The sequence below is a fragment of the Streptomyces flavalbus genome (assembly GCF_042674625.1).
GTDB classification, from domain to species: domain Bacteria; phylum Actinomycetota; class Actinomycetes; order Streptomycetales; family Streptomycetaceae; genus Streptomyces; species Streptomyces flavalbus.
Genome location: NZ_JBHTEB010000001.1, coordinates 6,694,803 through 6,751,002, shown reverse-complemented (window position 1 = coordinate 6,751,002; position 56,200 = coordinate 6,694,803). Strand labels below are relative to the sequence as shown.

Here is a 56,200-nt window from a genome sequence, read left to right as displayed (position 1 = left end):
GCATGAGCGCCGACGGCGGGTCTCCCTCGCCCCGCTCCGGGAGCCACAGGTCAAGCTCCAGCGGACGGGACCCGGGCACCTCCGCGTAGGGCACCCCGCGCAGCACCCGCACCCCGGGACCGCCCGGGGCGGCGGGCGGCAGGGGCGCGCGGTCGGGATGCGGCAGGCCGATCACGGCGAACAGGTCGTCATGGGGACCGCTCATGCGGCACCCCGTGAGGTCGGACGGCGGCGGGTGGCGTACTCGATGGTCATCGCGGCGACTCCTGTGGGAGGGACGACATCCGAACGAACGTCAGACACCCTGACATAACGCTGCGCAGCCCTGAAACCACGGACTGACTAACGGCGTCGGGTCTGAGGGAGAACCACTCAGGGGAACCCACCAGACACCACACCACCACTGACGCCCGCACCTGACCACGCACCGCCCGCGAAGGAGCCCGCCCGATGACCGACGGCACACCCGAGAGACACGACTCCACCCCGACCCCCACCGCCCCCGGCACCCCCCTGCCCCCGCACCCCGCCGCACCACCGCCGTACGCCTACCCGACGGCGACCCTGCACTCCCCGGCGCCGGTTCCCGCTCCCCCCGCCGCCCCCCGCACCGGCAGGGGCGCGCTCATAACGATCGCCGTCCTGGTCGTCCTACTCCTCGCCGGTGGCGGCGCCGCGTGGTGGGCGCTGGCCAACGAGGGGACCGATGACGGCGGACCGCTGGACCACGTCGAGGTCTCGGGCGGCAAACTCGTCAGCGGCGACGACGAGGAGTGCGACGACACCGACGCCTTCACCTACAACGACTGCGACACCTACGACTCGGGCTCCGACGACACCTACGAGTTCGACTACGAGATCACCAACAAGGGCAGCGGCTTCGCCAACTACTCCGTCGTCGTCAACGCCTTCGACGAGGACGGCGACTTCATCGGCCAGACCTACATCGGCTCCACCCACCTGGCCGCCGGGAAGACCGACGCCGACGAGGGCAACTTCAACGAGTACGACACCTTCGAGGACGGCCGCGACGTCACCGACATCGAGTCGGTGGAGGTCGCGTACGTGGAACGCAGGGAACTGGCCAACTGACGGGCGCGGGCCCTCAGCAGCCGTACGCCTGTCGAGGGCCCCGCCTGGTTCAGGGTGCCGCGAACCCCACGAACGCGGTCCATGCCGTGGGGTGCACGGCGAGGGCGGCGCGGGTTATGTCCTTCGAGTCACGAACGTGGACCCTGCCGGGGCGGACGGCGACCTCTACGCATTCGCCGCCCTCCTCACTGCTGTAGCTGCTCTTGCGCCAGGCCGACTCAGGCACAGGCTGTTCGACGTTCATGGCTCTCCCAGCAACTTCTCGACGTACGCCAATGATTCACGAGGAGTCAGGGCCTGCGCGCGGATGATCCCGTACTTGACCTCCAGGGCACGGACCCGTTCGCGCTCCGTGTGCAGGCGGCTCACGTTCTGCACCTCGACGTAGGCGATCCTGCGCCCTTCCCTCGTTTCGATCAAGGTGAAGGGACCAGCCATACCGGCGTTCTCCTCACGGTCGAGCGGCATCACCTGGATTTCGATGTTCCGTCGCGTCCCCGTCAGGAGGATGTGCTCAAGCTGGCCGCGCAGGACGCTGCGCCCTCCGATCGGGCGCCTCAGCACGGCCTCGTCGATGACGAAGCTGGCGAGCGGCGCATCGCGGCTGGCCAAGACCTCCTGCCTGGCCAGACGCGCGAGCACCCGCTGCTCGATCAGCTCATCGCTCATAGGTGGCCGCATCATCATGAAGACGGCCCGCGCGTACTCCTCCGTCTGCAAAAGCCCCGGCACCGCCTGGTTGGCGTACACGTGGAGTTCGACCGCCTCGGACTCCAGGCGTGCCGCGTCGCGGAAGAACGCCGGGTACTGGGCCCGAGCCACCTCCTCCTTGCCCGCGCTCAGGACACCGCCCGCGTCGAGCACCTCGTCCGCGCGGTCGATGAACTTCGGTGGTGGAATGCGTCTGCCCTGCTCGAACGAGGCGATCGTCGAGGCCGAGTACCCGGTCAGCGAACCGAACGTCGCGCGGTCCAGCCCCGCCCGCTCCCGGCACAGCTTCAACTGCTGTCCGAAAACGGACAGCATCCCCGCACCGAACTCGTACTCCGGACGCTGATCCTCGTCACTCACGCCGCGACTCCCTCCGCACGACCACCACAGCCACCCGAACCTGACCCAACGCGCGGCGCCGGGAACCGGTCACGCCCCGCGCCGCGTACAAGCGCACCGCTGACGGGTACAGCCCGCACCCGTCAGCCCGTCGCTCCTGTTCAACGCTACGCAGAGTTCGCGACTGTTGACCGCATGAAGTCAGCAACTCCCCCGAACGGACATGTGCCACAGCACCACCGCGCCCCCGTGCGCGAGTTCGCCATGTGCTTCACCTCGACGCCGCGTGGTGCGCGCCTCGCGCGTCGGCTCGTCTCGCACCGTGTGAACGACTGGGGCCACCCCTACCCGACCCCGGTCAACGAGACGGTCACCCTCATCGCGGCCGAACTCAGCGCCAACGCGGTCCGCCACGGGCACGTCCCCGGCCAGGACTTCCACGTCCGACTCACCCTGGCCGAGGACACGTTCCGCATCGAGGTGACCGACGCCCGCCCGGAGAGGGGGCTGCCGTCCCCTCCCCCCACTCAGGACACGGCATCCGAGTCCGGCCGCGGCCTGCACCTCGTCGCCGCCCTCGCGGACGGCTGGGGCGTCGCCCCTTGCCCGGCCGCGCACGGCAAGACCGTGTGGGCCGAACTGCGCCTCACGCCGCCCGTCGCGCCAGCCCTCCGTGCTCCCGGATCACGTCCGCGTAGTAGCGACCGCTGCCCTTGATCGTCCGGACCTGGGTGCGGTAGTCCACGTGGACCAGGCCGAAGCGCTTGTCGTAGCCGTACGCCCACTCGAAGTTGTCGAGGAGGGACCAGGCGAAGTAGCCCGCGAGGGGTGCGCCCTTGCGGGACGCCGCGGCGCAGGCCGCGAGGTGGCCGCGCAGGTACTCCTCGCGTTCCGGGTCGTCGATCGTGCCGTCGGGGCGGACGACGTCCGGGTAGGAGGAGCCGTTCTCCGTGACGTACAGCTTGCGGGCGCCGTACTCGTGGGTGAGGTGGAGGAGGAGGGTCTCGATGCCGCTGGCGTCGACCTCCCAGTCCATGCCGGTGCGCGGGACGCCGGGGCGGTGGACCTGGCGGACGTGGGGGGCGGGGCCGTCGGGGTCGGCGGTGACCGTCTGGGGGAAGTAGTAGTTCAGGCCCAGCCAGTCCAACGGCGTGGCGATCAGGGACAGGTCGCCCTCACGTTCCGGGAGTTCGACCCCGTACACCTCCCGCATGTCCGTCGGGAAGCCTCGGCCGTGGACCGGGTCCAGCCACCAGCGGTTGGTGTGGCCGTCCATGCGGCGGGCGGCGGCCCGGTCCTCGGGGCTGTCGGTGGCGGGGTGGACGGTGGAGAGGTTGTTGACGATGCCCACCTCGGCCTGCGGGACCGCCGCGCGGATCGCCTGGGTGGCGAGGCCGTGGCCGAGGAGGAGGTGGTAGGAGGCGCGGACGGCGGCCGTCAGATCGGTCCAGCCGGGGGCCATCTTGCCCTCCAGGTGGCCGATCCAGGCGGAGCAGAGGGGTTCGTTCAGGGTGGTCCAGTGGGTCACCCGGTCGCCCAGGCGGGCCGCCACCTCCTCCGCGTAGGCCGCGAAGTGTTCCGCCGTCGCGCGTTCCGGCCAGCCGCCGCGGTCCTGGAGGGCCTGCGGCAGGTCCCAGTGGTAGAGGGTGACGGACGGGGTGATGCCCGCCTCCAGCAGGCCGTCGATCAGGGCGTCGTAGAAGGCGAGGCCCTTGGCGTTGACCTGCCCGTCGCCGCCCGGGATGACCCGGGGCCAGGCGATCGAGAGGCGGTAGGCGTTGGTGCCGAGCTGGCGCATCAGGGCGATGTCCTCGCGCCAGCGGTGGTAGTGGTCGCAGGCGGTGTCACCGTGGTCGTCGCCCGCGATCTTGCCGGGGGTGTGCGAGAAGGTGTCCCAGATCGACGGCGCCCGGCCGTCCTCCGACACCGCTCCCTCGATCTGGTACGCCGATGTGGCCGTGCCCCACAGGAAGTCGTGCGGGAGTGCGGCGAGGTCGATGGTCACGGAAGTCCTTTCAGAACGGGTGAGTGCCGGGTTACTTGACGGCTCCGGCCGTGAGGCCCGCCACCAGGTAGCGCTGGAGGAGCAGGAAGCCCGCGACGACCGGGACGCTGACGACCAGGGAGGCCGCCATGATCTGGTTCCAGTACACGTCGTTGAGGGTCGAGTAGCCCTGGAGTCCCACGGCGAGCGTGCGGGTGGTCTCGTTGGTCATGACGGAGGCGAACAGCACCTCGCCCCACGCCGTCATGAAGGCGTAGACCGCCACCGCGACGATGCCCGGGACCGCGGCGGGGACCACGACGCGGAAGAGCGCGCCGAGCGGGCCGCAGCCGTCCACCATCGCCGCCTCGTCCAGGTCGCGCGGGACCGACTCGAAGTACCCGATCAGCATCCAGATGGAGAAGGGGAGGGAGAAGGTGAGGTAGGTGAGGATCAGGCCGCCCCGGGAGCCGAACAGGGCGATCCCGGTGGCGTTGCCGATGTTGACGTAGATGAGGAAGAGGGGGAGGAGGAAGAGGATGCCCGGGAACATCTGCGTCGAGAGCACCGTGACGGTGAAGAGGCGCTTGCCGCGGAAGCGGTAGCGGCTCACCGCGTACGCCGAGAAGACCGCGATCACCACCGAGCAGACCGTCGCCGACACCGCCACGATCAGGGAGTTCACGAAGTACCGCGCCAGCGGGACCGTGGACCAGATGTCGACGTACGGGCGGATCGTCAGCTCGCTCGGCAGCCAGCGGAACTCGCCCGTGACGTCGGCCAGCGGCTTCAGGGAGCTGGAGATCATGACGTACACCGGCAGCAGGACGAAGCCGGTGAGCAGGGTGAGGAAGATCCGCCGGGTCCACAGGAAGGAGCGGGGCGGGGCCAGGGGGGAGCTGCCGCTAGACATCGGCCGTCTTCCTTCCGCGGGAGGTCAGCGCCAGGTACACGCCCGTCACCACGAGCAGGAAGAGCAGCAGGAGGACGGACATCGCCGAGCCCGTTCCGAAGTTCCAGCTCACGAAGGACGCCTGGTAGATGTGGACGGAGATCAGGTCGGCGGCCTCGGGGGCGGCCCGGCCGAACATCACGTACGGGGTGTTGAAGTCGTTGAACGTCCACAGGAAGAGGACGAGGATTAGGACCTGGTTGACGGGGCGCAGGGAGGGCAGCGTGATGCGGCGGATCTGCTGCCAGGTCCCCGCGCCGTCCAGGGCCGCCGCCTCGTACAGCTCCTTGGGGATGTTCTGGAGCCCGGCCATGACGATGAGGAAGGCGAACGGCCAGCCCTTCCACACCGAGACGGTGAGCAGCGCGTAGAAGCTGTTGTCGCCGATCAGCCAGAAGGACGGCTGGTCGGTGACGCCGAGCTGGTCGTGCAGGACGTGGTTCACCAGGCCGTTGTCGTGCTGGAACATGAACACCCAGGTGATCACGGCCGCGTAGACGGGCAGCGCGTACGGCACCAGGAACAGGGCGCGGAGCAGGCCCCGGCCGCGGAAGGCGTCCTGCATACAGATCGCCGCCGCCGTGCCGACCAGCCAGCACAGGGCGACCGACAGCACCGTGAACACGCAGGTGGTGACGAAGGAGCGGAGCAGGGCCTCGCCCACGGGGGCGTTGAAGTCCACCGCCAGGTCGTAGTTGTCGAGGCCGGACCAGGGGGCGGTGCCCCAGTCGCGGATGTAGAACTGGGTGAGTTCCTTGAAGCTCATCACCACGCCGGTGACCATCGGCACCAGGTGGACGAGGAGTTCGAGGAGGAGGGCGGGCAGGAGGAGCAGGTACGGCAGGGAGACGCGGCGCGGGCGCCCGGTGCGGTGCGGGGTACGCGCCGCACCGGGGGACGTGCCGCCGCCGGTCCCGCCGCCTTCGGGGGCATCGGTCTTCACCGGGACAGTGGTCGCCATCGGTGTCACTTCTTGGGCATCTGCTGCTGGGCCTTCTCCAGCGCCGCTTTGACCGACTCGGTGGTGACCGGGCGTCCGGCGGCGGCGTCGGCGAACAGCTCCTTGACCGCCGTACCGACCGTCGTCTCGAACTGTGACTCGTCCGCCACCTGGGGCAGTGCCACGGCGCTGGTGGCGAGCGTGTTCTTCAGGACGGCGTTGGCCGGGGTGTTGAACGCGGCGTCCTCCTGCGCGGCCTTGACCGGGGGTATGGAGCTGTACGCCTTGTTGAGGATCTTCTGTTCCTCGTCGCTGGTCATGAACTTCACGAACTTGGTGGCGCCGTCGAGGTTGTCGGTGTTCTTGAAGACGGCCATGTTGATGCCCGCGACCATGGAGTTGACCTGCTCCCCGGTGCCCGGCGTGCCGGACTGCACGGGGACGGGCGCGACGCCGTAGGCGTCCTCGCTCATGCCCTGCGACTTGAGGTTGGCGGAGGCGGACTGCCACAGCAGCATCGCGGTGTTGCCCTTGGCGAAGTCGCTGACGGACTGGTTCTGCGCGTACTCGGCGTTGCCCGGCGGGATCGCCTTGTCCTTGGCCATCAGGTCGACGTACTGCTTGACCGCGGCGACGGTGTCGTCGGAGGTGAAGTCGGCCTTGCCGTCCGCGGTGAAGAAGTCGGCGCCGTGCTGCCTGGCGAAGACGTAGACGTGGTGGATGTTCTCCGCCGGGTTGGCGCCCTCCGCGCCCAGCACCTGCTTGCCCGCGCCCTTGATCTTCTTGCCGTCGGCGACCAGTTCGTCCCAGGTGGCGGGGGGTGCGGTGATACCGGCGTCGGCGAAGATCCGCTTGTTGTAGTACAGGGCGTACGCCATCGAGTACAGCGGCACCGCGGCCGGGTCCTGGCCCTCGGCGCCGGTGGAGCCGAGCGCGGAGTCGACGAAGCGGTCCCGGCCGCCGATGGCCTTGAACTTCTCCTCGTCCCAGGGCAGCAGCGCGCCGGTCGCCTGGAGGGACGCCGACCAGGTGTTGCCGATGTTCAGCACGTCCGGGCCCTGCCCGGAGGTGGTGGCGGTGAGGATGCGGTTCAGCAGGTCGGACCAGGGAACGACCTCCAGCTTCACCTTGATGCCGGTCTCCTTCTCGAACTTGTCGAGTTCCGGCTGGAGGACCTTCTTGTCGATCTCGATGCTGGCGCCCTGGTTCGACGCCCAGTAGGTGAGCGTCTTCGGCGAGTCGTTGGACCCGCCGCCCGTCGACGAACCGCCGCCGCACGCCGTGGCGGCGAGGGCGAGAGACAGGGTGACGGCGCCTACGGCCGCGGCTCGGACTCTGCGCATGGTTCCTGGTTTCCCCTCATGGCTTAATTTAGGACGTGAGTTAATCCCTCGGCGGCGGACGCGTCAAGGGGTTGGACGCCATTTGCCGAACTCTGCCGTGGGACTTGACGCCTGCGTTGGACGCCTGAAGCATTCCCCCGCGAGAGAGCGCTCTTCGTCCTCCCCATCGTTCACTTCATGAACCAAGAAAGAGCCGCGCCATGCCCCCACTGACCCCACCGCACCCCCCTGCCCAGGCGTCCGCCGTCGGGCGGCGGGCCGTGCTCGGTGCCGCTGCCGCCGCCGCGCCCGTCCTCGCCGGACTGGCCGCCGCCGCGCCCGCGGCTGCCGCGCCCACCTCCGGGTCCGCCGCCCGCAGGCGGCCCCGCGCCCTGCCCGGGGGCGGCGACCTCGGCCCCCACGTGCTGGTCTTCGACCCGTCCACGCCGGACATCCAGGCCCGCCTCGACGAGGTCTTCCGGCAGCAGGAGTCGGCCCAGTTCGGCCCCGGCCGCTGGGCCCTGCTGTTCAAGCCCGGCACCTACCACGGCCTCAACGCCCAGCTCGGCTTCTACACCTCCATCGCCGGGCTCGGCCTCTCCCCCGACGACACCACCATCCACGGGGACGTCACCGTCGACGCGGGCTGGTTCGGCGGCAACGCCACCCAGAACTTCTGGCGCTCGGCGGAGAACCTCGCCCTCGTGCCGGTCAACGGCACCAACCGGTGGGCCGTCGCGCAGGCGGCGCCGTTCCGACGGATGCACGTCCGCGGCGGCCTCAACCTCGCGCCGGACGGGTACGGCTGGGCGAGCGGCGGCTACATCGCCGACAGCCGGATCGACGGGCAGGTCGGCCCGTACTCCCAGCAGCAGTGGTACACCCGGGACAGCTCCGTCGGCGGCTGGATCAACGCCGTGTGGAACATGGTGTTCTCCGGCGTCGAGGGCGCCCCCGCGACGAGCTTCCCCAACCCGCCGTACACCACGCTCGACACCACACCCGTCTCCCGCGAGAAGCCCTTCCTGTACCTCGACGGGAACGACTACCGCGTCTTCCTGCCCGCCAAGCGCGTCAACGCCCGCGGCGTGACCTGGGGCAGCGGCACCCCGCGCGGCACCTCGCTGCCGCTGGCGCGGTTCTACGTCGCCCGGCCCGGCGTCACCGCCGCCACCCTCAACCAGGCCCTCGACCAGGGCCTGCACCTGCTGCTCACGCCGGGCGTCTACCACCTCGACGAGCCGGTACGGGTCACCCGCCCCAACACCGTCGTCCTGGGCCTCGGCTACGCCACCCTCGTCCCCGACAACGGCGTCACCGCCCTGACCGTCGCGGACGTCGACGGCGTACGGCTGGCCGGGTTTCTCGTCGACGCCGGGCCGGTCAACTCCGCCACCCTGGTGGAGATCGGGCCGCGCGGCGCCAAGCGCGACCACTCCGCCAACCCGACCACCGTCCAGGACGTGTTCATCCGCATCGGCGGCGCCGGGCCCGGCAAGGCCACCACCAGCCTCGTCGTCAACAGCCGCCACACCATCATCGACCACACCTGGATCTGGCGCGCCGACCACGGCGACGGCGTCGGCTGGGAGACCAACCGCGCCGACTACGGCCTCGTCGTCAACGGCGACGACGTGCTCGCCACCGGGCTGTTCGTGGAGCACTTCAACAAGTACGACGTCCAGTGGTTCGGGCAGCGCGGGCGCACGATCTTCTTCCAGAACGAGAAGGCGTACGACGCCCCGAACCAGGCCGCCATCCAGAACGGCACGCTGCGCGGGTACGCCGCCTACCGCGTCGGTGACCGGGTCACCGCGCACGAGGGGTGGGGGCTCGGCAGCTACTGCTACTACAACGTCGACCCGACGATCGTGCAGGAGCACGGGTTCGCGGCACCGGTGACGCCGGGGGTGCGGTTCCACAACCTGCTGGTCGTGTCCCTCGGCGGCGCCGGGCAGTACGCGCACGTCATCAACGGAGACGGGGCGCCGACCTCGGGGACGTCCACGGTGCCGTCGACGGTGGTGTCGTACCCGTAGCTCACCGGTTGGGGGGGTGGCTGTACGCGGCGGACCGCGTACAGCCAACCCCCTCCCCGGTTACCGCTGCGGCGCCAGCGCGTAGCCGGTCGGGCGGGCGGTGAACGTGCCCCGGCCCCGCGTCCGGCCGCGCAGCCGGGTCGCGTAGCCGAACAGCTCGGCCAGCGGCACGGTGGCGGTCACCACCGCCGCGCCGGGCCGGGTGGCGGAGCCCGTCACCCGGCCCCGGCGCGCCGCCAGGTCACCGAGCACGCCGCCCACCGCGTCCTCGGGCACCGTGACGGTGACCTCGGCGACCGGTTCCAGGACCGCCAGCGCGCACTGGCGCAGGGCGGCACGGAGCGCCAGCCGCCCGGCGGTGCGGAAGGCCATCTCGGAGGAGTCCTTCACATGAGTCGCCCCGTCGGTCAGCGTGACGCGCAGCCCGGTCACCGGGTGCCCGCCGAGCGGCCCGTCGGCCAGCGCGTCCCGGCACCCGGCCTCGACCGCCCGCACGTACTCCTGCGGCACCCGCCCGCCGACGACCGCAGACCCGAACGCGAACCCCGTGGCACCCGGATCGTCGGCCGCGAGCGGCTGCACGTCCAGCACGACGTGGGCGAACTGCCCCGCCCCGCCGTCCTGTTTGACGTGCCGGAAGACCAGTCCGGATACCCCGCGCACCACCGTCTCCCGGTACGCCACCCGGGGCCGCCCGACGTTGACCTCCAGGCCGTGGTCACGGCGCAGCTTCTCCACCGCGACCTCCAGGTGGAGTTCGCCCATGCCGGACAGCACCGTCTGCCCGGCCTCGGGGTCGGTCCGCGCGACCAGCGACGGGTCCTCCTCGGTCAGCCGGGCCAGGGCCGCGGCCAGTCGCTCGGTGCCGGTGGAGGTGCGCGCCTCGACCGCGACGGAGACGACCGGTTCGGCCACGCCCGGGGGTTCCAGGACGAGCGGCGCGTCCGGCGCGCACAGCGTCGATCCGGCGCGGGCCGACTTCAGCCCGACGACGGCGACGATGTCCCCGGCGACGGCCCGGTCGACCTGCGCGTGCCGGTCGGCCTGGACGCGCAGGACGCGGCCGATCCGCTCGGTGCGGCCCGCGCCCGGCTCCCACACCGTGTCTCCCTTCTCGATGGTTCCCGAGTACACCCGCAGGAACGTCAGCCGCCCGGTGGGCGTGGCGTGCACCTTGAACGCCAGGGCCGCGAACGGCGCCGCCGGGTCGGCGGGCCGCCGCCGCTCGGTGCCGTCGTGCGTACCGCGTACGGCGGGCACGTCCAGCGGCGACGGCAGGTAGTCCACGACCGCGTCGAGCAGTGGTTCCACCCCGCGGTTGCGGTAGGCGGAGCCGCACAGCACGACGACGCCGTCGCCGCTGTGGGTGAGGTCCCGCAGGGCGCCCGTCAGCGTGCCGGTGGTCAGCGCCCCGGTGGCGCAGAACTCCTCCAGCGCCGCCGGGTGCAGTTCGGCGACGGCCTCCTCCAGCAGTCGGCGGCGCCGCCGCGCCTCCGCCAGCAGGGCGGGCGGCACCGCGCCGTCGGCGGCCGTCGGGCTGCCGTCCTCCCAGGTCAGCGCCCGCATCCGGACCAGGTCCACGACGCCGGTGAAGGCGTCCTCCGCGCCGATCGGCACCTGGACGACGAGCGGGGCGGGGTGCAGCCGGTCGCGGAGGGAGGCCACGGCGGTGTCCAGGTCGGCGCCCGCGCGGTCCAGCTTGTTGACGAAGGCGATCCTGGGCACGCCGTGCCGGTCGGCCTGCCGCCACACCGACTCGCTCTGCGGTTCCACCCCGGCGACGCCGTCGAACACCGCGACCGCGCCGTCCAGCACCCGCAGCGAGCGCTCCACCTCGTCGGCGAAGTCGACGTGCCCCGGCGTGTCGATCAGGTTGATCCGGTGCCCCCGCCAGGCACAGCTGACGGCGGCGGCGAAGATGGTGATGCCGCGGTCGCGTTCCTGGGGGTCGAAGTCGGTGACGGTGGTGCCGTCGTGGACCTCGCCGCGCTTGTGCGTGCTGCCGGTCGCGTACAGGATCCGCTCGGTGACGGTGGTCTTGCCGGCGTCGACGTGGGCGAGGATGCCGAGGTTGCGGACGGTGGCGAGCGGGTTGGCCCGCGTCCCGGCGGCGAGGGGACGGGTGGTCGTGGTGCGCATGGCCTGTGGCCTTTCGGTGGGTCCCTGACAGGGCGGCGCGATTCCCGGGCGCGACGGACCTGCCGACGTACCGTCAGTTGGCCGACGGGGTACGGGGCTTCAGGCGTGCGCCACGGATGTCCGGTGCCGGGCGCGCAGCGGGCACCGGGCAGCGGAGGACACGAGGATCACCTCGTAGCGCGAGCGGGAACGGGGAGCGACGGCGACGGCGTGATCACGCACGGCCCGGCTCCCCTCGACTCGTCACGACACCGCGCCGCCCGGCGGTGGGCGGCGCGCGTTGGTGTGGCGAGTGTAGACAGCCGGGCGACCGGGCGGCACGGCATTTTCCCGGCCGCCGCACCTCCACTTTGTCTACGACATGGAAAAAGGCACGAGATCTTGAGCGAAAGGGGTTACATCTCCGAACGAAGGCCGCTAACTTCCGTGAAACAACCGGGACATGACCTCATGCCCGGCGTTCCACGGCGCGACGGCGCGCGCCTGTACTCCCCCTGTACTCCCCCCTGGCGGACCGGTCCCGGGCTGCCCCCACCCCCACCACTGGGAGACATCTGTGCGCAAGAGACCGTTCAGACGCAGACTGCTGCGACTGCTGGTACCGACGGTGGCGTGCGCCGTCGGTCTCGTACTCCCCGCCACCCCGGCGGCCTCCGCGGCCGAACCCCCGGCTGCCGCCGCCGACCCGGTGTTCCAGCAGGTCACGCTGGCCAAGGGCGTGGCCGAGACCGGCGAGCCGATGACGCTCGCGGTGCTGCCCGACCGTTCGGTGCTGCACACGGCGCGCGACGGCACGCTGCGCCTCACGGACGCGGCGGGCACCACGAAGGTCGCCGGGAAGCTCGACGTCTACAGCCACGACGAGGAGGGCCTCCAGGGCGTCGCGGCGGACCCGGCCTTCACCAGCAACCGGTACGTGTACCTGTACTACGCCCCGAAGTTGAGCACCCCGGCCGGTGACGCCCCCGCCACCGGCACGGCGTCGGACTTCGCGCCGTTCAACGGCGTGAACCGGCTCTCCCGCTTCGTGCTGAGGACGGACGGCACCCTGGACCTCGCCTCCGAGACGAAGATCCTCGACGTCCCGGCGTCGCGCGGCATCTGCTGCCACGTCGGCGGAGACATCGACTTCGACGCGGCGGGCAACCTGTACCTGTCGACCGGCGACGACTCCAACCCGTTCGCCTCGGACGGGTTCACGCCCATCGACGAGCGGTCCAACCGCAACCCGGCCTACGACGCCCAGCGCTCCGCGGGCAACACCAACGACCTGCGCGGCAAGGTCCTGCGGATCAAGGTCAACGCGAACGGCACGTACTCCATCCCGTCCGGCAACCTGTTCGCGCCGGGCACGGCCGGGACCCGCCCGGAGATCTACGCGATGGGCTTCCGCAACCCGTTCCGGATGAGCGTCGACAAGGCCACCGGCATCGTCTACCTGGGCGACTACGGCCCCGACTCGGGCACCTCGAGCCCGTCCCGCGGTCCGGAGGGCCAGGTCGAGTTCAACCGGATCACCAAGGCGGGCAACTTCGGCTGGCCGTACTGCACCGGGGCCAACAACGCCTACGTGGACTACGACTTCGCCACCGGCACCTCGGGCTCCGCCTTCAACTGCGCGGCCCCGCGCAACACCTCCCCCAACAACACCGGCCTCACCACGCTGCCCGCGGCCCAGCCCGCCTGGATTCCCTACAACGGCGGCTCGGTACCGGAGTTCGGCAACGGCTCCGAGTCCCCGATGGGCGGCCCGGTCTACCGCTACGACGCCGCGTCCACGTCGGCGGTGAAGTTCCCGCAGGAGTACGACGGCGACTTCTTCGCCGGGGAGTTCGGCCGCCGCTGGATCAAGCGCATCGAGAGCGGCAGCGACGGAACCGTCCAGTCGATCAACGCCTTCCCCTGGTCCGGCACCCAGGTGATGGACATGGCCTTCGGCCCGGACGGCGCCCTGTACGTCCTGGACTACGGCACCGGCTACTTCAACGGCGACGCGAACTCGGCGCTGTACCGCATCGAGCACGTCACCGGCGGCCGGGCGCCGCTCGCGCAGGCCGCGGCGAACGTGACGTCGGGCAAGGCGCCGCTGAGCGTGACGTTCTCCTCGGCGGGCAGCTCCGACCCGGACGGCGACAGCATCAGCTACCGCTGGACCTTCGGGGACGGCACCTCGTCGACGTCCGCGAACCCGTCGCACACCTACAGCACCAACGGCCAGTACACGGCGACCCTGACGGTGACCGACTCCACCGGCAAGTCGGCCACGGCGTCGGTGCAGATCACGGTCGGCAACACGGCGCCGACGGTCACCCTGGACACCCCGCTGGACGGCCGTATCTACGACTTCGGGGCGGCGATCCCGTTCAAGGTCACCGTCACCGACCCCGAGGACGGCACGATCGACTGCTCGAAGGTCAAGGTCAGCTTCATCGTCGGCCATGACAGCCACGGCCATCCGCAGACCTCGGCCACCGGCTGCACGGGCACCCTCCAGACCCTCGCGGACGGCGAGCACGACCCGAACGCCAACATCTTCGGCGTGCTCGACGCGGAGTACACCGACAAGGGCGCCAACGGCCAGCCCGCCCTCACCTCCCACGACCAGCACATCGTCCAGCCCTCCCACCGGCAGGCCGAGCACTACGGCGGCGGCTCCGGCGTCGCGGTCATCAACCACACCCCGGCGCACGGCGGCAAGACCGTCGGCAACATCGACAACGGCGACTGGATCTCGTTCAAGCCGTACGCCCTGGACAACGCGACCCAGTTCACCGCGCGGGTCTCCTCGGCGGGCGCGGGCGGCACGATCGAGGTGCGCGCGGGTTCCGCGACGGGCACGCTGCTGGGTACGGCCACGGTGCCGGTGACCGGCGGCTGGGAGACCTTCGTGGACGTGGGCGCCGCGCTCAGCAACCGGCCGAGTGCCTCGACCACGCTGTTCCTGGTGTTCAAGGGCGGCACGGGCGCGCTGTTCGACGTCGACGAGTTCTCCTTCACCACCTCCGGCTCCAACCCCGGCCCGCGCACGGGCCCGGTGAAGGGCGTCAACGGCAAGTGCCTGGACGTGAACGGCGGCGCGACCGCCGACGGCACCCAGATCCAGATCTGGACCTGCAACGGCACCGCGGCGCAGGTCTGGACCCTGCCCGGCGACAACACCCTGCGCGCCCTCGGCAAGTGCCTGGACGTGAACGGCGGCGGCACCGCCGACGGCACCAAGATCCAACTGTGGACCTGCAACGGCACCGCCGCCCAGCAGTGGACCGCACAGGCGGACGGCACCCTGCGCAACCCGCAGTCCGCGAAGTGCCTCGACGCCTCCGGCTCCACCTGGAACGACGGCACCGTCGTCCACCTGTGGACCTGCCACAGCGGCGCCAACCAGAAGTGGACCCTGCCGTAACCATCCGCACGTGACCACAAGGAGGTGAGTCACCCATGCGCAAACACCTGCGTACCGCAGTGGCCCTGCTCGCCGGGGCCCTGCTGGCCGCCACACCCAGCGTCTCCGCGTCGGCGGAGCCCGCGCCCAGCACGGCGGCCGTGAGCGCCGCGGACCCGGCGTACAAGATCCTGGTCTTCTCCAAGACGGCGGGTTTCCGTCACTCCTCCATCGGCAACGGCATCGCCGCCTTCCGCGAGCTGGGCGCCGCCAACAACTTCACCGTCGACGCCACCGAGGACGCGAACGCCTTCACCGGCGGCAACCTGGCCCAGTACCGGGCCGTCGTCTTCCTCTCCACCACCGGTGACGTCCTGAACGGCACCCAGCAGACCGCCTTCGAGCAGTACATCCAGGGCGGCGGGGGCTACGTCGGGGTGCACGCGGCAGCCGACACCGAGTACGACTGGCCGTTCTACGGGGGTCTCGCCGGGGCCCTGTTCCAGTCCCACCCGGCGATCCAGCCCGCGCGGGTCAAGGTCGAGGACCGCGCCCACGACGCCACCGCGCACCTCGGCGGCGCCTGGCAGCGCACCGACGAGTGGTACAACTACCGCACCAACCCCCGCACCACCGCCCACGTCCTGGCCTCGCTCGACGAGTCCAGCTACAGCGGCGGCAGCATGTCCGGCGACCACCCGATCAGTTGGTGCAAGGACTACCAGGGCGGTCGCGCCTTCTACACCGGCGGCGGCCACACCGACGAGTCCTACACCGAGCCCGCCTTCCGCCGCCACCTGCTGGGCGGCGTCCGCTGGGCGGCGGGCATGACCAAGGCCGACTGCCGACCGGAGACCGGGTACCGTCCGCTGTTCGACGGCTCCGGCACGAGCGGCTGGAGCCAGGCGGGCCCCGGCGGCTTCACCCTGGCCGACGGGACGCTCACCTCGCAGGGCGGCCTGGGCCTGCTGTGGTACTCCGCCAAGGAGTTCACCGGCGACTACTCGCTCAAGGTGGACTGGAAGATGGCCGGGGACGACAACTCCGGCATCTTCGTCGGGTTCCCGGCCTCCAGCGACCCGTGGTCGGCGGTGAACAACGGCTACGAGATCCAGATCGACGCCACCGACACCCCCGACCGCACCACCGGCTCGGTCTACGGCTTCAAGTCCGCCGACCTGACCGCCCGGGACGCGGCGCTGAACCCGCCGGGCGAGTGGAACACGTACGAGCTGCGGGTCACGGGTGAGCGTCTTGAGATCTTCCTCAACGGGCGGAAGATCAACGACTTCACCAACACGGACCCGGCGCGCAGTCTCGCCCAGGGCCACATCGGCCTGCAGAACCACGGCGACGGCGACGACGTGTCCTTCCGCAACGTCCGCATCAAGGAGTCGGGCACCCCGTCCGGCCCGCGGACGGGCCCGGTGAAGGGCGTCAACGGCAAGTGCCTGGACGTGAAGGGGGGCGCGACCGCCGACGGCACCCAGATCCAGATCTGGACCTGCAACGGCAGCGCGGCCCAGACCTGGACCGTCCCCGGCGACAACACCCTGCGCGCCCTCGGCAAGTGCCTGGACGTGAACGGCGGCGGCACCGCCGACGGCACCAAGATCCAACTGTGGACCTGCAACGGCACCGGCGCCCAGCAGTGGGTTCCGCAGGCGGACGGCACCGTCCGCAACCCGCAGTCCGCGAAGTGCCTCGACGCGTCCGGCTCCACCTGGAACGACGGCACCGTCGTCCACCTGTGGACCTGCCACACCGGTCCCAACCAGAAGTGGACCCTGCCGTAACCGTCCGGTAGGTCCCCCCTGAGTGACCTCTCACTCCACGGCCCGGTGCCACCCGGCACCGGGCCTCCTCATGCCAGTTCCGCGAAGGACTCCACCGCGTGGATCTTGCCGGTGACGATCAGGACGTCCCGGCGGGCGATGACCGTCTCGGTCGTGGCGTGGGTGAAGCCCTCACCGGGCCGTTTGATCCCGACGACGGTGACGCCGTACCTGGTGCGGACCCGGCTCTCCCCCAGCGGTACGCCGGTCACGGCGTCCGGGGCGACTGTCTTGACCAGGGCGTAGTCGTCGTCGAACTCGATGAAGTCCAGCATCCGCCCGGTCACCAGATGGGCGACCCGCTCCCCCATCTCGTGCTCGGGCAGCACCACGTGGTGCACGCCGAGCCGTTCCAGGATCTGCCCGTGCTGGCGGCTGATGGCCTTGGCCCAGATGTTGGGCACCCCGGCCTCCAGCAGGTTGCTGGCGATGAGGATCGACGCCTCCATGTCGGTGCCGATGCCGACGACGGCGCTGGTGAACTCGGTGACCCCGAGCTGGCGCAGGGTCTGCGGGTCGGTGCAGTCGGCGACGGCGGCGTGGGTGAGGACGCCGCCCATCCGCTGCACCAGGTGCGGCGCGACGTCCAGGCCCAGGACGTCCCAGCCGCGCCGGGTCAGCTCCACGGCGAGGGGTCTGCCGAAGCGCCCGAGGCCGATGACGGCGACGCGCTGGTCACGGTCGGGGGCGGCGTACTGGGCCGCGAGCTGTCGGGCCCGGCGGCGGCGCAGGGCGTGCAGGTAGTTACCCAATGACGGGACGCTCCTCGGGTAGCTGGTAGCGGCGGGTGCGTTCGCGCAGGGCGAGCGCGGAGACGAGGGTGACCGGGCCCAGTCGGCCGACGAACATCAGCACGATCACGATGAGGCGGCCGGTGGTGGGCAGGTCCGCGGTGATGCCGGTGGACAGCCCGACCGTGCCGAAGGCGGACACGGACTCGAACAGCACCTGCTCGAAGGGTTCGTCGACGACGACGAGCAGGGCGAGCGTCGCGGACATCACGAACCCGACCCCGGCCAGGGCGACGGTCAGCGCCTGCCGGAGCACGTGCGGGGCGAGCTTGCGGCCCAGCACGCCGGAGTTGGGCTCGCCGCGCACCTCGGCCACCATGGCCGCGCCGAGGACGGCGAACGTGGACACCTTGATGCCGCCCGCGGTACCGGCGCTGCCCCCGCCGACGAACATCAACATGCAGGTCAGCAGCAGGGTGGCGTCGGTCATCGCGCCGATGTCGACGCTGTTGAACCCGGCGGTGCGGGACATCGCGGAGTGGAAGAACCCGGCGAGGAGCTTGCCCGGCCAGTCGAAGTGGCCGAGGGTGCCGTCGTTGGCCCACTCCAGGGCGCAGGTCAGCGCGGTGCCGAGGGCGAGCAGCACGGCGGTGGTGATGACGGTGAGCCGCAGGTGCAGTGACCAGCCGCGGCGCCCGGTGTGCCGTCGGCGGCTGCCGTGCCGCAGCAGCTCAAGCAGCACGGGGAAGCCGATGCCGCCGAGGATCACGGCGACCGCGACCGGCAGGGTCACGTACGGGTCCCGGGCGTACGCGGTGAGGCTGTCGGCGCGCAGCCCGAACCCGGCGTTGTTGAACGCCGAGACGGCGTGGAAGAAGCCCAGGTAGACGGCGTTCCGCGGGCCTTCGCCGTAGCCGGACCAGAGCCGCAGCGCGAGCGCCGCGCCGACCGCCAGCTCCACGGCCACCGTGCACCCGGCGACGCCGAGCAGCACCTTGCGGACGTCCCCGATGCCGAGGCTCTTGGTCTCCGCCTGCGCGGTGAGCTGCATCCGCAGCCGCAGCTTCCCGGAGATCAGCAGGCCGAGCAGGGACGCCATGGTCATGATGCCGAAGCCGCCCACCTGGAACAGGCCGAGGATCACGCCCTCCCCGAAGCCGCTCCAGTAGCCGCTGGTGTCCACCACGACCAGGCCCGTCACACAGACCGCCGAGGTGGCCGTGAACAGCGCCGTCACCAGACCGGCGGAGGCGCCGTCCGCGCTGGCGACGGGCAGCGCCAGCAGGGCGGTGCCGATCAGGATCACCGCAGCGAAGCCCGTCACCACCGTGCGGGCGGGGTGCGCCGTGAACAGCGCGTGCCACACCCGCGCCGCCTTCGAGGGACGGGGCGCCGCCCTCGTCGGCGCCGCGGTCCCACGTCCGGTCACGCCTCGGCCTCCACCTGTCGTCTCCCGCCTGCCCCGCGCGCCGCGGGGGCTTGGTCAAGAATCCGACAGGCCGCGGCGAAGATCGCGGCGGCACGCGCTGGAGTGTCCGTCGAGGTGTCACATGGCCCTGGGGGCCGCGGGGGCCACCTTCACGGAGAGGTCGTTGTCGACCGTGTAGTAGGGCCGGACGGTGGCGCCGCCGACGGTGGCCTCCGGATAGACGAAGATCCCCTTGCGGTCCGCCACGTCGTCCAGGAGTCGGGCGATGCGTACGGGCGCCACCGCGTCGGGGTCCTCGACCTTGACGAAGGCGTCCCAGATGCGGGGGGCCGCCCCACCGCCGTCGGCGACCAGCTCGCCGTAGTCCACGGTGAACCAGAACCCCTGCCCGCCCCCGTCGGGCTCGGCGCGCAGGGTGCGCACGGCACCGTCGCCGCCGCGCGGGCGCAGCCGTACGGTGGCCGACGCGGTGAGCCGGGCGCCGTGCAGCCGGGCCCGGACGGTCAGGGAGCGGTCCGTCGCGGTCATCCGCTCGACCTCGGCGTGGGCGGTGCGCAGCCAGGTCCGCACCGCGAGGAACCCGTCCTTGGTGGCGTAGGGCACGCGTACGGCGACCGGCGAGTGCCGCTGGCGGCTCTGCCCGTCGACCAGCGCGCGCAGATCCCGCATCCCGGGGCGCAGCCGGTGCCGCGGGGCGTCCGGTCCGGCCCCGGCGGTCAGCAGGAACAGGTCCCAGCGCCCTTCGGGAAGCGCGGGCTCCACGTCGAGTACGCCGTTCAGCCGCCCGTCGTCGCCGCGCTGGAGGTCGAGGACGCGCAGGGTCTTCTCAGGTTGACCCTTCTTGGGACGCAGCCGCAGCAGCAACTGGGGCGCGGGAACGTCCGCGGCGGTGCCGGACGGCAGGACGAGGCTGATCCGCCCGTCGGCGTCGACGGTGCAGTGGGTGCGGGGGTGCAGGGCGTCGTCGGTGCTGGTGGGCTCTATGGTCTGGCTGCTCATCGCTGGCCCTTCCGTACGGTGCGCAGGGCGCTGCTGGCCATGGTGTAGGCGACGTCGCGGACGGCGAACCTCTGGCTGATCAGGGCGTGTTGCACCCGGTTGCGGGCGGGGCCGGGTGCGGCGGGGCGCGTGCCGCTGCTCCGCGCCGCGGTGGCCGCGCCGAGCAGGCGTTCGGCCTGCTCCACGACGGGGCCGGGGGCGAAGCGGCGGGCGGCGTTGCGGATGGCGGTGGCGCCCATGGTGCGGCGCAGTTCGTCGTCGCGGACGAGGTCGAGCAGCGCGGCGCCCATGGCCTGGGCGTCCCCGACCGGTACGAGTCGCCCGTCGGCGCCGTCGTCGATGATCTCGCCGGGGCCGTAGGGGCAGTCGGTGCTGACGACCGGCAGTCCGCAGCGCATCGCCTCGACGATGGTCATGCCGAACGGTTCGAAGTTGGAGGCGGCGGCGCCGATGGACCCCTTGACCCACTCGGCCTCCATGGGGGCCGCGGCGCCCATCAGGAAGACGTTGTCGGACAGGTGGAGCCGCTCGATCAGTCGCCGCAGCCGGTCGTGTTCCTCGCCCTTGCCGTAGATGCGGAGCTGCCAGTCGGGTCGCTCGGCGGCGACCAGCGCGAAGGCCTCGATGAGCAGGTCGTAGCGCTTGACGGGGACGAGCCGTCCGGCCGCGACGACGATCTTGGCGGTGCCGTCGGAGGGGGGCAGCACCGGATCGGGCACGCTGTTGGGCAGGGCCTCCACCAGCACGCCCGGCAGTCGCATCTTGCGCCGGTAGGCGGCGGCGTCGGCCTCGGTGACGGTGGTGAGCACGTCGAGTCCGCGGTAGGCGCGCCGGAGGGTGGTGCGCAGCGCGGGCGGGTGGTTGTCGAGGGTGAGGTGCTCCTGCCCGACGCGGGCGACGTGCGACGGGGCCTGGAGCGCGAGGTGCACGTTGAGCCCCGGGCGGGTGCCGATGACCACGTCGGCGTCGATCGACGCCAGACACTCACCGATCCGCTGGTCCGTCAGCTCGCTGTACTGCTGGTAGCGGTACTCGGCACGGGGGAAGACCCGCGCCGGTCTCAGATGCCGCGGGTCTTCCTTCTCGTGCCGCAGGTCGACCAGGGGCCGCAGCGTCACCCGGGGGTCCAGGGTGAAGTTGGGCCGCTCCCGATGCCGCAGTACGGAGACGATCTCCACCTCATGCCGCTCGGCCAGGGCCTGCGCCAGATTGAACGTGGTGGTGATCGTGCCTCCGATCCCATAGGCGTTGTGGAGAAGGAAAGAGATCTTCATGGCGGACTAGACCTCCCCATTAACCCAAGGGTTGCCCACCGTTATCCCTTCGTGCCCGTGCCGAAGAAACGAGGGCCCGACCGTTAGGCCGGGCCCTCGCTGAGAAGTGTCCGAGGGGGGACTTGAACCCCCACGCCCGATAAAGGGCACTAGCACCTCAAGCTAGCGCGTCTGCCATTCCGCCACCCGGACCAGGTGTCTGCCGCCTGAGCGGGGTGTTCCCCGCGGCGACATGGACAACCATACCAAGAGTTCGCAGTGCCCTTCACCTGCGTTTCCTTGCCCCTGGAGGGTCCGGGGGGTGTAGACGGGACGCTGTGGGGTCCTCACGGTGAGTGAGGGGGCGGGCGTCGCCCGGCTCGTCGGTGGGCTACGGCATCAGGTGGTAGTCGGGGAAGTTCCCCGGCAACCGCTCCCCCACCGGGCCCCGGGTCACCGCGCGCACCAGCAGGTCGCCGCCGACGAACGCGCCGCGCCAGGACGCGCCGAGGCCGCCGAAGAGTTCGTCGCGGTCGCCGCGGGAGCGTGGTGTGCCGTGGCCGGTCTTGAAGGCGCGGATCTGAGGGGCGAGCCGGTCGTAGGTCGCGCGGTCGTCGGTGGAGAGGGTGGCGACCAGGGCGCCGTTGGACGCGTTCATGGCGGCCAGCAGTTCGGCCTCCGTGTCGACCAGGACGATCGTGTCGACCGGGCCGAAGGGTTCCGCGTGGTGCAGGGGGGAGGAGGGGGGCGGGTTGAGCAGGGTGACCGGCTGGACGTAGGCGGACGTGTCCTGGCCGGGCAGGAAGCGGGCGTCGGACAGCTTGCCGCGGTGCAGGGGGACGGCGCCGCGGTCGACGGCCTCGGCGACCTGGTCGTGCAGTTCCTTCGCCTTGGCCGCGTTGATCACCGGTCCGAAGTCCAGCCGGGGGTACGGGTCGGACGGGTCCTCGACCGCCAGCGGGTGGCCGACCTTGAGGGTGCGGACAGCGGGGAGGTAGGCCGCGAGGAACTCGTCGAACAGCGTCCGCTGGACGACGAAGCGCGGGTAGGCGGTGCAGCGCTGTTTGCCGTAGTCGAAGAGCTTGGGGATGACGGCCGCGAGCGTGTCCCAGTCTGAGTGGTTCCAGATGCCCCAGGTGTTGAGTCCCTCCTGTTCCAGGATGTGTCGTTTGCCGAGGTCGGTGACCGCCGTGGCCACCGCGGCGCCGGTGTCCCGGCCGCCGACGAAGGAGACGCAGCCGATCTCCGGCGCCCGCACCAGCGCCTCGGACAGCTCGCCCCCGCCGCCGCTGACGAGGGTGACGGGGACCCCCTCGCGGGCGGCGAGCGCCGAGGCCAGGGTCAGACAGGCCACGCCGCCGTCGGTCGGGGTCTTGGCGATGACCGCGTTGCCCGCCAGCGCCTGCACCAGCATCGCGTGAACGAGCACGCTCATCGGGTAGTTCCAGCTCGCGATGTTGGACACCGGCCCGTCCAGCGGCGCCCGCCCGGTGAGCATCGGTGCGATGCCGTCGACGTACCAGCGCACCCCGTCGATGGCCCGGTCCACGTCCGCCTGGGCGAGCCGCCAGGGCTTGCCGATCTCCCAGACGAGCAGCAGTGCGAGCAGTTCGCGGTGTTCGGTGACGGCGTCGAGGGTGGCGGCGACCCGGGCGCGGCGTTCGGCCAGCGGCACGTGCCGCCAGGCGCGGTGCTGGTCGAGGGAGGCGCGTACGGCCTGGTGGGCGGTGTCCCGGTCGAGGCGTGGCGGGCCCGCGATGGGGCTGCCGTCGACGGGCGTGGTGGCGGGCAGCGCCCGGCCGTCCGCCCGCCAGGTGGCGCCGTACAGGTTGAGGACGCGGTCGTCCTGGAACGCCTCCGGGGCGACGGCGAGACAGCGCCGCCAGGCGTCCGCCCAGGAGGTGCCGGGCTTGAGGGTGAGGGTGGGTGCCATTGTCAGCTCCGCTCTCGGTGCACGGTCGGGGCGGGCGGGGGTCATGGCGCGGTGGCGCGGTGCCTCACTCGGCGGCGTCCAGCGCCTCCTGCGCCAGGCGGGCCGTCCGCGTCGGCGTGTCGCCCACCCGTACGCCGACCGCCTCCAGCGCCTCCTTCTTCGCCCGCGCCGTGCCGGACGAGCCGGACACGATGGCGCCCGCGTGGCCCATGGTCTTGCCCTCGGGGGCGGTGAAACCGGCGATGTAGCCGACGACCGGCTTGGTGACGTGGTCGCGGACGTAGGCGGCGGCGCGTTCCTCGGCGTCGCCGCCGATCTCGCCGACGAGGACGATGAGTTCGGTGTCGGGGTCGTCCTCGAAGGCGGCCAGGCAGTCGATGTGGGTGGTGCCGACGACCGGGTCGCCGCCGATGCCGACGCAGGTGGAGAAGCCGGTGTCGCGCAGTTCGTACATGAGCTGGTAGGTGAGGGTGCCGGACTTGGAGACCAGGCCGATGCGGCCGGGTTTGGTGATGTCGGCGGGGATGATGCCCGCGTTGGACTGGCCGGGGGTGATCAGGCCGGGGCAGTTGGGGCCGATGACGCGGGTGCCGCGCCGGGCGGCGTGGGTGGTGAAGGCGACGGTGTCGTGGACGGGGATGCCCTCGGTGATGACGACCGCGAGTCCGATGCCCGCGTCGGCGGCCTCGGTGACGGCGGCCTTGGCGAAGGCGGGCGGCACGAAGACGACGGTGGCGTCCGCGCCGGTCTCGGCCATGCCCTGCGCTACCGACCCGAAGACGGGGACGGCGCGGTCGTCGAAGTCGACGGTGCGGCCCGCCTTGCGCGGGTTGACGCCGCCGACGACGTTGGTGCCCGCCGCGAGCATCCGGCGGGTGTGCTTCATGCCCTCGCCGCCGGTCATGCCCTGGACGAGAACCCTGCTCTCCTGGGTGAGGTAGATGGCCATGCGTCCCGGCTCCTTAGGGGGCGGTGGTGGCGAGTTGGGCGGCCCGGCGGGCGGCGCCGTCCATGGTGGTGGCCTGCTGGACCAGCGGGTGGGCGTGCGCGTCGAGGACGGCCCGGGCGCGGGCGGCGTTGTTGCCGTCGAGCCGGACGACGAGCGGTCTGGTGAGCCGTACGGTGTCCAGGGCCCGCACGATGCCCTCGGCGACGGCGTCGCAGGCGGTGATCCCGCCGAAGACGTTGACGAGGACCGACTTGACGTCCGGGCCGGAGAGGATGACCGACAGGCCGTCCGCCATGACGCGGGCGGAGGCGCCGCCGCCGATGTCCAGGAAGTTGGCGGGGCGTGCGCCGCACCCCAACGACTTCCTCACCGAGGACTCGATCTACATCGGGGACGGCGGGGACATCGTCACCTTCTCCGGGCAGGTCGTGCAGCCCAAGTCACCGGGTCACTGGATGGACCCGGGCCCGCTCGGCACGCTCGGCGTCGGTGTCCCCTTCGTGCTGGCCGCCAAGCAGGCGCGGCCCGACAAGGAGGTCGTCGCGCTCTTCGGCGACGGCGCCTTCTCCCTCACCGGCTGGGACTTCGAGACTCTCGTCCGCTACGACCTCCCCTTCGTCGGCATCGTCGGCAACAACTCCTCCATGAACCAAATCCGTTACGGCCAGGCCGCCAAGTACGGCACCGAGCGCGAGCGGGTCGGCAACACCCTCGGCGACGTCCACTACGACAGGTTCGCCCAGATGCTGGGCGGTTACGGCGAGGAGGTCCGCGACCCCGCCGAGATCGGCCCGGCGCTGCGGCGCGCCCGGGAGTCGGGCAAGCCGTCGCTGATCAACGTCTGGGTCGACCCGGACGCGTACGCCCCCGGAACCATGAACCAGACCATGTACAAGTGAGGAGCGCTTCATGACCGAGGCTCTCGAAGGCATCCGCACCAAGGCCCTTGAAGGCATCCGCGTCCTCGACATGACCCACGTCCAGTCCGGGCCGTCGGCCACCCAACTGCTGGCCTGGCTCGGCGCGGACGTCGTCAAGCTGGAGGCGCCGACCGGTGACATCACGCGCAAGCAGTTGCGTGACCTCCCCGACGTCGACTCCCTCTACTTCACGATGCTCAACTGCAACAAACGGAGCATCACCCTCAACACCAAGACCGAGCGCGGCAAGGAACTCCTCACCGAGCTGATCCGGCGCTCGGACGTCATGGTCGAGAACTTCGGGCCGGGCGCGGTCGACCGCATGGGCTTCACCTGGGACCGCGTCCAGGAGATCAATCCTCGGATCGTGTATGCCTCCATCAAGGGGTTCGGCGAGGGCCCGTACACCGACTTCAAGGCGTACGAGGTCGTCGCGCAGGCCATGGGCGGGTCGATGTCGACCACCGGTTTCGAGGACGGGCCGCCGCTGGCGACGGGCGCCCAGATCGGGGACTCGGGCACGGGCGTCCACGCCGTGGCGGGCATACTCGCCGCCCTGTACCAGCGGGAGCGCACCGGGCGCGGGCAGCGGGTGAACGTGGCCATGCAGCACGCGGTGCTCAACCTCTGCCGGGTGAAGTTGCGCGACCAGCAGCGCCTGGCCCATGGCCCACTCGCTGAATATCCCAACGACGACTTCGGCGACGAGGTTCCCAGGTCCGGGAACGCGTCCGGCGGCGGTCAGCCCGGCTGGGCCGTCAAGTGCGCGCCCGGCGGTCCGAACGACTACGTGTACGTGATCGTGCAGCCCGTCGGCTGGCGGCCGATCAGTGAGCTGATCGGGCGTCCGGAGCTGGCGGAGGACCCCGAGTGGGCGACGCCCGAGGCCCGGCTGCCGAAGCTGAACAAGATGTTCCAGCTCATCGAGGAGTGGTCCTCAACGCTGCCCAAGTGGGAGGTGCTGGAGCGGCTGAACGCCCACAACATCCCGTGCGGGCCGATCCTGTCCACCAAGGAGATCATCGAGGACTCCTCGCTGGCCGCCAACGAGATGGTGGTGCGCGTCCCGCACCCGCAGCGCGGCGAGTTCATGACCGTGGGCAGTCCGCTGAAGCTCTCCGACTCCCCCGTGGACGTGACCAGTTCCCCGCTGCTGGGCGAGCACAACGAAGAGGTCTACGTCGGCGAGCTGGGCCTCGGTGACGAGGAGCTGCGCCTGCTCAAGTCGAACGGGGTGATCTGACGTGATGGCCGAAGACCGGGTGCTGCGGGTGCGCGCGCTCCTCGACTCCGTGCGGGCCGAGGGACGCACCGCGCTCACCGCGCCCGAGGGCAGGGTGGTCGCCGACGCCTACGGGATCGCCGTGCCCGGTGAGGAGCTGGCGACCGACGTCGACGAGGCCGTGGCGTACGCGGCGCGCTTCGGCGGGCCCGTGGTGATGAAGATCGTCTCCCCGGACATCCTGCACAAGACCGACGCGGGCGGGGTGGTCGTCGGGGTCGAGGGCGCCGCGGCGGTCCGGGCGGCGTTCCGCGAGATCGTCGACAACGCGCGCGCGTACGACGCGGACGCCCGGATCGACGGCGTGCAGGTGCAGGAGCTGCTCCCGCGCGGGCAGGAGGTCATCGTCGGGGCGGTGACGGACCCGACGTTCGGCAAGGTGGTGGCGTTCGGGCTCGGCGGGGTGCTCGTCGAGGTGCTGAGGGACGTCACGTTCCGGCTGGCGCCCGTGACCGCCGACGAGGCGCTGTCCATGCTGGACTCCATCCGGTCGGCGGAGGTGCTGCGCGGGGTGCGCGGGCAGGCGGGCGTCGACCGGTGGGCGGTCGCCGAGCAGATCCGCCGGGTCTCCCAGCTCGTGGCGGACTTCCCGGAGATCGCGGAGGTGGACCTCAACCCGGTGGTCGCGACGGCCGACGGCGCGGTCGCCGCCGACGTCCGGGTGATCCTCGCGGGGTCGCAGCCACCGCCGCGGCGGCGCTACACGCGCGAGGAGATCCTCACCTCCATGCGCCGGTTGATGCAGCCGTCGTCGGTCGCCGTGATCGGCGCCTCCAACGAGGCGGGCAAGATCGGCAACTCGGTGATGCGCAACCTCGTCGACGGGGGCTTCTCCGGGGAGATCCATCCGGTGAACCCCAGGGCCGATGACATCCTCGGCCGCAAGGCGTACAAGAGTGTCACGGACGTTCCCGGTGAGGTGGATGTGGCCGTCTTCGCCATTCCCGCCCAGTTCGTGGCCAAGGCTTTTCAGGAGGTGGGACGCAAGGGCATCCCCAACGCCGTCCTCATCCCCTCCGGGTTCGCCGAGACCGGCGAGCACGGACTCCAGGCCGAGATCGTCGCCATCGCGGAGCGGTACGGCGTCCGGCTGCTCGGCCCGAACATCTACGGCTACTACTCCACCTGGCAGGACCTGTGCGCCACGTTCTGCACGCCGTACGACGTCAAGGGCGGTGTCGCGCTGACCTCGCAGTCCGGGGGCATCGGGATGGCCATCCTGGGCTTCGCGCGGACGACGAAGACCGGCGTGTCCGCGATCGTCGGGCTCGGCAACAAGTCGGACCTGGACGAGGACGACCTGCTGACCTGGTTCGGTGAGGACCCGCACACCGAGTGCATCGCGATGCACCTGGAGGACCTCAAGGACGGCCGCGCCTTCGTGGAGGCCGCGCGGGCGACCGTGCCGAGGAAGCCCGTCGTCGTGCTGAAGGCGGGCCGCACCGCGGCGGGCGCGAAGGCCGCCGGTTCGCACACCGGGGCCCTCGCGGGCGACGACGCCGTCTACGACGACATCCTGCGGCAGGCCGGTGTCATCCGGGCGCCGGGCCTGAACGACATGCTGGAGTACGCGCGCGCGTTGCCGGTGCTCCCCGCCCCGCGGGGCGACAACGTGGTGATCATCACCGGGGCGGGCGGCAGCGGGGTGCTGCTGTCCGACGCCGTGACGGACAACGGCCTGCCCCTGATGGAGATCCCGCCGGACCTGGACGCGTCGTTCCGGGAGTTCATCCCGCCGTTCGGGGCGGCGGGCAACCCGGTGGACATCACCGGGGGCGAGCCCCCGTCGACGTACGAGGCGACCATCCGCCTCGGGTTGGAGGACCCGCGCATCCACGCGCTCGTCCTCGGCTACTGGCACACCATCGTCACCCCGCCGATGGTGTTCGCGGAGCTGACCGCGCGGGTGGTCGCCGAGTTCCGCGAACGGGGGATCGCCAAGCCCGTCGTGGCCTCCCTCGCGGGTGACGTCGAGGTCGAGGAGGCGTGCCAGTACCTCTTCGAGCGGGGTGTCGTGGCGTACCCGTACACGACCGAGAAGCCGGTGGCCGTGCTCGGCGCGAAGTACCGCTGGGCGCGGGCGGCGGGGCTGTTGGGGGGCGGTTCATGAGGTGAGGGAGCGCGGGTCCGGCCGACGGTGCGCGTCGGCCGGACCCGGGGACCCGTGCGCGCACGAAAGGCATTGGACAGGGGGCGCTGGCCAGAACTTTCGACGCAAGGGGTGCTGAGCACGATGACGACCACCGAGTATTCGACGTCCGTCCCCTACCGGGAGGTGACGGACCGCAACGGCCGCGTGTACCGGATCGGCGAGACCGATACCGACGTCATGGGGCGGCCACGCAAGTGGATGGTCATCCTGCCGTGGATCGGCATGATGGGCATCTCGTCCTCCGAGTACGCGTTCACGTCGGCGGAGGACACGCTCCACGAGGCACACCTGTGGAGCAGTGGGCACATCTTCTGGCTGATGGGTGTCTGGGTGTTCTTCCAGGCGGCCGTGGCCTTCCCCGCCGGGCAGTTGCGGGAGAGCGGCAGGCTGCCCGCGCGCGCGGCCATGATGCTGGGTGCCCTCGGCACCGTGCTGGGCTATCTGTCACTGGCGTACGCGCCGCACGTGATCGTCGCCTACCTCGGCTTCGGCATGTTCAGCGGCATCGGAGCCGGTTGCGTCTACGCGACCTGCGTGAACATGGTCGGCAAGTGGTATCCGGAACGCAAGGGCGGCAAGACGGGCTTCGTCAACGGCGGCTTCGCCTACGGCTCGGTGCCCTTCGTGTTCCTGTTCACGTCGTACATGGACCTGTCCAACTACCAGACGGTGCTGGTCAGCGTGGGTGTGGGGCTGTGCCTGATGGTGGCCGCGGCCGGGTGGTTCTTCAAGGACCCGCCGAAGAACTGGTGGCCCCCGCACGTCGACCCGCTGCGGCAGACCGACGACCCGAAGATCCGCCGCGCGCTGGAGAAGAACCCGCCCGCGGTCAAGCAGTACACCCCCAGGGAGGCCGCCCGTACACCGGTGCTGTGGATGATGTGGTTCTGTCTGCTGTGCACGGCCGGGATCAATATCTTCGGCATCGCCTTCCAGGTGCCGTTCGGCAAGGACATGGGCTTCGCGGGCGGCATCGTGGCCACGGCGATGTCCCTGAAGGCCATCGTCAACGGCACGGGGCGCGGCGTCATCGGCTGGATCTCCGACCGCTACGGGCGCCGCAACACCCTGATCATCGTCTGTGTGGTGCTGGGCAGCGCGCAGTACGGGGTGCTGATCTCCGGGACGATGGGCAGTATGCCGTTCTTCCTGTTCTGCTCGATGGTCTCCGGCTTCGGCGGCGGCGCGATCTTCCCGCTGTTCGCGGCGATGACGGCGGACTACTTCGGGGAGAACAACAACGCCACCAACTACGGCATGGTCTACAGCTCCAAGCTGATCTCCGGTCTGGTCGGCTCCGGGATGGGCGCGGTCGTGGTCGGTGCCTGGGACTACGAGGGCGCGTTCGTCATCGCGGGCAGCATCGGCCTGGCCTCGGCCGTGCTGGCGCTGTTCCTGAAGGCGCCGGGCAGGCCGAACCCGCGCGGCATCGCTCCCAATCCCCATCCGCTCGGGGAGGAGATGGCCTGACGCCGCCGCGATCCGTCCCCGCCGCGAGACGACTCAGGGTCTCAGCACGCCAGGTGGCCCGCCCCGGGAAGTCCGGGGCGGGCCACCTGGCGTGTGGGCGCCGGGGTTGGTCAGCACTTCTCCCGCAGGGAGTGCAGGTGTGCGCTGGACTTGCGGGCGAAGGTGAAGGACTCCGCCGGGTTGTCGTGCTCGGCCTGCCAGTGGTGGGCCAGGCGGTGGCCGCGCAGCCGGGTCACGCCGGAGATGAAGCGCTGGTAGTCGATGTCGCCGTCACCGACGTCGACCATGCGGTAGCCGTGCGGCACGGACGGGTCGTGCTCGCCGTCCTTGACGTGGAAGAGCGGGTAGCGGTCGGGCTGGTCGAGGACGTAGTCGAGGGGTTCGAAGGGCGCGGGCGTGCCGTCCGGGCGCTGGGAGAAGCGGAACTGGCCGACGTACGCCCAGTAGATGTCCATCTCCAGGTAGACGAGGTCGGGGTCGGTCTCGGCGAGGAGGACGTCGTAGAGGCGGACGTCCGGCCGGTCGGTGGCGAAGGAGAACTCCTCGGAGTGGTTGTGCTGGTAGAACTTCATGCCGCGTGCCTTGGCCGCGGCGCCGTAGGTGTTGAACTCCTCGGCGGCGCGCTTCCAGGCGTCCACGGTGGAGCCGTAGCGGAAGGGTCCGGAGGCGGTGCCGATGTGCTTGAGGCCGAGGGCCTGGGCGTCGTCGAGGACCTGGTCGAGGTTCTGGGCGAAGGTGTAGGCGTTCGGGTCGTCGGAGTAGTAGCCGACGTGGCTGCCGATCGGGTTCAGGCCGTGGTCGCGCGCCAGCCGCTTGAGCTGGGCGAGGGTGATGGGTCCGGCCGAGCCCTGGGTGTACCCGGCGAACTCGACCTCGTCGTACCCGTACTTCTCCAGCTCGGCGAAGACGGGGGCGAAGCCGAGGGTGGAGACCTTGTCGCGCAGGCTGTAGAGCTGGATGCCGAGGCGGCCGGGCGGCAGGACGGGGCGGCCACGGCCCGCGGCCTCGGTGGTGGCGGCCTGGGCGGGCGCGGCGGCGCCGAGCAGGGCCGCGGCGGTGGCACCGGCGGCCACGCCGAGCATCCCTCGCCTGCTGAGGCGGTGGGACAGTTCGGGGTCCTCCGCCTTGCTCCAGCGGCTGCTGCGGGGGGTGCGGCTCATGGGAACTCCTCCAGGTGGGAGCGCGTTGTCAGTGGTGAGTGCTTCACTGGTGACCAGTGGGAAGAGAGCTGGTCAGGTGCTGAGACCGGCGAGGTGGAGCAGGAGTGCTTTCACATCGGTGGCCGCGACGCGGTCGCCGACCGAGCGGGGGGTGGAGCAGATGAGGAGCGGACCTTCGTCGTCGCTCGCGGGGAGGCGGCCGTGGCTCCCGCGAATAGGTGACGGATCCAGGGGCACGACCGCCATGCGGTAGCGCATCCCCAGTTTCTTGCGGGCCAGCGCGGTCGCCGCCTTGACCTTGACGTAGGGGTCGAGCGGGTCCATGAAGAGTTCGACCGGGTCGTAGCCGGGCTTGCGGTGGATCTCGACGAGCTGTGCGAAGTCGGGCGCGCGGGCGTCGTCGAGCCAGTAGTAGTACGTGAACCAGGCGTCGGGTTCCGCGACGGCGACGAGTTCGCCGGAGCGCGGATGGTCGAGGTGGTGGGCCTTCTTGCCCTCGTCGTCGAGGAGTTGCTCGATGCCGGGCAGTCCGTCGAGTGCGGCGCGGGCCGCGTCGAGGTCCTCGGGCCTGCGCACGTAGACATGGGCGATCTGGTGGTCGGCGACGGCGAACGCCCTCGACGCCATCGGGTCGAGGTACTCCATGCCGTCCTGGGTGTGCACCTCCAGCAGCCCGGCCCGGCGCAGGGCGCGGTTGATGTCGACGGTGCGGCTCACCCGGGTGATGCCGTACTCCGAGAGCGCGACGACGGTGCGGCCCTCGGCGCGGGCGTCGTCCAGGAGTGGTGCCATGGCCCGGTCGAGATCGGCGGCGGCCTGGAGGGAGCGCGGGTCGTCGGGGCCGAAGCGCTGAAGGTCGTAGTCGAGGTGCGGGAGGTAGCAGAGCGCCAGGTCAGGGTGGCGGGTGCGCAGGATGTGGCGGGTGGCGTCGATGATCCACTGGCTGGAGACCAGATCGGCGCCGGGCCCCCAGAAGTGGAAGAGGGGGAAGGTGCCGAGTTCTTCGGTGAGTTCGTCGTGCAGGGCGGGGGGCCGGGTGTAGCAGTCGGGTTCCTTGCGGCCGTCGGCGTAGTAGACGGGACGGGGGGTGACGGTGATGTCGGTGTCGGCGCCCATGGCGTACCACCAGCAGATGTTGGCGACGGTGTAGCCGGGGTGGGCGCGGCGGGCGGCGTCCCAGAGCTTGTCCCCGGCGACCAGTCCGTTGTGCTGGCGCCACAGCAGTACGTCGCCCAGCTCGCGGAAGTACCAGCCGTTGCCGACGATGCCGTGCTCGGAGGGGAGGGCGCCGGTGAGGAAGGTGGACTGGGCGGCGCAGGTCACCGCGGGCAGGACGGTGCCCAGGGACGCCTGGGAGCCGGACCGCGCGAGGGACTTGAGGTGGGGCATGTGGTCGAGGAGACGGGGGGTGAGGCCGACGACGTCGAGGACGAGGAGCGGGGTGGGCGCGGTCATGGCAGCTCCTTCAGGCCGAGGTCGGTCAGCAGGTCGCGGGCGAGGGTGAGTTCGGCGGCGATGCCGTCGGCGAGCTGGGCGCGTCCGCGGGGCCGCAGCTCGGGCGGGAGGGCCTGCCAGGTGTAGGTCTCGACCTCCAGGTGGCGGGTGAGCGGGTGCGGGCCGCCGACCAGGCGGGCCAGGGCGGTGCTGAGGACGGGGAGTGTGGAGGTGAGGGGCGCGGCGGGGGCCGCGTGCAGCGGGACGTGGAAGTGGGCGCGCCAGGGTGCGGCGTCGGGCAGGGCGTCGCCCGTGAGCGCCTCGCCGAGGTCGTCGGTGCCGCGCAGTCCGGCGGCGGTGGCCGTGCGGGTCTGGTGCAGGAAGCGGGGTTCGTCGAAGGCGGCCAGCGCGGCGCGGACCTCGGGGAGGTGGGGGTGTTCGGCGTGCAGGGCGGCCGAGAGCTGCGACTTGACGATGGGGACACCGGCGCGGGTGAGGGTGTCCAGGGCGGTGTCCGGGTCTTCGAAGGAGGTGGCGAGGTGGCAGGTGTCGACGCAGATGCCGATGCGGTCGTGGGCGATCGCGGTGAGCGGGGCGATGGCGTCGCCGGTGGTCTCGATGACGCAGCCGGGTTCCGGTTCCAGGCCGAGGCGGATGGAGTGGCCGGTCAGGTCCCGGAGCGCGTCGAGGCGCTGGGCGAGGGCGAGCAGCGCGGCGCGGGCGGCGCGGTTGCTCTCCTCGGTGAGCGCGGCCCCGGTGCGGAACGGGAGCGGGGTGCGCCAGGCGACGGGGAGGGTGGAGATGGTGCCCTCGGTGACGTCGTCGGGCAGCAGCGCGGCGAGGACGCGCGCCAGGGCGGTGGTGTGTTCGAGGCGCTCGGGGTCGGTCCAGTCCGGTTTGTAGACGCGGTACTTGACCTCTTCGGCGCCGAAGCCCTGATAGGGGAAGCCGTTGAGGGTGACGACCTCCAGGCCGCGCCGGTCCAGTTCGCAGCGCAGTCCGCGCAGCGCGGACGGGTCGGTGACCAGGGCGTGGGCGGCGTCCCTGGCCAGCCACAGGCCGATGCCGAGCCGGTCCCGGCCGAGCCTGCGCCGCACGGGCTCGCAGTGGTCGCGGAGCTGGGCGAGGACACCGTCGAGGGTCTCCGCGGGGTGGACGTTGGTGCAGTAGGCGAGGTGGATGGTGGAGCCGTCGGGGTGGCGGAAGCGCATCGCTCACTCCCCGCCGCGCAGGATGGAGTTGCCCTCGTGGGTGGGGTCGGTGGCGGCGACGTCGAGGTCGAGGCGTCCGCTGAGCCCGTAGAAGGCCACCGGGTTGCGCCACAGCACCCGGTCGACGTCGTCGTCGGTGAAGCCCTCGGCGAGCATCAGGTCGGCGACCTTGCGGGTCTTCAGCGGGTCGCTGCGGCCCCAGTCGGCGGCGGAGTTCACCAGCACCTGGTCGGGGCCGTAGGCGCGCAGGATGGCGACCATCCGCTCCTCGTCCATCTTGGTGTCCGGATAGACGGAGAAGCCGAGCCAGCAGCCGCTGTCCTTGGCCTCCTTGACCGTGGTCTCGTTGAGGTGGTCGACCAGGACCCGGTCCATGGGCAGGGCGGACTCACGGACGACGTCGAGGGTGCGGCGCAGCCCGGCGAGCTTGTCGCGGTGCGGGGTGTGCACCAGCGCGGGCAGTTCGTGGTCGGCGGCGAGCTGGAGCTGGGCGGCGAGGGCGGTGTCCTCGGCGGGGGTCATGGAGTCGTAGCCGATCTCACCGACGGCGACGACCTGGTCCTTGACGAGGTAGCGGGGCAGTTCGTCGAGGACGGGGGCGCAGCGCGGGTCGTTGGCCTCCTTGGGGTTGAGGGCGAGGGTGCAGTGGTGGGCGATGCCGTACTGGGCGGCGCGGAAGGGCTCCCAGCCGAGGAGGGAGTCGAAGTAGTCGAGGAAGGTGGCCGGGGAGGTGCGGGGCTGGCCGAGCCAGAAGGACGGTTCGACGACGGCGCGGACGCCCGCGGCGTACATGGCCTCGTAGTCGTCGGTGGTCCTGGACGTCATGTGGATGTGCGGGTCGAAGATGCGCATCAGGACTCCTTGCCGTGGGGGGTGTCCGCTCCGTGCGGTGCGGGCGCGGACTCGGTCAGGGCCAGGACGCGGCGCAGATCGTCGGGGACCGGGCGGCCCGCGGCGATGCGTTCGGCGGCGTAGTCGCCCGTCATGCGGCCGAGTTCGGCGTCCGCGCGGGCGCGGCGCTCCAGGTCGGCCACCTCGTCCACGGGCACGCCGGTGAAGAGGCACTTCAGGACGGCGTGCCGCCAGTTGTGGGCGTCGAGGTGCCGGGCGGCGTAGGGGCCGACGGCGGCGGCGACCAGCCGGGTGTCGTTGGTGCGCAGCGCGTCCTCGACGAGCGGGAGGGCGTCGGGGCCGGGGACGAGGTGCGGCAGGGCGTGCAGGACGGCGCGGCGTTCGGCGGCGGTGCCCTGGTAGTAGACCCGGGTGAGCGCGGCGGCGTCGGCGTGGGCCGCGTGCAGGATCAGCACGCGTGCGGCGTCGGCGTGCTCGGCCCCGCAGCGGCGTCCGGCCTCGGCGAGGCGCAGCTCCCACACGGAGATCGGCCCGTGGCCCCCGGGGTGGGCGGCGGCCTCGTCCAGGGCCTGGTCGAGCCAGGCGCGGGCGGCTCCGCCGAGGTGGCGGTCGAGGTGGGTGCGCAGGTCGTGCGGTGGGGTGAGAGCGAGCGGGAGGTGGGGTGTGGGGTTGCCGGTGTTCGTGGAGTCGGGGCTGTGGGTGGGGCCGCCGCCGTCGGGGGCCGTGCTTGCCGCCGGGGTGGCCGGGGTGGCGTGGGGGTGGGTCATGTGGGGCTCCCTTCTGGGGTGGCGGAGGGCTCGCCGGGTGGGGGTGCGACGGGCGGCGTGTCCGCGGTGGCGGAGGCTGCCGCGCGGTGCAGGAAGGGGAGGGAGAGTGCGGCGTGGTGAGGGCCCGCGTGGGAGTGGCGGGGCAGTTCCACGACGGTCAGCCCCTGGTAGCCGGTGGCCGCGAGGGCCGCCAGGACGGGCGGGAAGTCGATCTCACCGTCTCCGAAGGGGAGGTGCTCGTGGACACCGCGGCGCATGTCCTCGATCTGGACGTGCCGCAGCCAGGGCCCGGCGTCCCGCACGCAGTCGGCGGGCGGCAGGGGTTCGAGGCACTGGCAGTGGCCGATGTCGAGGGTGAGTCCGAGGTGGCCCGGGTCCCCGAGGGCGCCGCGCAGCCGGTGGAAGTCCGCGAGGGTGGCGAGGAGGTGACCGGGCTCGGGTTCGATGGCGAGGGGGACGTCGGCGGCAGCGGCGGCGGCGAGGACGGGGGTGAGGGAGTCGGTGAGGCGTTTCCACGCCGTGTCCTCGTCCGTGCCGGGCGGGGTGATGCCGCTGAAGCAGTGCACCGCGTGGGCGCCGAGGTCGGCGGCGATCCGGACGGCCCGCAGCAGCAGGTCGACGCGTCGGGCGCGGTCGTCGGGGTCCGGGTCGAGGAGGGAGGGTCCGTGTTTGCGGCGCGGGTCGAGCACGTAGCGGGCGCCGGTCTCCACAGTGACGCCGAGTCCGAGGGCGGCCAGCCGGTGGGCGACCTGGCGGGTGCGGGTGCCGAGGTCGGGGGCCAGCGGGTCCAGGTGCATGTGGTCGAGGGTGAGCCCGACGCCGTCGTAGCCGAGCTCGGCGAGCAGGGCCAGGGCGTCGTCGAGGCGGAGGTCGGCGAGGCCGTTGGTGCCGTAGCCGAAGCGGAAGGGGTGGGGGCTGGGGCTCATGTGACGCTCACCTTCCTGGCGTACCTGCGGCCGAGCGGGGCGAGCGCGGTGACGCACAGGGCGGTGATCCGGGCCCCGGAGCGGGCGGTCAGGGCGGCCTGGAGGGGGATGGTGGCGCGGATGCCGCCGCTGACGGCGCGTTGGGTGAGCGGGGGTGAGGGGTTGAGGACGGCGTGCGCGTACGGGCGGGCGGCGGTGGCGGCGTAGAGGAGGCCGAGGGCGGTGCGCAGGGTGCCGGGGCCGGTGGCGGCCTGCGGGGAGCGTCCCGGCGGGCCGGAGGTGGCTGCGTTCCTCCGGCCCGCCGGGGGCCTGGACGGGCCGCGGGTGAGCAGCCCGGTGAGGGCGGTCGTCGCGGCGAGGGCCGCCAGCGGGGCCAGGGTCGAGCCGCCCTGGGTCTCGCGGCGGGAGACGGTGGTGACGGCGAGGGTGTGGGTGCCGAGGAGGGCGGCGGAGGGGAGGGCGTCACGGGTGCGGCCAGCGGTGGTCGCCGCGCCGAGAAGCAGGTCGGCGGCGCGGGCGGCGGCCATGGCGGCGGGCCCCGCGGGCGTGTGTTTCAGCGCCAGGTCGTAGGCCCAGACGGTGGCCGCCAGCGGGGCGGCGACGGTGAGGGCGGGGCGTCCCGCGCGGGCCGCGAGGGCGAGTCCGGCGCCGGTGAGGGCGCAGGCCGCGGTGAGGGCGGCGGCGGGGCGGACCCTGCCGGACGGCAGGGGGCGGTGCGGGCGTTCGGCGGCGTCCTCGGCGCGGTCCGCCCAGTCGTTGAGGGCCATACCGGCGGAGTACAGGCAGAGGGAGGAGCCGATGGCGAGGAAGGTGCGGGAGGTGGGGCGCCCGGCGCTGGCGGCGGCCCCGGCGAGCGCGTCGCCGGGGACGGTGAACAGGGCCGGGAGCCGGAGCAACTCGGCCCAGGCCCGGCCCGCCCGCCGCCCGCCGACGCGCTTGCGGTGGACGGCGCCGGTGGGACTACCGCCCGGCTCCGGGCTGCCGACCGGCTCCACGCTGCCGACCGGCTCCCCGCTGCCGACCGGCTCCCCGCTGCCGACCAGCTCCACACTGCCAACCGGCTCCACGCTGTCGGCCCGCCCGGGGTGCGGGCGGCTCGCCTCGTTGGCCGCCCTCCTCGTGACCGCGGTGGTGACCGCGGTGGTCACCGCCGCCGTCACCGCCGCCGTACCCACCATGGTCACCGCCGCCGTCAGGGCCTTCGTCACGAGCGCCCTCACCGTGCCTCCCCCCGTCGGGAGGCGCGCAGGCGGGCGGCGAGGGCGGTCAGGGCCGTGTACTGGTCGGACAGGGCGGACGGCCCGTCCCCCACCGGGTCCTTGAAGTAGAAGCCGAGGTCGGCGAGCGGGCCGGACATGCCCGCCTCGTGAGCGCGCAGGGTGAGGCGGGCCAGGTCGAGGACGAGGGGCGCGGCGAGGGCGGAGTCGCAGCCCTGCCAGATGGTCTGGAGGATCATGCGGGTGCCGAGGAAGCCGTCGAAGGCGATGTGGTCCCAGGCGGTCTTCCAGTCACCGAGCGCGGGCACGTCGTCGATGTGGACCTCGCCCTCGGGCGTGCCGCCGAGGGTGTCGGCGAGGACGCGTTCCTTGCCCGCGTTCTTCGCCGCCGCGGCGGCCGGGTCGGCCAGCGCGGCGCCGTCACCGCCGCCGAGGAGGTTCGTCCCGGACCAGGCCCGCACGTCGAGGGCGCGCTGGGTGAACATCGGGCCGAGGGCGGCACGCAGCAGCGTCTGGCCGGTCTTGCCGTCCCGGCCCGCGTACGGCAGTCCGCTGGCGGCGGCCTCGGCGGCGAGGGCGGGGTGGTGCAGTCCCGTGGAGGGGGTGAAGTTGACGTAGGGGCAGCCCGCGCGGAGGGCCGCCGCCGCGTAGAGGGAGCTGGGCGGGAGGGTGCCGTCGGTGGGGTGGGGCTCGGTGGAGGCGACGTTCACCACCACCGCCCGGGTCAGGTCGTGGCGCCGTACGAAGTCCTCGATGTCGGCGGCGAAGGCGGTGATCAGCTCTTCGGGGGTGCGGGTGTCGCCGGGGGCGGGGCCGCCGGGGCGGATCTCGGCGTCGGCGGCGGCGAGTTCGGCGGTGACGGCGGCGGGCAGACCGGCGGGGAGCACGCCGCCCGCGGCGAGCGCTTCGGCGCGTTTGGGGAGGGGGCAGTCGATGGTGTCGTGGCCGCCGAAGACGAGGGCGGCGAGCGGTGGCAGGCCGGTGTCCGCGAAGGGCGGGGTCTCGGTGACCATGCCCGTGGGCGGGTGCAGCCCGGCCGTCACGGCGGCGCAGCCCGCGACGACGGTGGTGGCGACGGAGCCGCGGGCGCCGATGAGCCAGACGCCGACGCGGGGACGGGGAAGGGACGCGGACATGGGCAGCCTCCTTGTCGTGCGCGAACCCTGGTGGCTCGCCGGACCCGGCCCCCGCCGCGGGCGGGTGACCCGCGCGGGAGCCGGGGAGGGGGAAGGGGTGCGGTGGATGACGGCGGGCGGGAGTCCGGCGTCTCCCGCCCGCCGCCGCTCAGTGGCCCGGCGCGGCCGTGGTGGCGGGCGCGGGCAGTTCCCTGATCCGCACGTCGCGGAAGGACACCTGGTCGGCGGCTCCGTGGTTCTGGATGCCGATGTGTCCGTCCGTGAGGCTGCGGGCCGGGTCGGTGTTGGTGAAGTCGTTGACCAGCGTGCCGTTGAGCCAGACGCGCAGCCGTTCGCCCTCCACCCTGATCTCGTACGTGTTCCACTCCCCCGGCGGGTTCAGCGCGCGGTCGCGCGCGGCGAGGTCGGCGGACTGGAAGTCGTACACGGCGCCGGTGGTCTTCTCGGGGGCGTCGGTGGCGTCGATCTGGATCTCGTAGCCGTTGTGCACCGCCGACCAGGGGTCCTCCGAGGGTGGGAAGCCCACGAAGACACCGGAGTTGTCGTCGCCGGAGTCGCTGGCCATCCGCCAGTCCAGCTTCAGGGAGTAGGACCCGAAGCTGGCGGCGGCGTACCAGAGCATTCCCATGCCGCCCGAGGAGGTGAGCGTGCCGTCGGCGCTCAGTTCGAAGGTGCCGGGGCCCGCCTGCCGCCAGCCGTCGAGGGAGGCGGCGGTGCCGTCGAAGAGCGGGCGGTAGCCGGTCTCGGGGCGGCAGTCGGCCTGGGCGGCGCCGGTGGCCCAGCGGATGCCGCCCAGCAGGTGCTGCCGGAAGGCGGGTTCGGCGTAGGACTCCTTGGTGTGGCCGCCGCCGGTGTAGAAGGCGCGGCCCCCTTGGTAGTTCTGGCACCAGGCGATCGGGTGGTCGCCGTTCATGGTGCCGCCGGTGTAGGAGGACTCGTCGAGGGAGGCGAGGACGTGGGCGTGCTCGCGCGGGTTGGAGCGGTAGTTGTACCACTCGTCGGTGCGGTTCCACGCCTTCTCCAGGCCCGCCGTGGCGGGGTGGGCGCGGTCCTCGACGTCGACCGTGGCGGGCTGGATCTGCGGGTGCGACTGGAAGTAGGCGCCCGCGAGGCCGCCGTAGAACGCCCAGTCGTACTCGGTGTCGGCGGCGGCGTGGATGCCGACGTAGCCGCCGCCCTTGCGGATGTAGCTCTCGAAGGCGCGCTGCTCGGTGGGGCCGAGGACGTCGCCGGTGGTGGAGAGGAAGACGACGGCGTCGTACTTGCGCAGGTTGCGGGTGGTGAACGCGCCCGCGTCCTCGGTGGCGTCGACGGTGAAGCCGCCCTCGGCGCCGAGTTCCCGCAGGGCGGTCACGCCGTCGGGGATGGAGTCGTGCCGGAACCCGGCCGTCTTGGAGAAGACCAGGATGCGCGACGGGTCGGGGACCGGCTCCGACTGGGACACGGCCGGGGTGGCGGCCACGCAGCCGAGCAGCAGCGCGGATCCTACGACGGCGGTGACGGGTCGTGCGGTGGGACGGGTCATCGCTGCCTCCCTCAGCCGGTGGTGAAGGTGAAGTCGTCCACGTCGAACAGGGCTCCGGTGCCGCTGCCCTTGAACACCAGGTACAGCGTGGTGGTGGAGCGGGGCGCGCGGGACAGGTCGGCGCTGACGTCCTGGAAGGTCTCCCAGCCGCCGGTCACGGGCACCGTGGCCTTGCCGAGGAGGGTGCCGGTGGCGGAGCCCGCCCGGATCTCCAGGGTGCCGCCCGCGCCGCCGGAGGAGATCCGCGCGGTGACGCTCTTGGCGTTGGAAAGGGCGTACGGCGTGAAGGAGATCCAGTCGCCGTCGTTGATGTCACCGACCGTGCGGCCGCCGTGCGCGGTCTCCTTGCTGATCACGCTGACGCCGGAGCTGTCGCCGAAGTGCTCGGCCTGCCGGTGCTTCGGCTGGGTGACGTGCTGGTCGTGGCTGGTCAGCGGGGCCTGGCCGCCGCCTCCGTTGTCGGTGTACTCGGCGTCGACGACCCCGAAGATGTTGGCGTCCTCGTCGTGGCCGCCGTCGGCGCTGGTCTGGAGGGTGCCGGAGCAGCCCTTGGCGGAGGTGAGCGGGTGGCCGTGGGTGTCGTGGCCGAGGATGAAGTTGACGGTGACCTTGGAGCAGTCGATGGTCTTGCCGTCCTCGGGATCGGTGACCTTCACCTTGAACGGAATGGCGTCACCGAAGCTGAAGAGCTGCCCGTCCTTCGGGGTCTCCAGGACGACGGTGGGCGCGGTGTTGCCGACGACGATCCGCACGCTGGCGCTGCCGGTGCGGCCGGAGGGGTCCTCGGCGGTCAGGGTGGCGGTGTAGGTCCCGTTGGCGCGGTAGCGGTGGGTGGGGTTGGCGGCGGTGGAGGTGGCGCCGTCCCCGAAGTCCCAGTGGTAGGTGAGGGCGTCGCCGTCCTGGTCGCTGGTGCCCGCGGAGGAGAAGCTCACCCGCAGCGGGGCCTGCCCGGAGGTGCGGTCGGCGCTGGCCTGGGCGACCGGGGAGTGGCCGTCGGTGGCGTTCTCGATGCGGTACAGGGCGGAGTTCTCGTCACCGCCGAACCAGGCGAGGCCGTAGTCGAGGACGTACAGCGCGCCGTCCGGGCCGAAGGCCATGTCCATCACCTGGGTGCCGGTCCACGGCACGTCGTTGATGGACCGCACGGTGCCGTCGGCGTCGCTGGAGATCCGCTTGATCCAGCGGCGACCGAACTCACCGGCGAAGAAGTCGCCGTCGTACGCCTCGGGGAACTTCACCGGCGAGTCCAGCGCGGGGTCGTAATGGTAGACCGGGCCGCCCATCGGCGACTCGGAGCCGCTGCCGAACTCGGGGACCGATCCGCCGTCGTACGGGATCCAGGCGGCCTGCGCCGGGGGCAGCTCGGTCAGGCCGGTGTTGTGCGGGGAGTTGTTGACCGGGGCGGCGCAGTCGAAGGACGCGCCGGAGGTGCCGGTGGCGAAGTCGTAGTCGACGTAGGCGTCGTTGTCGCCGGTGCAGTACGGCCAGCCGAAGTTGCCGGGGCCGGTGACGCGGGCGAACTCGACCTGCCCGGCGGGGCCGCGGTTCGGGTCGGCGGCGCCCGCGTCGGGGCCGTAGTCACCGACGTAGAGGATGCCGGTCGCCTTGTCGACGCTGAAGCGGAACGGGTTGCGGAAGCCCATGGCGTAGATCTCGGGCCGCGTCTTGTCGGTGCCGGGAGCGAAGAGGTTGCCCTCGGGGATGCCGTACGAGCCGTCGGCGTTGACCTTGATGCGGAGGATCTTGCCGCGCAGGTCGTTGGTGTTGCCGGAGCTGCGCTGGGCGTCGAAGGCCGGGTTGCGGTTGGCGCGCTCGTCGATGGGCGTGAAGCCGTCCGACTGGAACGGGTTGGAGTCGTCGCCGGTCGACAGGTAGAGGTTGCCCGCGGCGTCGAAGTCGATGTCGCCGCCGACGTGGCAGCAGATGCCGCGGCTGGCGGGGACGTCGAGGATCTTGGTCTCGCTGGCGTTGTCGAGGGTGCCGTCCTCGCGCAGGACGAAGCGGGAGAGCCGGTTGACGCCGTCGAAGGGGGCGAAGTCGGCGGCGGTGCCGGTCTCGGGGGCGTCGCCCGCGGGGGTGTTCAGCGGGGGCGCGTAGTAGAGGTAGATGAAACGGTTCTCTGAGAAGTTCGGGTCGACGCCGATGCCCTGGAGGCCCTCCTCGTCATGGGAGTAGACGTCGAGCTTCCCGGCGAGCTTGGTGTTGCCCGCGGCGTCGGTGAGGCGGAGTTCGCCGTCGCGGGAGGTGTGCAGGACCGAGCGGTCCGGGAGGACGGCGAGCGACATGGGCTCGCCGACCTCCGCCTCGCCCTTGGCGAGGGTGACCTGCTGGAAGTCCTCCGCGGCGGCGGGGACGTCGGCGGTGCCGGGGTCCGCGGCGGTGGCCTGCGGGGCGGCGAGGGTCAGGGACGCGCCTGCCAGCAGGGCGCCGCTGAGCAGGGCGACGGCTCTGCGCAGGAAGGGGTGTGGGGTGTGGGTGGCGGTGCCGGTGGTGCGGTCGTTCCCGTGCACGGGTGCCTCCAGGAAGGGGCCGGTTGTACGGGCGGGTGCGAGTGGTACGGCCGGTGCGTACGCCGGGGTGCGCCATCACCCCGGCGGGGGAGGAGGGGAGGGGTCAGTTGCCTCCGAACGCCGCGTCGAACGACGCCGTCGGCGGTTCGAAGTCGTACGCCTTGAGACGTTTCAGCGCCTCCGGGGCGCCTTGCAGGCGGTCCATGCCCGCGTCCTCCCACTCCACGGAGACGGGCCCCTGGTAGTCGATGGAGCGCAGCATCCGGAAGACGTCCTCCCAGGGGACGTCGCCGTGCCCGGCGGAGACGAAGTCCCAGCCGCGGCGCGGGTCGCCCCAGGGCAGGTGGGAGCCGAGGCGGCCGTTGCGGCCGTCGAGGCGCTTGCGGGCCTCCTTGCAGTCCACGTGGTAGATCCGGTCCCGGAAGTCCCACAGGAAGCCCACCGGGTCCAGGTCCTGCCACACGAAGTGGGAGGGGTCGAAGTTGAGGCCGAACGCCGGTCGGCGGTCGACCGCCTCCAGGGCGCGTACGGTCGTCCAGTAGTCGTAGGCGATCTCGCTCGGGTGGACCTCGTGCGCGAACCGCACGCCCTCGGCGTCGAAGACGTCCAGGATCGGGTTCCAGCGCGCGGCGAAGTCCTCGTAGCCGCGCTCGATCATGGACTCCGGGGCGGGCGGGAACATCGCGACCAGGTGCCAGATGGCGGAGCCGGTGAACCCGATGACGGTGTCCACGCCGAACGCGGCGGCGGCGCGGGCGGTGTCCGCGATCTCGGTGGCGGCCCGCCGCCGCACCCCCTCCGCCTCGCCGTCGCCCCAGATCCGGGCGGGCAGGATGGCCTGGTGGCGTTCGTCGATGATGGCGTCGCAGACGGCCTGGCCGACGAGGTGGTTGGAGATGGCCCAGCACTTCAGGCCGTACTTGTCGAGCAGCGCGCGCCGGGAGTCCAGGTACGCGGGGTCGGTGAGGGCCTTGTCGACCTCGAAGTGGTCGCCCCAACAGGCGAGTTCGAGGCCGTCGTAGCCGAAGTCGCGGGCGAGGCGGCAGACCTCTTCCAGCGGCAGGTCGGCCCACTGGCCGGTGAAGAGCGTGAAGTCGCGGGGCATCCGGGCGGTCCTCCTCAGACGACGGTTGAACGGCGGTCAGACGGTGGTCGGAGAGGTGGGGCGGCGGTCGTCGGACGACCGGAGGCGACGTACGGTCGACGGCCTCCCGTCGGCGGTACGACGTCCCGCGGTCCACGGCACCCCCACCGGTGAGCAGTTGACACGCGGGTGCTCAGGCGGCGACAGGCGTGTACACGCTGTTCTTCTCGGCGCTCTCCTCCACCGCCGCCAGCACCCGCTGCACCTGGAGCCCGTCCGCGAAGGACGGCTCGGGGCGGCGGCCCTCCGCGACGGCGTGCACCAGGTCGCGGGCCTGGTGGGCGAAGGTGTGCTCGTAGCCGAGGCCGTGGCCCGGCGGCCACCACGCCGCGAGGTAGGGGTGGTCGGGTTCGGTGACGAGGATGCGCCGGAAGCCGGAGTGGGTGTCCGGCTCGGTGGCGTCGTGGAACCAGAGTTCGTTGAGGCGCTCCAGGTCGAAGGCGAGGGAGCCGCGCTCCCCGTTGAGTTCCAGGCGCAGGGCGTTCTTGCGGCCGGTGGCGTACCGGGTGGCCTCGAAGGAGGCGAGGGCGCCGGAGGCGAAGCGGCCGGTGAACACGGCGGCGTCGTCGACGGTGACCTCCCCGGTGCCGTCGGCGGAGACCGCCGTCAGACCGCTGCTGGGTCCGCCGGGCAGCGGCCGGTGCCGTACGAACGTCTCGGTCAGCGCGGAGACCCCGGCCAGCGGCTCACCGGCGAGGTACTGCGCGAGGTCGACGATGTGCGCGCCGAGGTCACCGAGGGCGCCGGAGCCCGCGTGCTCCTTGCGCAGCCGCCAGGTGAGCGGGAACTGCGGGTCGGTCAGCCAGTCCTGGAGGTACGTCACGCGCACGTGCCGCAGCGTGCCGAGGCGGCCCTCGGTGATCATCCGGCGGGCCAGGGCGGTGGCGGGCACCCGGCGGTAGTTGAAGCCGACCATGGCGAGCTGGCCGCGGGCGTAGGCCGCGTCGGCCGCCGCGGACATGGCCTCGGCCTCCTCGACGGTGTTGGCGAGGGGCTTCTCGCACAGCACGTGCTTGCCCGCGGCCAGCGCGGCGAGCGCGATCTCGGCGTGGCTGTCGCCGGGGGTGCAGATGTCGACGAGGTCGATGTCGTCGCGGGCGACCAGGGCCCGCCAGTCGGTCTCGGCCGTCTCCCAGCCGTGCCGGTCGGCCGCGGCGCGCACCGCGGCGGCGTCGCGTCCGCAGATCGCGGTCATGACGGGCCGCCGGGGCAGGTCGAAGACATGGCCCACGGTGCGCCAGCCCTGGGAGTGGGCGGCGCCCATGAAGGCGTAGCCGACCATGCCGATGCGCAGGGGCGGCGGCGTCGGGGCCGCGCCCTCGTCGTCGGTCCCTTCGGGCTGCTGCGGCTGTCCCATTGGATGACTCCTCCTGGTCGTCGTGGCGCGGTGGGGGGTGGCGCCCGGCCCGCCGTCGGCGGCGGGCCGGGCCCGTGGTGCGGGACGCCTCACTCGAAGCCGGTGGACATGTACTGGCCGACGTTCTCCTTGTCGACGACGGCCGAGTAGAGCGTGATCGAGGCGGGGATCTCGAACTCGGCCATGCCGCCGACGCCCTTGCCCTGGCCGAGGGCGCGGGCCAGGTCGATGGCGGAGGCGGCCATGGTCGGCGGGTACAGGACGGTCGCCTTCAGGACGCTGTTGTCCGCCTCGATGGCCTGGAAGGCGGAGAGCGCGCCCGCGCCGCCGACCATCAGGAAGTCGTCGCGTCCGGCCTGTTCGATGGCGCGCAGGGCGCCCACGCCCTGGTCGTCGTCGTGGTTCCACAGGGCGTCGAAGTCGGACTGCGCCTGGAGGAGCTGGGCCATCTTGGCCTGCCCGGACTCCACGGTGAACTCGGCGGCCTGGCGGGCGACCTTCTTGATGTTGGGGTAGTTCTTCAGGGCGTCGTCGAAGCCCTGGGTGCGCTGCTGGGTGAGTTCCAGGTTGTCGAGCCCGGCGAGTTCGATGACGCGGGCGTTCGGCTTGTCCTTGAGCTTCTCGCCGATGTAGGTACCGGCGTTGAGGCCCATGCCGTAGTTGTCGCCGCCGATCCAGCAGCGGTACGCCTGCGGGCTGTTGAAGATCCGGTCGAGGTTGATCACGGGGATGCCCGCGCGCATCGCCTTCAGGCCGACCTGGGTGAGCGCCTTGCCGTCGGCGGGCAGGATGACCAGGACGTCGACCTTCTTGTTGATGAGGGTCTCGATCTGGCCGATCTGCTGGGCGGTGTCGTTGGAGCCCTCGGTGATCTCCAGGGTGACGTCGGAGTACTTCTTGGCGCGGTTCTTGGCGTTGTCGTTGATGGCGTTGAGCCAGCCGTGGTCGGCCTGGGGTCCGGCGAAGCCGATGGTGACGGCCTTGCCGGGCTTGTCGTCGGCGGCGGGCTGGTTGTTGTCGGCCTTGTCGCTGTCGTTGTCGCTGGACTCGTTGCTCGTGCAACCGGCGAGCAGGGCACCGGCCGAGACGGCGGCGGTCCCGAAGAGCAGTCCTCTGCGTGTGGGGAGCTGTGTCATGGCGGTGAACCCTTTCCTCAGGTCGTGCTCGCGGTACGGCGCTGGACCAGCACGGCGGCGACGATGATCGCGCCCTTGGCGATCTGCTGGACGTCGCTCTGCAGGTTGTTCAGGGCGAAGATGTTGGTGATGGTGGTGAAGATCAGGACGCCGAGCACGGAGCCGGTGATGGTGCCCCGGCCGCCGCTGAGCAGGGTGCCGCCGATGATCGCGGCGGCGATGGCGTCGAGTTCGTAGAGGTTTCCGTTGGTGTTCTGGCCGGAGCCGGACAGGATGATCAGCAGGAACGCGGCGATGCCGCAGCACAGTCCGGACAGCAGGTACAGGTACAGGCGCTGGCGGCGGACGTCGATCCCGGCGAGGCGGGCGGCCTCCGGGTTGCCGCCGACGGCGACGGTGCGGCGGCCGAAGGTGGTGCGGTTGAGCACCAGCCAGCCGACGATGGTCACGAACGCGAAGACGAGGACGAGCGGCGGGATGCCGAGCACGTAGGCGTCGCGTTCGCCGAGGTCGAGGACGCTGTCGACGGTGACGATCTGGGTGCGGCCGTCGGTGATCTGGAGGGCGAGGCCGCGGGCGGAGGCCAGCATGGCGAGGGTGGCGATGAACGGCACCATCCCGCCGTAGGCGATGAGCAGTCCGTTGACCAGGCCGCAGCCGACGCCGACGAGTACGGCGGTGAAGAGGATGCCGCCGAAGCCGTACTCCTGGGTGGCGACGGTGGTCGCCCACACCGAGGCGAGGGCGACGATCGCGCCCACCGAGAGGTCGATGCCGCCGGAGGTGATGACGAAGGTCATGCCGACGGTGACGACGCCGATGACGGACGCCTGGGTGAGGACGAGTTGCAGGTTGCGGGTGTCGAGGAACTCGTCGGGCTTGGTGACACCGCCGATCAGGACGAGGACGGCGAGGACGCCCAGCAGGCTGAGGGTGCGGACGTCGGCGCGGAACATCAGGCTGCGCCAGTCGGGGGTCCGGGGCGCCGACGGCACCTTGTCGGCGCTGTCCCGCGGCGGGGAGACGTGCTGCGTCATGACGCCGGGCTTCCTTCCATCACGAGGTCGAGTACGCGGTGTTCGTCGAGTTCACGGGCGGGCGCGGTGTGCACGACGCGGCCTTCGCGGAGCACCAGGACGCGGTCGGCGAGGCCGAGCACCTCGGGCACCTCGCTGGAGACGAGCAGCACCCCGAGGCCGTCGTCGGCGAGTCGGCGGACGACCGCGTACAACTCGGCGCGGGCGCCCACGTCGACGCCGCGGGTGGGTTCGTCGAGCAGCAGCACCCGGCAGCCGCGCAGCAGCCAGCGCGCGAGCACGGCCTTCTGCTGGTTGCCGCCGGACAGGGTGCGCACCGGCACGGACGGGTTGTCGGGCCGCAGCGACAACTGGCGGGTGGCGGCCCGCGCGGCGCCCAGTTCGGCGCCCCGGTCGATCCAGCCGCCGCGGGAGAAGCGGGACATGGAGGAGACGGACACGTTGCGGGTGACCGACTCCAGCATCAGCAGGGCCTGCGCCTTGCGTTCCTCGGGGGCGAGCCCGAGTCCGGCGCGCACGGCGGCCCGTACGCTGCCCGGCCGCAACGGCCTGCCGTCGACCAGCACCTCACCGGCGGACGGCTTGCGGGCGCCGTAGACGGTCTCCAGGATCTCGGACCGGCCCGAGCCGACCAGCCCGGCCAGCCCGACGATCTCCCCTGGGCGCACCTCCAGGTCCAGCGGCTCGAACTCGCCCTCCCTGGCCAGCCCGCGCACCTGGAGCAGGGGCGCGGCGGTGGGCGGCTTGGCGGGCCGGTCCGGGAAGACGTACTCGACGTTGCGGCCGGTCATCATGGCGACGACCTCGCGCGTCGGGGTGGACTTGGCGGGCAGTCCGCCCGCCACCGCCCGGCCGTCCTTCAGCACGGTGACCCGGTCCCCGATCCGGCGGATCTCCTCCAGGCGGTGCGAGATGTAGACGACGGCGACGCCGTCGGCGGTGAGGTCCCCGACGATGCGGAACAGGTTGTCGACCTCGTCGGGGTCGAGCGCCGCGGACGGCTCGTCCATCACGATCAGCCGTACGTCGTGGGAGAGCGCCCGCGCCATCGACACGATCTGCTGCTGCGCCGCCGACAACTCCCCCACCAGCCGCGCCGGATCGATCTCCGGGTGTCCGAGCCGCTTCAGCAGGGCGGCCGTCGAGGCGCGGGCGGTCCCGCGGCGTACGACGAATCCGGCGGTGGTGGGTTCGTGGCCGAGGTGGACGTTCTCGGCGACGGACAGGTGCTCCACCAGGTCGAGTTCCTGGTAGATGGTGGCGATGCCGAGGCGCATGGCGGCGATCGGGGAGCGCAGGGTGACGTCCTCGCCGCGCCAGCGGATGGTGCCGCCGTCGGGTTGGTGGGCGCCCGCGAGGACCTTGATCAGGGTGGACTTCCCGGCGCCGTTCTGGCCGAGCAGGCAGTGCACCTCACCGGCCTGGACGTCCAGGTCGACTCCGTCCAGGGCGCGGACTCCGGGGAACGACTTGGTGATGCCGGACATGCTGAGGAGGGGTGGTTCTGGTGCCATGTGGGTTCCCCTTGGCGGGCGTACGGGCCGGTTCAGGGCAGGGCGGAGCGAGGCGGGGCGGGGCGGGGTGACGCGGAGCGGATCAGGGCAGCGCGGGGTGCGGGCGGGGGTGGTGCCGGGTGCCTGACGAGCCGTGGTGCGGTGCGGTGGTGCGGTGCGGTGGGGCTACGGGTTCACGCCGGTGAGAACAGGTGGTCGCTGATGAGCCGGGCCGCGCCGATGACTCCGGCGGTGGGGCCCAACTCGCCTAGGACGATGGGGAGGTTGCCGGTCGCCAGGGGCAGCGACTGGCGGTAGACCTGGGTGCGGATCGCGGCGAGCAGGTTGTGGCCGAGGCCGGTCACCCCGCCGCCGATCACCACCAGGCCCGGGTTGAAGAAGCTGACCAGACCGGCGATGACCTTGCCGGTGTGGTTGCCGCCCTCGCGGATCAGGTCCAGGGCGGTGGCGTCGCCCGCGGCAGCGGCGGCGGCGACGTCGGCGGCGCTGAGGCCGCCGCCGGTCTCCAGCCGTGCGGCGAGTTCGGCCGAGTGGCCCTGCTGGGCCGCCTCCAGCGCGTCGCGGGCGAGCGCGGCGCCGCTGAAGTGGGCTTCCAGGCAGCCCCGGTTGCCACAGGCGCACGGGCGCCCGTCGGGTACGGCCTGGATGTGTCCGATGTCGCCCGCGCTGCCCGTCGTACCGCGGTAGACCTCACCGCCGACGACGATGCCGCAGCCGATACCGGTGCCGATCTTGACGCAGAGGAAGTCCCCCACGGTCCGGGCGACTCCGGCGTGCTGCTCCCCCATCGCCATGAGGTTCACGTCGTTGTCGACCATGACCGGGCAGCCGAGTTCCTGACTGAGCGCCTCCCGCACGGGGAAGCCGTCCCAGCCGGGCATGATCGGCGGTGCCACGGGGACGCCCTCGGGGAAGCGCACCGGGCCCGGGACGCCGATCCCGGCGCCGTCGAAGCCCTCCGCGAGCCCGGAGGCCCGCAGCTTGGCGGCCATCGCGAGGACCTGCTCGAAGACCGCGACCGGGCCCTCGCGCACCTCCATGGGCTGGGTGATGTGCCCCAGGATCTCCAGCTCGGCGTTGGTGACCGCGACGTCGATGGAGGTGGCGCCGATGTCGACGCCGAGGAACCGGAGGTTCGGGGCGAGCCGGATGTTGTGGGACCGGCGGCCACCGCGCGAGGCGGCGAGTCCGTCGGCGACCACGAGACCGGTCTCCAGCAGCCGGTCCACCTCCACCGCCAGCTTGGACCGGGACAGGTCGACCTGGTCGCCCAACTGGGCCCGGGAGTTGGGACCGCCGTCGCGCAGCAGCTTCAGCAGCCTGGCCTGGTGGGAGTTGGCGGGTCGTGCCGTCATGCGTCTCACGAACCCCTCCCCGCCTTGGTCGGCCAGTGCGCGCCGGTTTCCGGCCACCTGTGTGGCTTGCTTCGGTACGGAACGTAGCAGCGGCTGCCAAGAGTGGGAAGAAGTCGTGCACGAATTACTGACGACTTTTTCCACTCGCAGGACAAAGACGGGTGCCATATCGGCCTGAGCGGTGATGAGTCCGGCATTCGGCGGGGCCGCGTGGCGCGCTGGTGTCCCCCGTGGCGACGGCCGAGGATGGGCACGACGCCGGGCCGAGCGCGGTCCGGGCGACGGGAGAGGACGAGGACGAGCGCATGTTCTTAGTGACGGGTGCCACCGGGAACGTCGGCGGCGAGCTGGTACGGGCCCTCGCCGGGGCCGGTGAGCCGGTGCGCGCGCTGAGCCGCGCCGGGCGGTCGGAGGGGCTGCCGCCCGGCGTGGAGCCCGCGGCGGGCGACCTCAACGAGCCGGAGACGGTGCGGGCGGCGCTGGACGGCGTGACGGCGGTGTTCCTGATGCCCGGGTACGCCGGTCAGCGGCAGATCCTGGCGGACGCGCGGGCGGCGGGCGTACGGCGGGTCGTGCTGCTGTCCGGCCGGTCCGCGGGCACCGGCGACACGGCCAACGCGGTCGCCGGGTACATGATCGACGCGGAGGAGGCGGTACGGGAGTCAGGTCTCGCGTGGACCTGCGTACGGCCGACCAGCTTCATGTCCAACGCGCTGCAACTGGCGGACCAGCTCCGCGCGGGCGACAGCGTGCGGGTGCCGTTCCCGGACGCGGCGACGGCCGACATCGACCCGTACGACATCGCGCGGACCGTCATGGTCGCGCTGCGCTCGGGGGAGTTCGACGGCCGGGTCCTCGAAGTGACCGGTCCCGAGCCGCTGTTGCCCGCCGACCGGGTGCGCATCCTCGGCAAGGTGCTGGGCCGGGAGCTGCGGACCGTGGGGCTCACGCACGAGGAGGCGCGCGCCGAGCTGGAGGCGCGGATGCCGGTGCCGTACGTGGACGCCTTCTTCAGCTTCTACGTGGACGGCACGCTGGACGAGTCGGAGGTGCTGCCGACCGTCCAGGAGGTCACCGGCCGGGCGCCGCGCACCTTCGAGGAGTGGGCACGGACGCACGCGGCCGAGTTCTAGCGGGGCCCGTCAGGGTTCCTGGCGGGCGTGGTACGAGCGGCGGGTGTGCTCGGTGTGCTCGCGCATCAGCCGGGTGGCCCGCTGCTCGTCCCCGTCCTGGATGGCGTGGATCAGGTCCCGGTGCTCGACCCAGGACTGGTGGCCGCGCTGCCGGGCGACCGGCGTGTAGTACCAGCGCACCCGGCGGTCGACCTGGGCGGCGAGTTCGGCGAGGACGGCGTTCCCGGCCAGCTCCATGACCTTGGCGTGGAAGCGGGCGTTGAGCGCGACGGCGGCGTCCACGTCGTCGGCGGCGACGGCCTTCAGGCCCTCTTGGAGCAGCGCCTCCAGGGCGCCGACGCCGTCCTCGGTGGCGTTCGCGGCGGCGAGCCGGGCGGCCTCGGCCTCCAGCAGCGTACGGACCGTGAGGAGCTGGTCGGCCTCCTCCTCGGTGGGCTCGTGCACGAAGGCGCCCTGGGCGGGCCGCAGGTCGACCCAGCCCTCGGTGTTGAGGCGTTGCAGTGCCTCGCGCACCGGCTGGCGGGAGACCCCGAGGTGGCCCGCGAGTTCGCTCTCCACGAGGTGCTGGCCCGGCTGGAGGGCGCGGGTGGTGATGAGTTCGAGCAGCGCCTCGTAGACGCGGTCGCGCAGCGGTCCGGGCCGTTCGAGCCTGGGCACCGCCCCCTGCGGCAGTCCAGTCGACAACATCGGTCCCCCTCCTCGGCGGGCCTGCGCGGCGGGCGACGGGCCAGCGGCACGGTAGCCAGCATGGACAGTATCGATTGTCTTTCGTCTACAGTCTACGGTGCACGGACGCCAGCCCGAGGGGGAGTTGGGCGCGTCACACCGCCGGGCGGGACGGGTCGCCGCTACGGCCTCACGGGCACCGTACGACCTGTCCGGCGTACGACAGGTTGCCGCCGAAGCCGAACAGCAGTACCGGGTCGCCGCTGCTGACCGCGCCCTGTTCGACCAGCTTGGAGAAGGCGAGCGGGATGCTCGCGGCGGAGGTGTTGCCCGACTCGGTGACGTCGCGGGCGACCACGGCGTTGACGGCGCCGATCTTCTCGGCGAGCGGCTCGATGATGCGCAGGTTGGCCTGGTGCAGGACGACCGCGGCGAGGTCGGCGGGCGCGAGTCCGGCGCGCTCGCAGGCCCGCCGGGCGATCGGCGGGAGCTGGGTGGTCGCCCAGCGGTAGACGCTCTGGCCCTCCTGCGCGAACCGCGCCGGTACGCCCTCGATGCGCACCGCGTGCCCCATCTCCGGCACCGAGCCCCACAGCACCGGCCCGACGCCCGGCTCGCCGACGCCGGGCGACGCCTCGACGACGGCGGCGCCCGCGCCGTCCCCGACCAGCACGCACGTCGTGCGGTCGCTCCAGTCGGTGACGTCGGACATCTTGTCGGCGCCGATCACCAGCGCGCGGGTCGCGGCGCCCGCCCGTACGGCGTGGTCGGCGGTGGCGAGGGCGTGGGTGAACCCGGCGCAGACGACGTTGACGTCCATCGCGGCGGGCGAGGGCACGCCGAGCCGGGCGGCGACGCGGGCGGCCATGTTCGGGGAGCGGTCGACGGCGGTGGAGGTGGCGACCAGCACCAGGTCGATGTCGCCGGGGGTGAGCCCCGCCGTGGCCAGCGCCTTGGCGGCGGCGTGCGCGGCCAGCTCGTCGACGGGTTCGTCGGGTCCGGCGATGTGGCGCGTGCGGATGCCCACCCGGCTGGTGATCCACTCGTCACTGGTGTCGACCAGGCCCGCCAGGTCCTCGTTGGTGAGCACCTTGGCGGGCTGGTAGTGGCCGAGTGCGGCGATGCGTGAGCCGGTCATGGGTGGATCCCCCTCGTTGCCTTGGGTAGCGGGATTCACCAGTCTGATCAGTGACTCACGGGTAGCACGGCAGGCAAGGCGACAGGAATCCGGCACCGCAGTTGTCGGCTTCCCTCAGGCCGTCGGACGCCCGAACACCCACCGAACACCCGCCCCCGCCCGGCGCCCTCAGTCGTGGGGCACCAGGGCCACCGGGCACCTCACCTGGTGGATCAGGGCGTGGGCGACCGGGCCGGTGCGGGGGGTGGGCGGGGTGTGGTGGCGGCGCAGGCCGACGACCAGGAGGGAGGTGTTGGTCGCGGCGGGGACGAGGACGTGGGCGGGGCGGCCCTCGTGGCAGATTTCGAGGACGGGGACCTTGGGGAACTTCTCCCGCCAGGGCAACAGGAGTTCCGTCAGCTCGTGGGCCGCGGAGTCGCGCAGGCGGGCCTGGCGTTCGGCGGCGTCCGGGAGGGCGTGGGCGAACGGCAGGTGCCAGGCGTGCACGGCGCGCAGGGGCGCCCGGCGCAGGTCGGCGGCGCGGAAGGCGAAGGCGAGGACGTCGTCGCTGGGCTCGTCGACGTCGACGGCGACCGCCACCTCCCGGCAGGGCGTGCGCGCCGACGGGGTGCCGTCGGCTTCCGGCTGGTGCTCGTCCTCGGCCGTCGTGCCGTCCCGGACGAGGACGATCGGGCGCTCACTGCGCGCGACCGTGGCCAGCGCGACCGACCCGGACACGAAACCGCCGAGCCCGGTGGGCCCCTGGCTGCCGATGGCCAGGAGTTCGGCCCCCGCCGACTCGGCGAGCAGGGCGGGCACGGGCAGCCTGTTCACCTGCTCGGCGGTGATGGTCAACTGCGGGTACCGCTCCCCCACCCGGTCCAGGGCGGTGCGCAGCACGTGCCGGGCGTGGTGCTGCGGCGCCCGCAGTTCGGGCGGGGCCGACGCGGGGGCGCCCTCCGGGAGGCCCGCCTCCCAGGCGTGCACGAGCCGCAGGGGCAGTCCCCGGCGCAGCGCCTCCCGGGCCGCCCAGTCGGCGGCGGCGAAGCCTTCGCTGGAACCGTCCACACCGGCCACTACTGGCCTGATCATGACCGTCACCTCCCTGGTCATGCCGTGCGCGGGGCGGCCGGGCGGGGCCGGGCGCCGCGGAGACGGGAAGGGCCTCCGCTCCCCAGCGTGCGCAACGCGCGCCCCAGCGGCAAGGGCCGTCCGGCCCGGCCTCCCCGGCCCGAGGGGCCGCTCACGCCTCCTGCGGCACCACCGCCACCGGGCACGCCGCGTGGTGCAGCAGCGTGTGGGCGACCCGGCCGAGCTGGAGTCCGAAGTGGCCCTGGCGGCGCCGGGCTCCGACGACCACCAGGTCCGCGGCGGCGGAGTGCCGTACCAGGACCCGGCGCGCCTGGCCCTCCACCGTCGTACGCCGCACGGTGACGGCGGGGTGGGCGGCGAGCGGGTCGCGGAGGAGTTCCTCCAGTTGGGTGATGGCGCGGTCCTCGTGGTAGCGGGCGGGCTCCTCCGCGAGGACGGCGACGTCGGCGCTCTCGTGCGCGGGGCAGCGCCAGGCGCGGACCGCGTCGAGGGTGTCGCCGCGGACCTCGGCCTCGCGGACGGCGAACCGCGCGGCGGCGTCCCCGGTGCCCGGCTCCCCGGCGCCGAGCAGCACCCGCCCGTGGCCGCCGGTCAGGGCGGCCCGGTCGCCGCGCACGACGATCACCGGGCAGTGCGCGCGGGCGGCGACGGCCAGGCTCACCGACCCCAGCAGCAGCCCCTTCAGCTCACCGCGCCCCCGGTGCCCGGTGACCAGCGCGAACGCGTCGTCGGCGGCCCCCAGCAGCGCCTCCGCCGGGTCCTGGGCGTGCACGGCGGTGAACAGCTTCACGCCGGGCTCGCGGCGCCGGGCGCGTTCGGCCGCGGCGGCGACGACGTGCTCGGAGACCAGTCGCTCCGCGGGGCGCTTCGGGCCGCCGCCGAGCAGGGTGAGGCTCTCGTAGCGCTCCCACAGGGAGCCGTACACGAGCCGCAGGGGCACGCCGTGCCGGGCGGCCTCGTCGACGGCCCAGTCCACCGCCGCCAGCGAGCCGTCCGATCCGTCCACGCCCACGACCAGGGGCCGTTCCGTCGTCGTCATCGTTCCCACCGCCTCGTCCTCGGGCAGGGTGCAGGGGCCGTACGGGTCGATGCTCACGCTGGCACCGGCGGCGGCCGGAGGGCAGGGGCTGTCCGGGGTGCGGTGGGGTCCGTTCGGCCCCTGTCGGGGCGCGGGCGGTCGCCGCACGCTGGCCGTGGGGCCCGGAGTGAGGAGCGGGAGATGTCCGTCGGCCGGATCGTCGTCATCGGGGTCGGGAACGAGTTCCGCCACGACGACGGCGTGGGCTGGGCCGTGACGGCGCGGCTGGCCGAGCGTACCGCCGACCGGCCGCTGCCGCCGGGCACCGTCGTGGCGGACTGCGACGGCGACCCGGCGAGGCTGCTCGGCCTGTGGGAGGGCGCCGCCCTCGCGGTCGTCGTCGACGCCGCGCACGCCGAGCCGCCGCACCCCGGCCGCGTCCACCGGCTCACCCTGGACGGCACCGGCACGGCCCGCACCGCGACGACCAGCTCCCACGGTCTGGGCCTCGGGGACGCCGTGGAGCTGTCCCTCGTCCTGGACCGGCTGCCGCGCCGCCTGGTCGTGTACGCCGTCGAGGGCGCCGACCGGTCGCTGGGCCGGGGCCTGTCCGCGCCCGTCGCCGCCCGGGTGGACGCGCTGGCGAGGGCGGTGGAGGAGGACGTGCGCCGCAGCGGCCCTGACGGGCGGGAGGTGGACCATGACCACGCCGCTGAGTGAGCGCCGCCGCACCCAGTACATCGAGGTCCACGGCCGGGTCCAGGGCGTCGGCTTCCGGCCCTTCGTGCACCGCACGGCCACCGCGCTGGGCCTGGACGGCTGGGTGTGCAACGTGAACGGCCACGTCGAGCTGACCGTCACCGGCCGCCCGGACGCCCTGCGCGAACTGGTCGCACGGCTACGGGACCAGCCGCCGCCGCTGGCCGCCGTACGCCGCGTCGAGGTGACCGACGTGACCGACGCGCCCGGCGCGCCGCCCGCCCGCGCCGGATTCACCGTCGTGGCCAGCCAGGCCGACCCCTCCACCGCGCCCCGCGAGA

Annotated in this window: 45 protein-coding genes, 1 tRNA gene and 2 pseudogenes (2 of these 48 only partly in view); 12 read left to right on the top strand and 36 right to left on the bottom strand. The window is 72.3% G+C overall.

The genetic code is table 11. The features are described 5' to 3' along the window. Positions 1-205 carry the 5' portion of an alpha/beta hydrolase fold domain-containing protein gene (locus ACFQZ6_RS30145; RefSeq protein ID WP_381615317.1) on the bottom strand. The gene continues 680 nt to the left of window position 1, outside the view, so 205 of the gene's 885 nt are visible here — the first part of the coding sequence; its start codon is at positions 203-205; the stop codon falls past the left edge of the window. Between the two features lie 245 nt (positions 206-450). On the opposite strand from ACFQZ6_RS30145, the gene ACFQZ6_RS30140 reads away from it, so the two are divergent. Continuing rightward, complete coding sequence (locus ACFQZ6_RS30140; RefSeq protein ID WP_381615314.1) at positions 451-1,092, top strand: hypothetical protein; 642 nt, start codon at positions 451-453, stop codon at positions 1,090-1,092. 49 nt (positions 1,093-1,141) lie between these two features. On the opposite strand, the gene ACFQZ6_RS30135 is transcribed toward ACFQZ6_RS30140, so the two are convergent. After that, positions 1,142-1,336 carry a DUF397 domain-containing protein gene (locus ACFQZ6_RS30135; protein ID WP_381615311.1) on the bottom strand — a complete coding sequence of 65 codons (195 nt, stop codon included), beginning with the start codon at positions 1,334-1,336 and terminating at the stop codon, positions 1,142-1,144. Further along, positions 1,333-2,163, bottom strand: a complete 831-nt coding sequence (locus tag ACFQZ6_RS30130; protein WP_381615308.1) for a helix-turn-helix domain-containing protein — start codon at positions 2,161-2,163, stop codon at positions 1,333-1,335. Before ACFQZ6_RS30130 ends, ACFQZ6_RS30135 begins: the two co-directional genes overlap by 4 nt. Before the next feature lie 228 nt (positions 2,164-2,391). Here ACFQZ6_RS30130 and ACFQZ6_RS30125 point away from each other — a divergent pair, with 228 nt between their 5' ends. Next, entirely contained in the window at positions 2,392-2,859 is a 468-nt protein-coding gene (locus tag ACFQZ6_RS30125) for an ATP-binding protein (RefSeq protein ID WP_381615305.1), read from the top strand. Here ACFQZ6_RS30125 and ACFQZ6_RS30120 read toward each other — a convergent pair. From ACFQZ6_RS30120 to ACFQZ6_RS30105, 4 genes are read right to left on the bottom strand one after another with little or no spacing between them, the layout of a single operon-like run. Beyond that, the gene (locus ACFQZ6_RS30120) at positions 2,789-4,147 is read right to left on the bottom strand and encodes a GH1 family beta-glucosidase (protein WP_381615302.1); all 1,359 of its coding nucleotides are present in this window, start codon (positions 4,145-4,147) and stop codon (positions 2,789-2,791) included. The two genes, ACFQZ6_RS30125 and ACFQZ6_RS30120, sit on opposite strands and share 71 nt — an antisense overlap. 31 nt (positions 4,148-4,178) lie before the next feature. Next, positions 4,179-5,018: a carbohydrate ABC transporter permease gene (locus tag ACFQZ6_RS30115; protein WP_381618757.1), complete on the bottom strand. Its 840-nt coding sequence runs from the start codon at positions 5,016-5,018 to the stop codon at positions 4,179-4,181. A gap of 13 nt (positions 5,019-5,031) precedes the next feature. Further along, the gene (locus ACFQZ6_RS30110) at positions 5,032-6,039 is read right to left on the bottom strand and encodes a carbohydrate ABC transporter permease (protein WP_381615299.1); all 1,008 of its coding nucleotides are present in this window, start codon (positions 6,037-6,039) and stop codon (positions 5,032-5,034) included. Positions 6,040-6,044: 5 nt separating this feature from the next. Beyond that, positions 6,045-7,361 carry an ABC transporter substrate-binding protein gene (locus ACFQZ6_RS30105; protein WP_381615296.1) on the bottom strand — a complete coding sequence of 439 codons (1,317 nt, stop codon included), beginning with the start codon at positions 7,359-7,361 and terminating at the stop codon, positions 6,045-6,047. 200 nt (positions 7,362-7,561) lie between these two features. Here ACFQZ6_RS30105 and ACFQZ6_RS30100 point away from each other — a divergent pair, with 200 nt between their 5' ends. Further along, positions 7,562-9,379 carry a coagulation factor 5/8 type domain-containing protein gene (locus tag ACFQZ6_RS30100; RefSeq protein ID WP_381615293.1) on the top strand — a complete coding sequence of 606 codons (1,818 nt, stop codon included), beginning with the start codon at positions 7,562-7,564 and terminating at the stop codon, positions 9,377-9,379. Between the two features lie 60 nt (positions 9,380-9,439). Here the strand turns inward: ACFQZ6_RS30100 and fusA are convergent, their stop codons facing one another. After that, complete coding sequence (fusA, locus tag ACFQZ6_RS30095; RefSeq protein WP_381615290.1) at positions 9,440-11,518, bottom strand: elongation factor G; 2,079 nt, start codon at positions 11,516-11,518, stop codon at positions 9,440-9,442. A gap of 556 nt (positions 11,519-12,074) precedes the next feature. Here fusA and ACFQZ6_RS30090 point away from each other — a divergent pair. Both ACFQZ6_RS30090 and ACFQZ6_RS30085 read left to right on the top strand, forming a co-directional pair. Beyond that, the gene (locus ACFQZ6_RS30090; protein ID WP_381615287.1) at positions 12,075-14,921 is read left to right on the top strand and encodes a PQQ-dependent sugar dehydrogenase; all 2,847 of its coding nucleotides are present in this window, start codon (positions 12,075-12,077) and stop codon (positions 14,919-14,921) included. A gap of 35 nt (positions 14,922-14,956) precedes the next feature. After that, a complete protein-coding gene (locus tag ACFQZ6_RS30085; protein WP_381615284.1) occupies positions 14,957-16,696 on the top strand; it encodes a ThuA domain-containing protein in 1,740 nt (579 codons plus the stop codon). 68 nt (positions 16,697-16,764) lie between these two features. Here the strand turns inward: ACFQZ6_RS30085 and ACFQZ6_RS30080 are convergent, their stop codons facing one another. The 8 genes and pseudogenes from ACFQZ6_RS30080 to ACFQZ6_RS30045 all read right to left on the bottom strand — a co-directional run. Then, positions 16,765-17,487 carry a potassium channel family protein gene (locus ACFQZ6_RS30080; protein WP_381615282.1) on the bottom strand — a complete coding sequence of 241 codons (723 nt, stop codon included), beginning with the start codon at positions 17,485-17,487 and terminating at the stop codon, positions 16,765-16,767. Further along, positions 17,480-18,895 carry a TrkH family potassium uptake protein gene (locus ACFQZ6_RS30075; RefSeq protein WP_381615279.1) on the bottom strand — a complete coding sequence of 472 codons (1,416 nt, stop codon included), beginning with the start codon at positions 18,893-18,895 and terminating at the stop codon, positions 17,480-17,482. The genes ACFQZ6_RS30080 and ACFQZ6_RS30075 overlap by 8 nt, the downstream gene beginning before the upstream one ends. A 117-nt stretch (positions 18,896-19,012) precedes the next feature. Beyond that, positions 19,013-19,894 carry a transferase gene (locus tag ACFQZ6_RS30070; protein WP_381615276.1) on the bottom strand — a complete coding sequence of 294 codons (882 nt, stop codon included), beginning with the start codon at positions 19,892-19,894 and terminating at the stop codon, positions 19,013-19,015. Continuing rightward, the gene (locus ACFQZ6_RS30065) at positions 19,891-21,168 is read right to left on the bottom strand and encodes a glycosyltransferase family 4 protein (protein WP_381615273.1); all 1,278 of its coding nucleotides are present in this window, start codon (positions 21,166-21,168) and stop codon (positions 19,891-19,893) included. Before ACFQZ6_RS30065 ends, ACFQZ6_RS30070 begins: the two co-directional genes overlap by 4 nt. Before the next feature lie 107 nt (positions 21,169-21,275). Next, positions 21,276-21,360: transfer RNA gene (locus tag ACFQZ6_RS30060), tRNA-Leu, on the bottom strand. A 178-nt stretch (positions 21,361-21,538) separates the two neighbouring features. Beyond that, positions 21,539-23,080, bottom strand: coding sequence for an aldehyde dehydrogenase family protein (locus ACFQZ6_RS30055; RefSeq protein WP_381615270.1), 1,542 nt, complete (start codon positions 23,078-23,080; stop codon positions 21,539-21,541). 64 nt (positions 23,081-23,144) lie between these two features. Continuing rightward, positions 23,145-24,029 carry a succinate--CoA ligase subunit alpha gene (gene sucD / locus ACFQZ6_RS30050; RefSeq protein ID WP_381615267.1) on the bottom strand — a complete coding sequence of 295 codons (885 nt, stop codon included), beginning with the start codon at positions 24,027-24,029 and terminating at the stop codon, positions 23,145-23,147. A gap of 13 nt (positions 24,030-24,042) precedes the next feature. After that, positions 24,043-24,384, bottom strand: a pseudogene (locus ACFQZ6_RS30045) (ADP-forming succinate--CoA ligase subunit beta); the annotation flags it as partial. Between the two features lies 1 nt (position 24,385). Between ACFQZ6_RS30045 and ACFQZ6_RS30040 the strand changes: the two are divergent. The 4 genes and pseudogenes from ACFQZ6_RS30040 to ACFQZ6_RS30025 form a co-directional block, all read left to right on the top strand. Next, a pseudogene (locus ACFQZ6_RS30040) lies at positions 24,386-24,928 on the top strand (thiamine pyrophosphate-dependent enzyme); the annotation flags it as partial. A 10-nt stretch (positions 24,929-24,938) separates the two neighbouring features. After that, entirely contained in the window at positions 24,939-26,192 is a 1,254-nt protein-coding gene (gene frc, locus ACFQZ6_RS30035) for a formyl-CoA transferase (RefSeq protein ID WP_381615265.1), read from the top strand. A gap of 4 nt (positions 26,193-26,196) precedes the next feature. Further along, a complete protein-coding gene (locus ACFQZ6_RS30030) occupies positions 26,197-28,341 on the top strand; it encodes an acetate--CoA ligase family protein (RefSeq protein WP_381618754.1) in 2,145 nt (714 codons plus the stop codon). A gap of 123 nt (positions 28,342-28,464) precedes the next feature. Further along, positions 28,465-29,853 carry an OFA family MFS transporter gene (locus ACFQZ6_RS30025; protein WP_381615262.1) on the top strand — a complete coding sequence of 463 codons (1,389 nt, stop codon included), beginning with the start codon at positions 28,465-28,467 and terminating at the stop codon, positions 29,851-29,853. A gap of 110 nt (positions 29,854-29,963) precedes the next feature. Here ACFQZ6_RS30025 and ACFQZ6_RS30020 read toward each other — a convergent pair whose 3' ends face one another. From ACFQZ6_RS30020 to ACFQZ6_RS29945, 16 genes are all read right to left on the bottom strand, one after another. Continuing rightward, positions 29,964-31,013 (bottom strand): sugar phosphate isomerase/epimerase family protein, encoded by a 1,050-nt coding sequence (locus ACFQZ6_RS30020; RefSeq protein WP_381615259.1) that lies wholly within the window; start codon positions 31,011-31,013, stop codon positions 29,964-29,966. A 72-nt stretch (positions 31,014-31,085) separates the two neighbouring features. Further along, on the bottom strand, positions 31,086-32,468 hold the full coding sequence (locus ACFQZ6_RS30015) for a nucleotide pyrophosphatase/phosphodiesterase family protein (protein WP_381615256.1): 1,383 nt from the start codon (positions 32,466-32,468) through the stop codon (positions 31,086-31,088). After that, positions 32,465-33,658 (bottom strand): metabolite traffic protein EboE, encoded by a 1,194-nt coding sequence (eboE, locus tag ACFQZ6_RS30010; protein ID WP_381615253.1) that lies wholly within the window; start codon positions 33,656-33,658, stop codon positions 32,465-32,467. Before eboE ends, ACFQZ6_RS30015 begins: the two co-directional genes overlap by 4 nt. 3 nt (positions 33,659-33,661) lie before the next feature. Next, a complete protein-coding gene (locus ACFQZ6_RS30005) occupies positions 33,662-34,510 on the bottom strand; it encodes a TatD family hydrolase (protein ID WP_381615250.1) in 849 nt (282 codons plus the stop codon). Next, the gene (locus ACFQZ6_RS30000) at positions 34,510-35,277 is read right to left on the bottom strand and encodes an EboA domain-containing protein (protein ID WP_381615247.1); all 768 of its coding nucleotides are present in this window, start codon (positions 35,275-35,277) and stop codon (positions 34,510-34,512) included. The genes ACFQZ6_RS30005 and ACFQZ6_RS30000 overlap by 1 nt, the downstream gene beginning before the upstream one ends. Continuing rightward, positions 35,274-36,203 (bottom strand): sugar phosphate isomerase/epimerase family protein, encoded by a 930-nt coding sequence (locus ACFQZ6_RS29995; protein ID WP_381615244.1) that lies wholly within the window; start codon positions 36,201-36,203, stop codon positions 35,274-35,276. The genes ACFQZ6_RS30000 and ACFQZ6_RS29995 overlap by 4 nt, the downstream gene beginning before the upstream one ends. Next, a complete protein-coding gene (locus tag ACFQZ6_RS29990) occupies positions 36,200-37,411 on the bottom strand; it encodes an SCO3242 family prenyltransferase (protein ID WP_381615241.1) in 1,212 nt (403 codons plus the stop codon). Before ACFQZ6_RS29990 ends, ACFQZ6_RS29995 begins: the two co-directional genes overlap by 4 nt. Before the next feature lie 8 nt (positions 37,412-37,419). After that, positions 37,420-38,556, bottom strand: coding sequence for an inositol-3-phosphate synthase (locus ACFQZ6_RS29985; protein WP_381615238.1), 1,137 nt, complete (start codon positions 38,554-38,556; stop codon positions 37,420-37,422). A gap of 148 nt (positions 38,557-38,704) precedes the next feature. Further along, positions 38,705-40,081 (bottom strand): ThuA domain-containing protein, encoded by a 1,377-nt coding sequence (locus ACFQZ6_RS29980; RefSeq protein WP_381615235.1) that lies wholly within the window; start codon positions 40,079-40,081, stop codon positions 38,705-38,707. Between the two features lie 11 nt (positions 40,082-40,092). After that, a complete protein-coding gene (locus tag ACFQZ6_RS29975; RefSeq protein ID WP_381615232.1) occupies positions 40,093-42,591 on the bottom strand; it encodes a PQQ-dependent sugar dehydrogenase in 2,499 nt (832 codons plus the stop codon). 103 nt (positions 42,592-42,694) lie between these two features. Then, positions 42,695-43,696: a sugar phosphate isomerase/epimerase family protein gene (locus tag ACFQZ6_RS29970; RefSeq protein WP_381615229.1), complete on the bottom strand. Its 1,002-nt coding sequence runs from the start codon at positions 43,694-43,696 to the stop codon at positions 42,695-42,697. Between the two features lie 172 nt (positions 43,697-43,868). After that, complete coding sequence (locus ACFQZ6_RS29965) at positions 43,869-45,092, bottom strand: Gfo/Idh/MocA family protein (RefSeq protein WP_381615226.1); 1,224 nt, start codon at positions 45,090-45,092, stop codon at positions 43,869-43,871. Between the two features lie 89 nt (positions 45,093-45,181). Then, positions 45,182-46,228, bottom strand: coding sequence for a substrate-binding domain-containing protein (locus ACFQZ6_RS29960; protein ID WP_381615223.1), 1,047 nt, complete (start codon positions 46,226-46,228; stop codon positions 45,182-45,184). A gap of 17 nt (positions 46,229-46,245) precedes the next feature. After that, complete coding sequence (locus ACFQZ6_RS29955) at positions 46,246-47,265, bottom strand: ABC transporter permease (protein ID WP_381615220.1); 1,020 nt, start codon at positions 47,263-47,265, stop codon at positions 46,246-46,248. Continuing rightward, a complete protein-coding gene (locus tag ACFQZ6_RS29950) occupies positions 47,262-48,779 on the bottom strand; it encodes a sugar ABC transporter ATP-binding protein (RefSeq protein ID WP_381615217.1) in 1,518 nt (505 codons plus the stop codon). Before ACFQZ6_RS29950 ends, ACFQZ6_RS29955 begins: the two co-directional genes overlap by 4 nt. 173 nt (positions 48,780-48,952) lie before the next feature. Beyond that, entirely contained in the window at positions 48,953-50,134 is a 1,182-nt protein-coding gene (locus ACFQZ6_RS29945; RefSeq protein ID WP_360214297.1) for an ROK family transcriptional regulator, read from the bottom strand. A gap of 230 nt (positions 50,135-50,364) precedes the next feature. Here ACFQZ6_RS29945 and ACFQZ6_RS29940 point away from each other — a divergent pair, with 230 nt between their 5' ends. Then, complete coding sequence (locus ACFQZ6_RS29940; protein WP_381615213.1) at positions 50,365-51,267, top strand: NAD(P)H-binding protein; 903 nt, start codon at positions 50,365-50,367, stop codon at positions 51,265-51,267. 9 nt (positions 51,268-51,276) lie between these two features. On the opposite strand, the gene ACFQZ6_RS29935 is transcribed toward ACFQZ6_RS29940, so the two are convergent. The 4 genes from ACFQZ6_RS29935 to ACFQZ6_RS29920 all read right to left on the bottom strand — a co-directional run bounded on the left by ACFQZ6_RS29935 (position 51,277) and on the right by ACFQZ6_RS29920 (position 55,181). Beyond that, complete coding sequence (locus ACFQZ6_RS29935) at positions 51,277-51,954, bottom strand: GntR family transcriptional regulator (RefSeq protein ID WP_381615211.1); 678 nt, start codon at positions 51,952-51,954, stop codon at positions 51,277-51,279. 169 nt (positions 51,955-52,123) lie between these two features. After that, positions 52,124-53,071, bottom strand: coding sequence for a beta-ketoacyl-ACP synthase III (locus ACFQZ6_RS29930; protein ID WP_381615208.1), 948 nt, complete (start codon positions 53,069-53,071; stop codon positions 52,124-52,126). Between the two features lie 168 nt (positions 53,072-53,239). Continuing rightward, positions 53,240-54,142, bottom strand: a complete 903-nt coding sequence (locus tag ACFQZ6_RS29925; protein WP_381615205.1) for a universal stress protein — start codon at positions 54,140-54,142, stop codon at positions 53,240-53,242. A 151-nt stretch (positions 54,143-54,293) separates the two neighbouring features. After that, on the bottom strand, positions 54,294-55,181 hold the full coding sequence (locus ACFQZ6_RS29920) for a universal stress protein (protein WP_381618751.1): 888 nt from the start codon (positions 55,179-55,181) through the stop codon (positions 54,294-54,296). A 180-nt stretch (positions 55,182-55,361) separates the two neighbouring features. Here ACFQZ6_RS29920 and ACFQZ6_RS29915 point away from each other — a divergent pair, with 180 nt between their 5' ends. Next, positions 55,362-55,880, top strand: a complete 519-nt coding sequence (locus tag ACFQZ6_RS29915) for a hydrogenase maturation protease (RefSeq protein ID WP_381615203.1) — start codon at positions 55,362-55,364, stop codon at positions 55,878-55,880. Continuing rightward, positions 55,861-56,200: the 5' portion of a carbamoyltransferase HypF gene (gene hypF, locus ACFQZ6_RS29910; RefSeq protein WP_381615200.1), read on the top strand. It continues 1,988 nt past the right edge of the window; 340 of the gene's 2,328 nt are visible here — the first part of the coding sequence; the start codon lies at positions 55,861-55,863; its stop codon lies off the right edge, out of view. The genes ACFQZ6_RS29915 and hypF overlap by 20 nt, the downstream gene beginning before the upstream one ends.

Excerpts from the sequence above, each read along its gene's own strand:
- ACFQZ6_RS30140 (WP_381615314.1), top strand. The coding sequence starts at position 451 with ATGACCGACGGCACACCCGAGAGACACGACTCCACCCCGACCCCCACC.
- ACFQZ6_RS30135 (WP_381615311.1), bottom strand. The coding sequence starts at position 1,336 with ATGAACGTCGAACAGCCTGTGCCTGAGTCGGCCTGGCGCAAGAGCAGC.
- ACFQZ6_RS30110 (WP_381615299.1), bottom strand. The coding sequence starts at position 6,039 with ATGGCGACCACTGTCCCGGTGAAGACCGATGCCCCCGAAGGCGGCGGG.
- ACFQZ6_RS30105 (WP_381615296.1), bottom strand. The coding sequence starts at position 7,361 with ATGCGCAGAGTCCGAGCCGCGGCCGTAGGCGCCGTCACCCTGTCTCTC.
- ACFQZ6_RS30100 (WP_381615293.1), top strand. The coding sequence starts at position 7,562 with ATGCCCCCACTGACCCCACCGCACCCCCCTGCCCAGGCGTCCGCCGTC.
- fusA (WP_381615290.1), bottom strand. The coding sequence starts at position 11,518 with ATGCGCACCACGACCACCCGTCCCCTCGCCGCCGGGACGCGGGCCAAC.
- ACFQZ6_RS30085 (WP_381615284.1), top strand. The coding sequence starts at position 14,957 with ATGCGCAAACACCTGCGTACCGCAGTGGCCCTGCTCGCCGGGGCCCTG.
- ACFQZ6_RS30070 (WP_381615276.1), bottom strand. The coding sequence starts at position 19,894 with ATGAGCAGCCAGACCATAGAGCCCACCAGCACCGACGACGCCCTGCAC.
- ACFQZ6_RS30065 (WP_381615273.1), bottom strand. The coding sequence starts at position 21,168 with ATGAAGATCTCTTTCCTTCTCCACAACGCCTATGGGATCGGAGGCACG.
- ACFQZ6_RS30055 (WP_381615270.1), bottom strand. The coding sequence starts at position 23,080 with ATGGCACCCACCCTCACCCTCAAGCCCGGCACCTCCTGGGCGGACGCC.
- sucD (WP_381615267.1), bottom strand. The coding sequence starts at position 24,029 with ATGGCCATCTACCTCACCCAGGAGAGCAGGGTTCTCGTCCAGGGCATG.
- frc (WP_381615265.1), top strand. The coding sequence starts at position 24,939 with ATGACCGAGGCTCTCGAAGGCATCCGCACCAAGGCCCTTGAAGGCATC.
- ACFQZ6_RS30030 (WP_381618754.1), top strand. The coding sequence starts at position 26,197 with ATGGCCGAAGACCGGGTGCTGCGGGTGCGCGCGCTCCTCGACTCCGTG.
- ACFQZ6_RS30025 (WP_381615262.1), top strand. The coding sequence starts at position 28,465 with ATGACGACCACCGAGTATTCGACGTCCGTCCCCTACCGGGAGGTGACG.
- ACFQZ6_RS30020 (WP_381615259.1), bottom strand. The coding sequence starts at position 31,013 with ATGAGCCGCACCCCCCGCAGCAGCCGCTGGAGCAAGGCGGAGGACCCC.
- ACFQZ6_RS30015 (WP_381615256.1), bottom strand. The coding sequence starts at position 32,468 with ATGACCGCGCCCACCCCGCTCCTCGTCCTCGACGTCGTCGGCCTCACC.
- eboE (WP_381615253.1), bottom strand. The coding sequence starts at position 33,658 with ATGCGCTTCCGCCACCCCGACGGCTCCACCATCCACCTCGCCTACTGC.
- ACFQZ6_RS30005 (WP_381615250.1), bottom strand. The coding sequence starts at position 34,510 with ATGCGCATCTTCGACCCGCACATCCACATGACGTCCAGGACCACCGAC.
- ACFQZ6_RS30000 (WP_381615247.1), bottom strand. The coding sequence starts at position 35,277 with ATGACCCACCCCCACGCCACCCCGGCCACCCCGGCGGCAAGCACGGCC.
- ACFQZ6_RS29995 (WP_381615244.1), bottom strand. The coding sequence starts at position 36,203 with ATGAGCCCCAGCCCCCACCCCTTCCGCTTCGGCTACGGCACCAACGGC.
- ACFQZ6_RS29985 (WP_381615238.1), bottom strand. The coding sequence starts at position 38,556 with ATGTCCGCGTCCCTTCCCCGTCCCCGCGTCGGCGTCTGGCTCATCGGC.
- ACFQZ6_RS29980 (WP_381615235.1), bottom strand. The coding sequence starts at position 40,081 with ATGACCCGTCCCACCGCACGACCCGTCACCGCCGTCGTAGGATCCGCG.
- ACFQZ6_RS29970 (WP_381615229.1), bottom strand. The coding sequence starts at position 43,696 with ATGCCCCGCGACTTCACGCTCTTCACCGGCCAGTGGGCCGACCTGCCG.
- ACFQZ6_RS29965 (WP_381615226.1), bottom strand. The coding sequence starts at position 45,092 with ATGGGACAGCCGCAGCAGCCCGAAGGGACCGACGACGAGGGCGCGGCC.
- ACFQZ6_RS29960 (WP_381615223.1), bottom strand. The coding sequence starts at position 46,228 with ATGACACAGCTCCCCACACGCAGAGGACTGCTCTTCGGGACCGCCGCC.
- ACFQZ6_RS29955 (WP_381615220.1), bottom strand. The coding sequence starts at position 47,265 with ATGACGCAGCACGTCTCCCCGCCGCGGGACAGCGCCGACAAGGTGCCG.
- ACFQZ6_RS29950 (WP_381615217.1), bottom strand. The coding sequence starts at position 48,779 with ATGGCACCAGAACCACCCCTCCTCAGCATGTCCGGCATCACCAAGTCG.
- ACFQZ6_RS29945 (WP_360214297.1), bottom strand. The coding sequence starts at position 50,134 with ATGACGGCACGACCCGCCAACTCCCACCAGGCCAGGCTGCTGAAGCTG.
- ACFQZ6_RS29935 (WP_381615211.1), bottom strand. The coding sequence starts at position 51,954 with ATGTTGTCGACTGGACTGCCGCAGGGGGCGGTGCCCAGGCTCGAACGG.
- ACFQZ6_RS29930 (WP_381615208.1), bottom strand. The coding sequence starts at position 53,071 with ATGACCGGCTCACGCATCGCCGCACTCGGCCACTACCAGCCCGCCAAG.
- ACFQZ6_RS29925 (WP_381615205.1), bottom strand. The coding sequence starts at position 54,142 with ATGATCAGGCCAGTAGTGGCCGGTGTGGACGGTTCCAGCGAAGGCTTC.
- ACFQZ6_RS29920 (WP_381618751.1), bottom strand. The coding sequence starts at position 55,181 with ATGACGACGACGGAACGGCCCCTGGTCGTGGGCGTGGACGGATCGGAC.
- ACFQZ6_RS29915 (WP_381615203.1), top strand. The coding sequence starts at position 55,362 with ATGTCCGTCGGCCGGATCGTCGTCATCGGGGTCGGGAACGAGTTCCGC.